60 protein-coding genes and 1 tRNA gene (1 of these 61 only partly in view) are annotated in these 55,593 nt (G+C 67.0%); 18 read left to right on the forward strand and 43 right to left on the reverse strand.

Going from position 1 to position 55,593, the window contains the following annotated elements:
* Positions 1-484 precede the first annotated feature (484 nt).
* The 23 genes from murA to argS all read right to left on the reverse strand — a co-directional run bounded on the left by murA (position 485) and on the right by argS (position 25,596).
* Entirely contained in the window at positions 485-1,744 is a 1,260-nt protein-coding gene (murA, locus tag ACIA5H_RS02650; RefSeq protein ID WP_397073448.1) for a UDP-N-acetylglucosamine 1-carboxyvinyltransferase, read from the reverse strand.
* Between the two features lie 214 nt (positions 1,745-1,958).
* Entirely contained in the window at positions 1,959-2,540 is a 582-nt protein-coding gene (locus ACIA5H_RS02655) for a cob(I)yrinic acid a,c-diamide adenosyltransferase (RefSeq protein WP_379252172.1), read from the reverse strand.
* A gap of 57 nt (positions 2,541-2,597) precedes the next feature.
* Positions 2,598-3,020 carry a DUF2550 domain-containing protein gene (locus tag ACIA5H_RS02660; RefSeq protein WP_039796346.1) on the reverse strand — a complete coding sequence of 141 codons (423 nt, stop codon included), beginning with the start codon at positions 3,018-3,020 and terminating at the stop codon, positions 2,598-2,600.
* A 251-nt stretch (positions 3,021-3,271) separates the two neighbouring features.
* Positions 3,272-3,649, reverse strand: a complete 378-nt coding sequence (locus tag ACIA5H_RS02665) for a F0F1 ATP synthase subunit epsilon (protein ID WP_355073713.1) — start codon at positions 3,647-3,649, stop codon at positions 3,272-3,274.
* A gap of 6 nt (positions 3,650-3,655) precedes the next feature.
* Positions 3,656-5,104: a F0F1 ATP synthase subunit beta gene (atpD, locus tag ACIA5H_RS02670; RefSeq protein ID WP_397073452.1), complete on the reverse strand. Its 1,449-nt coding sequence runs from the start codon at positions 5,102-5,104 to the stop codon at positions 3,656-3,658.
* Between the two features lie 79 nt (positions 5,105-5,183).
* Positions 5,184-6,155 carry a F0F1 ATP synthase subunit gamma gene (locus ACIA5H_RS02675; protein ID WP_355073710.1) on the reverse strand — a complete coding sequence of 324 codons (972 nt, stop codon included), beginning with the start codon at positions 6,153-6,155 and terminating at the stop codon, positions 5,184-5,186.
* Between the two features lie 126 nt (positions 6,156-6,281).
* Positions 6,282-7,919 carry a F0F1 ATP synthase subunit alpha gene (gene atpA, locus ACIA5H_RS02680; protein ID WP_379252171.1) on the reverse strand — a complete coding sequence of 546 codons (1,638 nt, stop codon included), beginning with the start codon at positions 7,917-7,919 and terminating at the stop codon, positions 6,282-6,284.
* Positions 7,920-7,973: 54 nt separating this feature from the next.
* On the reverse strand, positions 7,974-8,783 hold the full coding sequence (locus ACIA5H_RS02685) for a F0F1 ATP synthase subunit delta (RefSeq protein ID WP_355073707.1): 810 nt from the start codon (positions 8,781-8,783) through the stop codon (positions 7,974-7,976).
* 19 nt (positions 8,784-8,802) lie between these two features.
* Positions 8,803-9,363 carry a F0F1 ATP synthase subunit B gene (locus ACIA5H_RS02690; protein ID WP_355073706.1) on the reverse strand — a complete coding sequence of 187 codons (561 nt, stop codon included), beginning with the start codon at positions 9,361-9,363 and terminating at the stop codon, positions 8,803-8,805.
* A gap of 5 nt (positions 9,364-9,368) precedes the next feature.
* Positions 9,369-9,617: an ATP synthase F0 subunit C gene (locus ACIA5H_RS02695; protein WP_039796339.1), complete on the reverse strand. Its 249-nt coding sequence runs from the start codon at positions 9,615-9,617 to the stop codon at positions 9,369-9,371.
* Between the two features lie 78 nt (positions 9,618-9,695).
* Positions 9,696-10,544 (reverse strand): F0F1 ATP synthase subunit A, encoded by an 849-nt coding sequence (atpB, locus tag ACIA5H_RS02700; RefSeq protein ID WP_379252170.1) that lies wholly within the window; start codon positions 10,542-10,544, stop codon positions 9,696-9,698.
* 270 nt (positions 10,545-10,814) lie between these two features.
* Positions 10,815-11,270 (reverse strand): hypothetical protein, encoded by a 456-nt coding sequence (locus ACIA5H_RS02705; RefSeq protein WP_355073702.1) that lies wholly within the window; start codon positions 11,268-11,270, stop codon positions 10,815-10,817.
* An 11-nt stretch (positions 11,271-11,281) separates the two neighbouring features.
* On the reverse strand, positions 11,282-12,439 hold the full coding sequence (locus tag ACIA5H_RS02710; protein WP_355073701.1) for an MraY family glycosyltransferase: 1,158 nt from the start codon (positions 12,437-12,439) through the stop codon (positions 11,282-11,284).
* Positions 12,436-13,104 (reverse strand): L-threonylcarbamoyladenylate synthase, encoded by a 669-nt coding sequence (locus tag ACIA5H_RS02715; RefSeq protein ID WP_397073976.1) that lies wholly within the window; start codon positions 13,102-13,104, stop codon positions 12,436-12,438. Before ACIA5H_RS02715 ends, ACIA5H_RS02710 begins: the two co-directional genes overlap by 4 nt.
* A 546-nt stretch (positions 13,105-13,650) precedes the next feature.
* Positions 13,651-14,529 carry a peptide chain release factor N(5)-glutamine methyltransferase gene (gene prmC / locus ACIA5H_RS02720; RefSeq protein ID WP_379252169.1) on the reverse strand — a complete coding sequence of 293 codons (879 nt, stop codon included), beginning with the start codon at positions 14,527-14,529 and terminating at the stop codon, positions 13,651-13,653.
* A gap of 25 nt (positions 14,530-14,554) precedes the next feature.
* The gene (gene prfA / locus ACIA5H_RS02725) at positions 14,555-15,625 is read right to left on the reverse strand and encodes a peptide chain release factor 1 (RefSeq protein WP_379252168.1); all 1,071 of its coding nucleotides are present in this window, start codon (positions 15,623-15,625) and stop codon (positions 14,555-14,557) included.
* A gap of 81 nt (positions 15,626-15,706) precedes the next feature.
* Positions 15,707-15,937, reverse strand: coding sequence for a 50S ribosomal protein L31 (gene rpmE, locus ACIA5H_RS02730; RefSeq protein WP_039796334.1), 231 nt, complete (start codon positions 15,935-15,937; stop codon positions 15,707-15,709).
* 631 nt (positions 15,938-16,568) lie between these two features.
* On the reverse strand, positions 16,569-18,650 hold the full coding sequence (gene rho, locus ACIA5H_RS02735; RefSeq protein WP_397073459.1) for a transcription termination factor Rho: 2,082 nt from the start codon (positions 18,648-18,650) through the stop codon (positions 16,569-16,571).
* 328 nt (positions 18,651-18,978) lie between these two features.
* Positions 18,979-19,932 carry a homoserine kinase gene (gene thrB, locus ACIA5H_RS02740; protein WP_356969432.1) on the reverse strand — a complete coding sequence of 318 codons (954 nt, stop codon included), beginning with the start codon at positions 19,930-19,932 and terminating at the stop codon, positions 18,979-18,981.
* A gap of 25 nt (positions 19,933-19,957) precedes the next feature.
* Complete coding sequence (thrC, locus tag ACIA5H_RS02745; RefSeq protein ID WP_356969450.1) at positions 19,958-21,079, reverse strand: threonine synthase; 1,122 nt, start codon at positions 21,077-21,079, stop codon at positions 19,958-19,960.
* 23 nt (positions 21,080-21,102) lie between these two features.
* The gene (locus ACIA5H_RS02750; RefSeq protein ID WP_379252166.1) at positions 21,103-22,458 is read right to left on the reverse strand and encodes a homoserine dehydrogenase; all 1,356 of its coding nucleotides are present in this window, start codon (positions 22,456-22,458) and stop codon (positions 21,103-21,105) included.
* Positions 22,455-23,876 (reverse strand): diaminopimelate decarboxylase, encoded by a 1,422-nt coding sequence (gene lysA, locus ACIA5H_RS02755; protein WP_379252165.1) that lies wholly within the window; start codon positions 23,874-23,876, stop codon positions 22,455-22,457. The genes ACIA5H_RS02750 and lysA overlap by 4 nt, the downstream gene beginning before the upstream one ends.
* A 61-nt stretch (positions 23,877-23,937) precedes the next feature.
* Positions 23,938-25,596 (reverse strand): arginine--tRNA ligase, encoded by a 1,659-nt coding sequence (gene argS, locus ACIA5H_RS02760; RefSeq protein ID WP_379252164.1) that lies wholly within the window; start codon positions 25,594-25,596, stop codon positions 23,938-23,940.
* Between the two features lie 92 nt (positions 25,597-25,688).
* Here argS and ACIA5H_RS02765 point away from each other — a divergent pair, with 92 nt between their 5' ends.
* The 3 genes from ACIA5H_RS02765 to ACIA5H_RS02775 all read left to right on the forward strand — a co-directional run bounded on the left by ACIA5H_RS02765 (position 25,689) and on the right by ACIA5H_RS02775 (position 27,978).
* Entirely contained in the window at positions 25,689-26,624 is a 936-nt protein-coding gene (locus ACIA5H_RS02765) for a DUF3105 domain-containing protein (RefSeq protein WP_397073463.1), read from the forward strand.
* A gap of 539 nt (positions 26,625-27,163) precedes the next feature.
* Positions 27,164-27,799, forward strand: coding sequence for a DUF305 domain-containing protein (locus ACIA5H_RS02770; protein WP_062976440.1), 636 nt, complete (start codon positions 27,164-27,166; stop codon positions 27,797-27,799).
* 106 nt (positions 27,800-27,905) lie between these two features.
* A tRNA-Arg gene (locus ACIA5H_RS02775) sits at positions 27,906-27,978 on the forward strand.
* 61 nt (positions 27,979-28,039) lie between these two features.
* On the opposite strand, the gene ACIA5H_RS02780 is transcribed toward ACIA5H_RS02775, so the two are convergent.
* The 12 genes from ACIA5H_RS02780 to ACIA5H_RS02835 are packed head-to-tail and all read right to left on the reverse strand — an operon-like array spanning position 28,040 to position 35,404.
* Positions 28,040-29,239 (reverse strand): tyrosine-type recombinase/integrase, encoded by a 1,200-nt coding sequence (locus tag ACIA5H_RS02780; RefSeq protein WP_397073465.1) that lies wholly within the window; start codon positions 29,237-29,239, stop codon positions 28,040-28,042.
* The gene (locus tag ACIA5H_RS02785; protein WP_397073467.1) at positions 29,236-29,409 is read right to left on the reverse strand and encodes a helix-turn-helix domain-containing protein; all 174 of its coding nucleotides are present in this window, start codon (positions 29,407-29,409) and stop codon (positions 29,236-29,238) included. The genes ACIA5H_RS02780 and ACIA5H_RS02785 overlap by 4 nt, the downstream gene beginning before the upstream one ends.
* Before the next feature lie 15 nt (positions 29,410-29,424).
* Positions 29,425-31,131, reverse strand: a complete 1,707-nt coding sequence (locus tag ACIA5H_RS02790; RefSeq protein WP_397073469.1) for a replication initiator — start codon at positions 31,129-31,131, stop codon at positions 29,425-29,427.
* Positions 31,128-31,757 carry a hypothetical protein gene (locus tag ACIA5H_RS02795; protein ID WP_397073471.1) on the reverse strand — a complete coding sequence of 210 codons (630 nt, stop codon included), beginning with the start codon at positions 31,755-31,757 and terminating at the stop codon, positions 31,128-31,130. The genes ACIA5H_RS02790 and ACIA5H_RS02795 overlap by 4 nt, the downstream gene beginning before the upstream one ends.
* The gene (locus ACIA5H_RS02800) at positions 31,754-31,915 is read right to left on the reverse strand and encodes a hypothetical protein (protein WP_397073473.1); all 162 of its coding nucleotides are present in this window, start codon (positions 31,913-31,915) and stop codon (positions 31,754-31,756) included. The genes ACIA5H_RS02795 and ACIA5H_RS02800 overlap by 4 nt, the downstream gene beginning before the upstream one ends.
* On the reverse strand, positions 31,912-32,088 hold the full coding sequence (locus ACIA5H_RS02805) for a hypothetical protein (RefSeq protein WP_397073475.1): 177 nt from the start codon (positions 32,086-32,088) through the stop codon (positions 31,912-31,914). The genes ACIA5H_RS02800 and ACIA5H_RS02805 overlap by 4 nt, the downstream gene beginning before the upstream one ends.
* A complete protein-coding gene (locus tag ACIA5H_RS02810) occupies positions 32,085-32,414 on the reverse strand; it encodes a hypothetical protein (RefSeq protein ID WP_397073477.1) in 330 nt (109 codons plus the stop codon). Before ACIA5H_RS02810 ends, ACIA5H_RS02805 begins: the two co-directional genes overlap by 4 nt.
* Complete coding sequence (locus tag ACIA5H_RS02815; protein WP_397073479.1) at positions 32,411-33,742, reverse strand: FtsK/SpoIIIE domain-containing protein; 1,332 nt, start codon at positions 33,740-33,742, stop codon at positions 32,411-32,413. The genes ACIA5H_RS02810 and ACIA5H_RS02815 overlap by 4 nt, the downstream gene beginning before the upstream one ends.
* A gap of 1 nt (position 33,743) precedes the next feature.
* A complete protein-coding gene (locus ACIA5H_RS02820; protein WP_397073481.1) occupies positions 33,744-34,058 on the reverse strand; it encodes a hypothetical protein in 315 nt (104 codons plus the stop codon).
* A 1-nt stretch (position 34,059) separates the two neighbouring features.
* Complete coding sequence (locus tag ACIA5H_RS02825; protein WP_397073483.1) at positions 34,060-34,704, reverse strand: DUF2637 domain-containing protein; 645 nt, start codon at positions 34,702-34,704, stop codon at positions 34,060-34,062.
* A 2-nt stretch (positions 34,705-34,706) separates the two neighbouring features.
* Positions 34,707-34,937: a hypothetical protein gene (locus ACIA5H_RS02830; RefSeq protein WP_397073485.1), complete on the reverse strand. Its 231-nt coding sequence runs from the start codon at positions 34,935-34,937 to the stop codon at positions 34,707-34,709.
* A gap of 2 nt (positions 34,938-34,939) precedes the next feature.
* Positions 34,940-35,404 (reverse strand): hypothetical protein, encoded by a 465-nt coding sequence (locus ACIA5H_RS02835; protein WP_397073487.1) that lies wholly within the window; start codon positions 35,402-35,404, stop codon positions 34,940-34,942.
* 132 nt (positions 35,405-35,536) lie between these two features.
* Here ACIA5H_RS02835 and ACIA5H_RS02840 point away from each other — a divergent pair, with 132 nt between their 5' ends.
* Positions 35,537-36,328 (forward strand): GntR family transcriptional regulator, encoded by a 792-nt coding sequence (locus ACIA5H_RS02840; protein WP_397073489.1) that lies wholly within the window; start codon positions 35,537-35,539, stop codon positions 36,326-36,328.
* Positions 36,325-37,332, forward strand: a complete 1,008-nt coding sequence (locus ACIA5H_RS02845) for an asparagine synthase-related protein (RefSeq protein ID WP_397073491.1) — start codon at positions 36,325-36,327, stop codon at positions 37,330-37,332. Before ACIA5H_RS02840 ends, ACIA5H_RS02845 begins: the two co-directional genes overlap by 4 nt.
* Before the next feature lie 788 nt (positions 37,333-38,120).
* On the opposite strand, the gene ACIA5H_RS02850 is transcribed toward ACIA5H_RS02845, so the two are convergent.
* A complete protein-coding gene (locus ACIA5H_RS02850) occupies positions 38,121-38,405 on the reverse strand; it encodes a hypothetical protein (RefSeq protein ID WP_397073493.1) in 285 nt (94 codons plus the stop codon).
* A gap of 475 nt (positions 38,406-38,880) precedes the next feature.
* Positions 38,881-39,138, reverse strand: a complete 258-nt coding sequence (locus tag ACIA5H_RS02855; RefSeq protein ID WP_397073495.1) for a type II toxin-antitoxin system Phd/YefM family antitoxin — start codon at positions 39,136-39,138, stop codon at positions 38,881-38,883.
* Positions 39,139-39,305: 167 nt separating this feature from the next.
* On the opposite strand from ACIA5H_RS02855, the gene ACIA5H_RS02860 reads away from it, so the two are divergent.
* Complete coding sequence (locus ACIA5H_RS02860; RefSeq protein ID WP_397073497.1) at positions 39,306-40,244, forward strand: alpha/beta hydrolase family esterase; 939 nt, start codon at positions 39,306-39,308, stop codon at positions 40,242-40,244.
* 194 nt (positions 40,245-40,438) lie between these two features.
* Here the strand turns inward: ACIA5H_RS02860 and ACIA5H_RS02865 are convergent, their stop codons facing one another.
* Together ACIA5H_RS02865 and ACIA5H_RS02870 are read right to left on the reverse strand one after the other, a co-directional pair.
* A complete protein-coding gene (locus ACIA5H_RS02865; protein ID WP_397073499.1) occupies positions 40,439-40,747 on the reverse strand; it encodes a DUF397 domain-containing protein in 309 nt (102 codons plus the stop codon).
* Positions 40,635-41,537, reverse strand: coding sequence for a helix-turn-helix domain-containing protein (locus ACIA5H_RS02870; protein ID WP_397073501.1), 903 nt, complete (start codon positions 41,535-41,537; stop codon positions 40,635-40,637). Before ACIA5H_RS02870 ends, ACIA5H_RS02865 begins: the two co-directional genes overlap by 113 nt.
* A gap of 420 nt (positions 41,538-41,957) precedes the next feature.
* Between ACIA5H_RS02870 and ACIA5H_RS02875 the strand changes: the two genes are divergently transcribed.
* Positions 41,958-42,242: a hypothetical protein gene (locus tag ACIA5H_RS02875; protein WP_397073502.1), complete on the forward strand. Its 285-nt coding sequence runs from the start codon at positions 41,958-41,960 to the stop codon at positions 42,240-42,242.
* Positions 42,243-42,322: 80 nt separating this feature from the next.
* Positions 42,323-43,027, forward strand: a complete 705-nt coding sequence (locus ACIA5H_RS02880) for a L,D-transpeptidase (protein WP_397073504.1) — start codon at positions 42,323-42,325, stop codon at positions 43,025-43,027.
* Positions 43,028-43,270: 243 nt separating this feature from the next.
* On the opposite strand, the gene ACIA5H_RS02885 is transcribed toward ACIA5H_RS02880, so the two are convergent.
* Together ACIA5H_RS02885 and ACIA5H_RS02890 are read right to left on the reverse strand one after the other, a co-directional pair.
* Complete coding sequence (locus ACIA5H_RS02885) at positions 43,271-43,954, reverse strand: hypothetical protein (protein ID WP_356969416.1); 684 nt, start codon at positions 43,952-43,954, stop codon at positions 43,271-43,273.
* A 136-nt stretch (positions 43,955-44,090) separates the two neighbouring features.
* Positions 44,091-44,513, reverse strand: a complete 423-nt coding sequence (locus ACIA5H_RS02890) for a hypothetical protein (protein ID WP_356969414.1) — start codon at positions 44,511-44,513, stop codon at positions 44,091-44,093.
* A 141-nt stretch (positions 44,514-44,654) separates the two neighbouring features.
* On the opposite strand from ACIA5H_RS02890, the gene ACIA5H_RS02895 reads away from it, so the two are divergent.
* The 7 genes from ACIA5H_RS02895 to ACIA5H_RS02925 all read left to right on the forward strand — a co-directional run bounded on the left by ACIA5H_RS02895 (position 44,655) and on the right by ACIA5H_RS02925 (position 52,189).
* Positions 44,655-45,056 (forward strand): nuclear transport factor 2 family protein, encoded by a 402-nt coding sequence (locus ACIA5H_RS02895; RefSeq protein WP_379252157.1) that lies wholly within the window; start codon positions 44,655-44,657, stop codon positions 45,054-45,056.
* 805 nt (positions 45,057-45,861) lie between these two features.
* Positions 45,862-46,272 (forward strand): hypothetical protein, encoded by a 411-nt coding sequence (locus ACIA5H_RS02900; protein ID WP_397073507.1) that lies wholly within the window; start codon positions 45,862-45,864, stop codon positions 46,270-46,272.
* A 148-nt stretch (positions 46,273-46,420) separates the two neighbouring features.
* Positions 46,421-47,698, forward strand: a complete 1,278-nt coding sequence (locus ACIA5H_RS02905) for a metallophosphoesterase (protein WP_397073509.1) — start codon at positions 46,421-46,423, stop codon at positions 47,696-47,698.
* A gap of 108 nt (positions 47,699-47,806) precedes the next feature.
* A complete protein-coding gene (locus ACIA5H_RS02910) occupies positions 47,807-48,829 on the forward strand; it encodes an iron ABC transporter substrate-binding protein (RefSeq protein ID WP_355073667.1) in 1,023 nt (340 codons plus the stop codon).
* A 2-nt stretch (positions 48,830-48,831) separates the two neighbouring features.
* Positions 48,832-50,385 carry an ABC transporter permease gene (locus tag ACIA5H_RS02915; protein ID WP_397073512.1) on the forward strand — a complete coding sequence of 518 codons (1,554 nt, stop codon included), beginning with the start codon at positions 48,832-48,834 and terminating at the stop codon, positions 50,383-50,385.
* The gene (locus ACIA5H_RS02920) at positions 50,382-51,434 is read left to right on the forward strand and encodes an ABC transporter ATP-binding protein (RefSeq protein WP_356969405.1); all 1,053 of its coding nucleotides are present in this window, start codon (positions 50,382-50,384) and stop codon (positions 51,432-51,434) included. Before ACIA5H_RS02915 ends, ACIA5H_RS02920 begins: the two co-directional genes overlap by 4 nt.
* Before the next feature lie 356 nt (positions 51,435-51,790).
* Entirely contained in the window at positions 51,791-52,189 is a 399-nt protein-coding gene (locus ACIA5H_RS02925; RefSeq protein WP_397073514.1) for a hypothetical protein, read from the forward strand.
* 585 nt (positions 52,190-52,774) lie between these two features.
* Here ACIA5H_RS02925 and ACIA5H_RS02930 read toward each other — a convergent pair.
* Positions 52,775-53,566 (reverse strand): protein phosphatase 2C domain-containing protein, encoded by a 792-nt coding sequence (locus tag ACIA5H_RS02930; RefSeq protein WP_397073516.1) that lies wholly within the window; start codon positions 53,564-53,566, stop codon positions 52,775-52,777.
* 4 nt (positions 53,567-53,570) lie between these two features.
* Complete coding sequence (locus ACIA5H_RS02935; protein ID WP_397073518.1) at positions 53,571-54,404, reverse strand: helix-turn-helix domain-containing protein; 834 nt, start codon at positions 54,402-54,404, stop codon at positions 53,571-53,573.
* 136 nt (positions 54,405-54,540) lie between these two features.
* On the opposite strand from ACIA5H_RS02935, the gene ACIA5H_RS02940 reads away from it, so the two are divergent.
* The 3 genes in view from ACIA5H_RS02940 to ACIA5H_RS02950 are tightly spaced (at most 11 nt apart) and all read left to right on the forward strand, a layout consistent with a single transcriptional unit that may run on beyond the window.
* Positions 54,541-54,909 (forward strand): hypothetical protein, encoded by a 369-nt coding sequence (locus ACIA5H_RS02940; protein WP_397073520.1) that lies wholly within the window; start codon positions 54,541-54,543, stop codon positions 54,907-54,909.
* Between the two features lie 11 nt (positions 54,910-54,920).
* On the forward strand, positions 54,921-55,172 hold the full coding sequence (locus ACIA5H_RS02945; protein WP_397073522.1) for a hypothetical protein: 252 nt from the start codon (positions 54,921-54,923) through the stop codon (positions 55,170-55,172).
* Positions 55,169-55,593 carry the 5' portion of a hypothetical protein gene (locus ACIA5H_RS02950; RefSeq protein WP_397073524.1) on the forward strand. The gene runs 1 nt beyond the window's last position, so 425 of the gene's 426 nt are visible here — the first part of the coding sequence; the start codon lies at positions 55,169-55,171; only part of the stop codon is in view: it crosses the right edge, with 2 bases visible at positions 55,592-55,593. The genes ACIA5H_RS02945 and ACIA5H_RS02950 overlap by 4 nt, the downstream gene beginning before the upstream one ends.

The following is a 55,593-nucleotide window of genomic DNA, read 5'->3' on the forward strand; positions in this document are numbered from 1 at the left end:
GAATCAGAAATATCTAAACTAGAGTCCGAAAACCCAGCAAAACAATCGCCAGCCGGAAATTAGCTGACTAAAAATGCCCGACCCTCCACACGGGGAGTGAAGAGGCCGGAACCAAAAAATAATTGGCACTGACATTCATCGACACACTATTGAGTTCTCAAAGAACACACGCACACACCATCGCCCGGTTTGAGCCGATTGATCGGTGAAGCAACTTTTCCAGCTTAGCTCAGCCGTGAACCCAGTTGCAAACTGAGGTCTCGTTCGAGCTAGTGTGACCGTCAGGCGCTCCTCGTCCTACCTCGTTTCCCTGGCCTCCCGCTCAGCGTTTCCGCTCAGCTTCTCGGCTCCGGGTCGGTGTCCGTGTCGCTCTGACTTGGAATAAGTTACGTGTCTGCGTGCACCATGTCAAATCGCCTGGTCAGAACGCATTTTCCGGAACGCTTTCGGTAACTCGCCGCCACCGACCCGAACGCCGCGGCACTCAATCCACGACGCCGACGCGCCTTACCTCGCCACCGAGCGCCTGCAGCTGCTCGACGAAATTCGGATATCCGCGATCAATGTGGAAGACGTCGTGCACTTCGGTGGTCCCGTCGGCGACCAAGCCCGCCAGCACCAGACCCGCGCCGGCTCGAATATCCGACGACCACACCGGAGCGCTCGACAACCGCGGGATCCCACGGACCACCGCGTGGTGCCCATCGGTGCGCGCGTCGGCGCCGAGCCGGATCATCTCCTCCACGAACCGGAAGCGCGCCTCGAAGATGTTCTCGGTGATCATCGAGGTCCCGTCCGCGATCGACGCGAGCCCGATGGCCATCGGCTGCAAGTCGGTCGGAAAACCGGGGAACGGCAGGGTCGAGAAATTCACGGCGCGCGGACGCTCCGCCTGGACCACCCGGAAGCCGTCCTGCTCGAACGAAATGCGCGCACCCGCGGACCGCAGCTTGTCCAGCACCAGCGACAGGTGCTTGGGATTCACGCCGGTGACGCGGATGTCGCCCAGCGTCATCGACGCGGCGATGCCCCAAGTCGCGGCGACGATGCGGTCCCCGATGACGCGGTGCGTGGTGGGCTCGAGCCGTTCGACCCCCTGGATGGTGAGCACCGACGTGCCCGCGCCGCTGATCCGCGCGCCCATCCGGACGAGCATGTTGCACAGGTCGACGATGTCGGGCTCGCGCGCGGCGTTGTCGATCACCGTCTCGCCCTCGGCGAGCACCGCCGCCATGAGGATGTTCTCGGTCGCGCCGACCGAGGGGAAATCCAGGCGGATGCGCGCACCCTGCAATTCGTCGGCCTTGGCTACCACACAACCGTGCTCGATCTCGCTGGTCGCGCCGAGTAGGCGCAGACCGGCCTGGTGCATGTCCAGCGGTCGGGAGCCGATGGCGTCACCGCCGGGCAGCGCCACGACGGCGCGCTTGCACCGCGCCATCAGCGGACCGAGCACGCACACCGACGCGCGGAACTGGGTCACCGCGGGGAAGTCCGCGTGATACTTCGGTTCGGCGGGCGTGGTGATGGCGACCACTCCGCCGTCGATGGTCACGTCGCAGCCGAGACCGCGTAGGACATCACCCATCAGCGGCACGTCGAGGATGTCCGGGCAGTTCGTGATCGTGGTGGTGCCCTCGGCCAGCAGCGCAGCGGCCATCAGTTTGAGGACGCTGTTCTTGGCGCCCCCCACCGTGACCTCACCGACGAGTCGATTTCCGCCGGTAACCAAAAACCGTTCCATGCCGCCTCTCCGCGTATTCGGCGCACTGTTGGTGCAAGGATAGTTGGGGCGGCGCACTACGGTGCCGCCTCTCCACGACTCCCCTCGCCTCCGGACGTTTTCGCCGTTGGAGCGAGTGCCGCGGGATGGGCGTACTGCGATCGACGAGGTGGTCTCGTCACCTTGCCGGCAATACCCAGTGATCGCTCGGGTACTCGCCTCGGGTGCTACGCGATCAGACGCCCGGCCGTTTCCCGCCGGGCTTCCACAGGATATCGCCGCCGGGATTGGCGACCCGGCTCAGGATGAACAGCAGATCCGAGAGGCGATTGAGGTACTTGGCCGGCAGCGCGTTGGTCTCCTCCGGATGGGACTCGATCGCCGCCCAGGCCGAGCGCTCCGCACGGCGGGCGACCGTACGCGCGGTGTGCAGCAGGGCCGCCAGCGCGGTACCGCCGGGCAGGATGAACGAATCGAGCGCAGGCAGTCCGGCGTTGAACTCGTCGCACCACGCTTCGAGCCGATCGATGTACGGCTGGGTGACCCGCAGCGGCGGGTACTTCGGCTCCGCGACCACCGGGGTGGAGAGGTCGGCCCCGGCGTCGAATAGATCGTTCTGTATCTGTCGCAGCACCGCGAGCATCGTTTCGTCCGGGCCGCCGAGGGCGATCGCGACGCCGATGGCGGCGTTCGTCTCGTCGCAGTCGGCGTAGGCGACCAGGCGTGGGTCGGTCTTCGCGACTCGGGAGAAGTCGCTCAATCCCGTGGTCCCGTCATCGCCGGTCCGCGTGTAGATCCGGGTCAAATGCACGCTCACAGCACAACCCTAACGGGCGCGGCCTGCTCGGGCCGCCGATAGCCCTCGGACCGGGAACTACAGCCCCGGCATCCGCCGAGTGCGATCGGAGGGGCGGGATTCCACCCAGGAGAGGAAGGCGGTCAAAGAGTCGCGATCCAGGGCCAACTCGAAGTCGCCCGCGCGGTCGGACACCGCGATCACTGCGATGTCGTCGGTCATGATGTCGTATTCGTCGCCACGGGGGCCGCGGCGATCGCCGATCTCGATGCCCTGACGCCGGATGGTGGAATCCGGGCCGAGTTTCAGGCTGGTGAGTTTGAAGAAGACGAGACGATCCTCGTCATAGCGGATCAGGCCGTGCCGCCACCCCTGACCGCCGCGGGCGGGCAGTACGCGCAGGATCGCGGCAGTTCCGCCGCGCCGCAACATGATCAGGCGGTAAGTCGAGGCCAAGGCGAGGAACACGAGCGTTAGCACCAGAATGATCAGGAGAACCATCCCGGTTTGCAATGCCGTACGTCCCTTCGCTCCGCCGCCGTGTCGTCCACGGCATTCGATTGGCGGTGTACCAGCTTCTCGTGGTTTCGCGGGCTTTCGCCCCGAGCCCGATGCTGACACCGCGTGCGGTCATTCAATCACGGCCCCGAGTTTACAAATGCCCCGGCCGTGTCCGACTCGCCTGAAAGACGCTGTCGGCGGTGAAGGAAGCTTCACCGCCGACAGCGATCGTTCTCGATGACAGGTTGTTGCTAGGCGTTCGCGTTCTGCTCGACCGCGCGCACCCGAGCCTGAGCGGCTCGCTGCTGCTCCTCGCTGGCGTCGGAGTCGGCCAGCACCCGGCGGGCCTCCTCGACGTCCACCTCGTCGGCGAATTCCGCCGACTCGGCGAGCACCCGAACCGAGTTCGCGGTCACCGAGAAGAAGCCGCCGTGCACCGCGGCGACGACCCGCTGACCATCGGTGTCCACGATCGCCACGGTGCCGCCCTCGACCAGCTGGCCGAGCAACGGCTCGTGCCCGGCCATGATGCCGATCTGGCCCTCGGTGGTCTGCGCGCTGACGAACGTCGCCTGGCCGGACCAGAGCAGTCGTTCGACCGCGACGAGATCGACTGACATTTCCGCCATCGGTGACTACTTTCCGAGGATCTTCTTCGCGGCCGCCTCGACATCGTCGAGACCACCGCAGCTGTTGAAGGCCTGCTCCGGGTAGCTGTCGAACTCACCCTTGCAGACGCGGTCGAAGTCGTCGATGGTCTGCTCGAGCGGCACGACCGAACCCACCTGACCGGTGAACTTCTCGGCCACGATGAAGTTCTGGCCGAGGAACTTCTCCAGACGACGGGCGCGGCCGACGAGCACCTTGTCCTCTTCGGACAGCTCGTCCATACCGAGGATGGCGATGATGTCCTGCAGTTCCTTGTACTTCTGCAGGATCCGCTTCACCTCGTTGGCCACCCGGAAGTGCCGGTCGCCGACGATCGAGGCCTCCAGGATGCGGGAGGTCGAGGTCAGCGGGTCGACGGCCGGGTAGATGCCCTTCTGCGAAATCGGGCGGGAGAGCTCGGTCGTCGCGTCGAGGTGGGCGAAGGTGGTCGCCGGAGCCGGGTCGGTGTAGTCGTCGGCGGGCACGTAGATGGCCTGCAGCGAGGTGATCGACCGACCACGGGTCGAGGTGATGCGCTCCTGCAGCTCACCCATCTCGTCGGCCAGCGTGGGCTGGTAACCGACGGCGGAGGGCATGCGGCCGAGCAGGGTCGACACCTCGGAACCGGCCTGGGTGAACCGGAAGATGTTGTCGATGAACAGCAGCACGTCCTGGTGCTGCACGTCGCGGAAGTACTCGGCCATGGTCAGGGCCGAGAGCGCGACGCGCATACGGGTGCCCGGCGGCTCGTCCATCTGTCCGAAGACGAGGGCGGTGTCCTGGAGGACGCCCATCTCCTCCATCTCCAGGCGCAGGTCGGTGCCCTCACGGGTGCGCTCGCCGACGCCGGCGAACACGGAGGTGCCGGAGAATTCCCGCGCGATACGGGTGATCATCTCCTGGATCAGAACGGTCTTGCCGACACCGGCGCCACCGAACAGACCGATCTTGCCGCCCTTCACGTACGGGGTGAGCAGGTCGATGACCTTGATGCCCGTCTCCAGGATCTCGGTCTTGCCCTCGAGCTGGTCGAACGACGGCGGCTTGCGGTGGATGCCCCACTGCTCGCCCTCGCGGCCGAGGCCGGGGGTGTCCAGGCAGTCGCCGAGGGCGTTGAAGACGTGGCCCTTGACCACGTCACCGACCGGCACCGAGATCGGCTTGCCGGTGTCGGTGACGGTGGCACCGCGGACCAGGCCGTCGGTCGGCTGCATCGAGATGGTGCGCACGATGTTGTCGCCGAGGTGCTGGGCGACCTCGAGGGTCAGGGTCTTGGCCACCGAGGTCAGGGTGATCTCGGCGTGCAGAGCGTTGAACAGCTCGGGAATGGCTCCGCGCGGGAACTCGACGTCCACGACGGGGCCGATGACCCGGACGACGCGGCCTGCGGCGCCGCCGGTCCGGCTCGTGTTGTCTTGAGTGACAGCTGCGGTCATTGGTGTTGGTTCTCTCCGTGTCGATGTGCGGCCTTCGAGGGGCCTTCTACGTGCCCGTCGCTCAGGCCGCGGGTGGCGCTCAGTCGCGGTCCGAGCTCGACGCCAGCGCGTTCACGCCGCCGACGATTTCGCTGATTTCCTGCGTGATCTGGGCTTGGCGCACCGAGTTCGCCTCGCGCTGGAGCACGCTCGCGAGTTCGTTGGCGTTGTCGGTGGCGGCCTTCATTGCGGTGCGCCGAGCCGCTGACTCGGATGCCGCTGCCTCGAGCAACGACGCGTAGATGCGCGTGTTGACGTACTTGGGCAGCAGCGCCGCCAGCAGCACATCGGCGTCGGGCTCGAATTCGTACTGCGCGTGGACGTCCGCGGTCGGTGAATCCGACACGATGTCCTCACCCAGGTCGAAGTTCTCGTCGACGTAGCTCACCTGGATCGGCGCCAATCGGCGCACCTCAGGGGTCTGCGTCAGCATCGAGACGAAGCGGGTGTACACGACGTGCAGCTCGTCGACACCGGCGATGTCACCCGTCCCGTTCGGAGCGGGCACCGCCCCGTCGGAGCCCGCCATGAAGGCGTCGACCAGGTGGTGGCACGCGGACGAAGCATCGGAGTACTTCGGCTGCTGCGAGAACCCGGTCCACGCCGACACGTACGAGCGATTGCGGAAGGCGTAGTACGTCAGGCCCTTGTTGCCCATGACGTAGAGCACCGGCTCTTTGCCTTCGTCACGCAAGGTGGTCATCAGCTCTTCCGCGCGCTTGAGCACGTTCGAGTTGTAGCCACCGCACATGCCGCTGTCACTGGTGATCACCAGCACGGCCGCCCGGCGCGGGTTGGCGCGCTCGGTCAGCAGCGGATGCGAAAGGTTCTTCGACGCGCTCGCCAGCTCGCTGAGGACCTTGGTGATCTCCTCCGCGTACGGCTTCGCGGCCGCGACCCTGGCCTGAGCCTTGGAGATGCGCGAGGTCGCGATCAGCTCTTGGGCCTTGGTGATCTTCTTGATCGAATTCACACCACGAATGCGGGAGCGCAATTCACGCAAGCTTGCCATCAGCGGTTCACACTCCCTTCATTCGCTGCGTGGGATTGGCGGCATCCGCCGGGCACGAGGTGGTCGCTGCCACCCTCGTGCCCGTCGCGCATGCCGCGGATCGAATAGCGCATTTGCCGACCCGCGTTACTTCTCGACGTGCTTGCGGGTCACCGACAGCGACTCGACCTCTTCGTGGTCGAGCTGGCCGGCTTCGGCCTCGTTGACCACGGGCGTGCCGTCGGAGGTGAGGAAGGTTCCCAAGAACTTCTTGGTCGCCGCCTCGACCTGCTCGGCCGCCTCGCCGGCGAGCACCTTGCCGCCCTCGATCGCCTTGAACACGTCGGCGGCGCTGCGGTGCAGCTCCTCGAGCAGTTCGGCGTTGAAGCGGCGGATGTCCGCGACCGGGATCGAGTCGAAGTGGCCACGGTCGACCAGGTAGATCGAGATGATCTGATCCTCGACCGGCACCGGCGAGTACTGGTCCTGCTTGAGCAGCTCGACCCAGCGGGCGCCGCGCTCGAGCTGAGCCAGCGAGGCCGCGTCCAGGTCGGAGGCGAAGGCGGAGAACGCCTCCAGCTCGCGGTACTGCGCCAGCTCGAGGCGCAGCGAACCGGCCACCTTCTTCATGCCCTTGGTCTGGGCGGCGCCACCGACGCGGGAGACCGAGGTACCGACGTTGATCGCCGGGCGGACACCCTTGTTGAACAGGTCGGACTCGAGGAAGACCTGACCGTCGGTGATGGAGATGACGTTGGTCGGGATGAACGCCGAGATGTCGTTGGCCTTGGTCTCGATGATCGGCAGACCGGTCATCGAGCCCGCGCCCAGCTCGTCGGACAGCTTCGCGCAACGCTCCAGCAGCCGGGAGTGCAGGTAGAAGACGTCACCCGGGTAGGCCTCGCGGCCCGGCGGGCGACGCAGCAGCAGCGAGATGGCGCGGTACGCCTCGGCCTGCTTGGTCAGGTCGTCGAACACGATGAGCACGTGCTTGCCCTGGTACATCCAGTGCTGGCCGATGGCCGAACCGGTGTAGGGGGCCAGCCACTTGAAGCCGGCGGAGTCGGAGGCCGGGGCGGCGACGATGGTGGTGTACTCCAGCGCGCCGTGCTGCTCCAGCGCGGCCTTGACGCCCGCGATGGTGGAGCCCTTCTGGCCGATGGCTACGTAGATGCAGCGCACCTGCTTGGTCGGGTCGCCGGTCTCCCAGTTGGCCTTCTGGTTCAGGATCGCGTCGATGCAGACCGCGGTCTTGCCGGTCTTGCGGTCGCCGATGATCAGCTGACGCTGGCCACGGCCGATGGCGGTCAGCGCGTCGATCGCGGTGATGCCGGTGGCCAGCGGCTCCTCGACCGGCTGGCGCTCCAGCACGGTCGCGGCCTGCAGCTCGAGCACGCGCTGTTCCTCGGACTCGATCTCGCCGAGGCCGTCGATCGGCTGGCCCAGCGGGTTCACCACGCGGCCGAGGAACTTGTCGCCGACCGGAACCGAGAGCACGTCACCGGTCCTGCGGACCTCCTGGCCCTCCTCGATCTCGGCGAACTCGCCGAGGATGACCGCACCGATCTCACGGTCCTCGAGGTTCAGCGCGACGCCGAGCACGCCGCCCGGGAACTCGAGCAGCTCGTTGGCCATTGCCGAAGGCAGGCCGCTGACGTGCGCGATGCCGTCACTGGTGTCGGTGACCACACCGACTTCTTCGATGGAGGTCTCGGGGGTGTAGCTCTTGGTGTAGCTCTCGATCGCGCTACGGATCTCGTCGGAGGAGATCGTCAGCTCCGCCATGTTCTTCCTGCTCTCGCTGTCTGGGTCTGGAATGTCGGGGGTGGTGGAAGCGCGCTAGGTCAGGGCCCGGCGCAGCTTCTCCAGTCGGCCGAGTGCGCTGCCGTCGATCACGTCGTCACCGACGCGCACCACGACTCCGCTCAGCAGACTCGGGTCGACCTGGATGTGCACCGTGGTCGCCTTGCCGTAGATGCGCCGCAGCGACGCGGCCAGCCGGTCGCGCTGCTGCTCGCTGAGCCCGATCGCGGCGCGCACGTGCGCGACGATCTGATCGCGACGCGCCGCCGCGAGGTCGGCCAGCTCGTCGAAGGCGGCGCTGATGCCCGACCGCTGCCTGGTCACCACCTGCTCCGCCAGGGTCAGGGTGATGGGCTCCGTCTTACCGGCGAGCAGCCGGTTGACCAGCTCGCTCTTGGCCGAGGCCTGCTGCGACCGATCCGACAGTGCCTGCTCCAACTCGGGGTTGTCGCTGATGATCCGGCCGAGCCGGAACAGCTCGTCCTCCACCGCTTCGAGCCGGCCACGCTGGGCCGCCGACTCCAGCAACGCCTCCTGGCCGAGCAGCACCAGGGTGTCCACCAGGTCGGAGGTGCGCGACCAGTCCTGGGCCACCGCGGTGGTCAGCACTGCCAGCGTGGCAGCGCTGACCTTGCCGCCGAAGACCCGCTCGCACAGTTCCGCGCGCACGGAACCCGGCACCGACACGTCCGCGAGCGCCACACGCAGCGAACGCTGGTCGTCCAGCACGGCGACAACGGCGAACAGTTCCGAGCCCGTCGTGGCCGCAGCACTGTCGCTTCCGGTCAGAGCGGCCCGAAGCGCCTCCCGAGACCGGGCACTGGCCTCGCGGCTCGCTGCGTACATGCTTCTCACTTTCGCGTCGTTACCTTCCGACCCCGATGCCTGCGTCGGTCTGGTCGAGCTCGTCGAGGAACCGGTCGATCGAGGCGGCCTGCTTGGCCTCGTCCGAAACCGACTGCCCGATGATCTTCTCGGCCAGGTCGACGGCCGTGCGGCCGACCTCGTGGCGCAGCTCCGTCAGGATCTGCTGGCGCTGTGCTTCCAGCTGCGTGTGGCCCGCCGCGATGATGCGATCGGCTTCGGCCTGGGCCTCCGAGCGCATCTGCGCGAGAATCTCCTGGCCCTGGGTGCGCGCGTCCTCCCGGATGCGCGCGGCCTCGAGCCGGGCCTCGGCCAGCTGCTGCTGGTACTGCTGCAGGGTGAGCTGAGCTTCTTCCTGCGCGGCTTCCGCGCGAGCGATGCCGCCTTCGATCTTGTCCGAGCGCTCGTCGAGCGTCTTCATCAGGCGCGGGACCACGTACTTGTAGAACAGGGCCGCGATGATGACGACGCAGACGATCGACCAGACGATGTCGTACGTTTCGGGGATGAGAGGATTCACATCCTCTCCCTCCGCCGCCGCGAGCAAAACTGACTCGTACATCGGAATCAGAAAATGAAGCCGGCGACGAGACCGATAAGGGCGAGGGCCTCGGTGAACGCGATACCGAGGAACATGTTGGTGCGGATGGTGCCCTGCAGCTCAGGCTGACGCGCGATGCCCTCGATGGCCTTGCCGACGACGATGCCGACGCCGATGCCGGGGCCGATCGCGGCGAGACCGTAGCCGACGGCGCCCAGGCCCTTGAAGGTGCTCTCGTTCGTGGCGGCTTCCTGGGCCAGGTAAGCGAGGCTCATGAGTCTTCCATTCCCTTTCTGTTGCTCACCCGCCGGTCGGCGTGGTGTAGCAGGTTTCCGGTAGTTGTGTCGGTCAGGTCAGTGATCGGCCGCGTGCTGTGCGAGTCCGATGTATACGGCGGTCAGCAGCGCAAACACGTAGGCCTGCAGGAAGATGACCAACAGCTCGAAGAGCGTGAATCCGAGTCCCGCGAGCAGCGAGAACGGCGAGAACACCTTCATCCACGAGGTGGCGTCGAACAGGAAGAACCAGGTCGCGCTGAAGAACAGCACCAGCATGATGTGGCCGGCCAGCATGTTCGCCATGAGTCGGACGGTCAGCGTGAACGGACGCAGGATGAAGGTCGAGACGAACTCGATCGGAATCAGCAGCACATGCAGTGCGGGGGGAACGTTCGGAACGACGATGCTGCTGCGCATGTAGTTGAAGAAGCCGTACTTCCTGATACCGACGTAGTTGAACGCCAGGTACGCGATGACGGCCAGCACCAGCGGCATGCCGATTCGGGCGTTCGACGAGATGTTCAACCCCGGAACGACACCCGAGAAGTTCAGAAAGAGGACCGTGAAGAAGATCGTCGCGATCAGCGGGAAGAACTTCCGTCCCGTTTCCTTGCCGAGGACCTCGTCGCAGATCTGCTCTTTGACGAAGACCAGGCCGATTTCGGCGACATTCTGCAGGCCGCGCGGAACGATCCGGGGCGAGCGGAATGCCAGCACCATCACGACCGAGAGAACAGCCGTCATCAGAATGCGGATCAGCATCAATCGATCGAGTTCGAACGGCGTTCCCTCGAACAGCACAGCTGGAGGGAAGAAGTCGGTAAGCGACGGCGCGTGGAACTCGGCCGCCAGAGTGGTGACGCTCAGCGTTCTCTCCCGTGTTCGGGCCGCGGGTACGGTCATTCCCGCGGTTCGATCGGACATTGACGATCAATTTGGGTCGACTCAGGTCGGCTCGAAGTTCGTCAGCAGCTGTGCGGTGGTTCGAAATCCACCAGGCGTCTGTACGTGTGTCGGCGACATTCGTCGACATGCAGAACCGGAACACCCCTCGGAGCCCGGCACGGCAGTAAGCATAGCGGCCCATGCAGGGGATCTCGGCGGTGACCCCTCACTGATCCCCGACTTGGTCGCTTGCTTACCAACACTTTACCAAGTCATCTACGACAGCGTGTAGGGGGTGGGGGGTTTTCGTTACTGGCGGGTATCGGACGTGGGTTCCGAGTCGGTCGTCGTCACGTACGGAACCTTCTGCCGGACAACGCCGTACGTCTCCGCACCGAGCACGATCACCAGCGCGCCGACCACGGTGAGGAACAACACGACCCGGTCGTAGAAGTCGAATCGGTGCAGGATCCCGACGACGATCAGCGCCACCAGGACCTTCCCCACCCAGCTGACCAGCATGACCAGGCCCGCGGTGCTCGGCGGCAGTTTCGCGCCGAACAGCACCACGGCCGCGGTGGTGAGGATGAAGCCGCCGCCGATCGCGGCGCCGAGCACCGCGCCCCACACGCCGGCGACACCCGATACGGCCGCGCCCAGCGCGACCGACAGGACCACCAGCACGCCCAAGCCGATCAGTCCGTAGCGCAGCGCGGACCGCAGCGGCGCGTCGGGGCCGGGGACGGGTTCGGGTGTGAAGCTCACAGTCGCCGACTTTACCCGGACGCCGATCCGTCGCCCGCCGGGTCCCCACGCCGCAGCCCCGGAATAGCGGTGATCACCAAAGCGAAAACCAGCCCGCCCGCCATCAGCAATACGACCAGCCTGCGATCCATCAGCGAGGTGCCGACCGCGCCGAACGCGAGCACACCGACCCACAAATAGATCAACAACACCACGCGGCGATGGGAATGGCCGATCTGCAGCAAGCGATGATGCAAGTGCATTTTGTCCGGCGTCGAGAAACTGACGCCCGCGCGAACCCGTCGCACAATGGCGAGCAACAGGTCCAGCACCGGAATGAACATCACCGCGCCGACCAGCAACAGCGGAGAAAGCAGACCGACGATGTCGCGCGGACCGTATCCCTGCAGCGGGATTCGCCCCGAGGCGCCGGTCGAGACCGCGGCCAGCATCAACCCGATCAACATCGAACCGGAGTCGCCCATGAATATGCGCGCGGGCTGGAAATTGTGCGGCAGGAATCCGAGGCAGCCACCCGCGAGCGCGGCGGCAAGCAACGCGGGCGGGTAGGTGTCGACCGAGCCGCCCTGCTCGTTCATCAGCCCGAGGCAGAACACGAAAACCGCCAGCGCGGCGATCAGTCCCAAGCCCGCCGCGAGGCCGTCCAAGCCGTCGACGAAGTTCATGGCGTTGACCAGGGTGACGGTGACCGCGACGGTAACGAGCCCGCCCTGCAATCCGTCCAGCACCACCGTGGTGTTGCTGAACGGGTTGTAGATCACATACCAGCCCAATCCCATGACGGCCATCACGCCCGCCGCCGTCACCTGGCCCGCGAACTTCGTCAGCGCGTCGAGTCCCCAGCGGTCGTCGACGATGCCGACCAGCACGATGATCGTGGCAGCCACCAGCACGGCGATCGGGATGTTGGGTTTGTAGTCGAAGCCGCTGCGCAGCGCGGGCAGCTGGTGGGCGAACAGCACCGCGGCGACCACACCGATGTACATGCCGACGCCGCCCATCCGCGGAATCGGCTTGACGTGCACGTCCCGGTCACGCGGCACGGCCACCGCGCCGAAGCCGATCGCCAGCACCCGCACCCCACCGGTGGCCAGGAACGTCACCACCGCGGAGATGAGCAGCACGACGAGCAGCTCCCGGAGCGGGACGACGGCGCTCGAACCCATCATCCGAGCTGCGCGGCGCCGCTGAGCGCTTCCGGCGACATGCCGAGCACCTCGGCGATGTCGGCGACGGGCACCGCGCCCACGCGCAGGATGCGCGGCTGATCAGCGGTCAGGTCGACGATGGTGGAGGCGACCGCGTGTTCGGCCGGGCCGCCGTCCAGATAGACGCCGACCAGATCGCCGAGTTGATCGCGTGCCTCGGCGGCGGTCTTCGCCGGCGGCTGCCCCGACACGTTGGCGCTGGACACCGCCAGCGGGCCGACCTCGCGCAACAGTTCGAGCGCGACCGGGTGCAGCGGCATCCGCAACATCACCGTCCCGCGGGTGTCGCCGAGATCCCACGCGAGCGAAGGCGCTTGCTGCACAACCAGACTCAGACCGCCGGGCCAGAACGCCCGGATCAGCTCGCGCGCCTGCGGGCGCACCGAGAACACCAGGCCGTCGATGGTGTGCCAGGAACCGACGAGCACCGGCACCGGCATGTCCCTGCCGCGGCGCTTGGCCGCGAGCAACGAGCTCACCGCGGTCGAATCGAACGCGTCGGCGCCCAGCCCGTACAGGGTGTCGGTGGGCAGCACGACCAGACGTCCGGCTTTCAGGGCGCTGGTGGCTGCGGACAGTCCCGCGGCGCGCGAGTCGGGATCCGCGCAGTCGTAGACGGTACTCACGGCAACCATCCTGGCATGCTGGGCCGCCTCTCCGAGAACTCAGGCCGTACTAGTGGGGTGAAACGAGAGTTGCGTTCAGGTCTCGCGTCGGGTGCCGAGCGAGTTCTGGGCGTGCCCGGCGAGTTACCCATGTGCGTACGAAACCTGTCGTCACGTGGGATGCGGCGGCTGTCGCCGCGCGTCGGGAGCATCCTCGATGCGGCCTTTGCGGCTCGGAACCATGCCTGGATCCGTACTCCGCCGCACCGCACGCCATCGTCTCGAGCACCCCCGCCGTTGTTCGGTTGCGCAGTGCCGCGCGGAGGCCGCGCCGCTGTGTCGCGTCTGTTCCTCGGCCCAGCGACCGGTCGCGAGACGCCCCGCGCAACCAGTTCATGCGATGCCGCCACGCAGTCGTGCAGGCGTCGTCGTGTTGCTTCATCCGGCGGTGCGGTCGTCAGAGGACGCGACCATCAGCGGAATGGGCTTGGTCGGCAGCACAGGCGCAGGGAAAGGACCACACGGATTCGGTGCGCAACGGCGCCGGAGGCCGTGCAGAGGACCTGCTCATGTATGCGTTGCGGCGACGAAGCGGGGTTTGCCTGCCAGGTCGGGGTGTTCGACGACGTCGGTGAAGGCGCCGGTGGCGGTGAGGAGGGCGGCTACGCCGGAGCCGTTGGTGTCGTCGTGCTCGATGGCGGTGGCGCCGCCTGGGCGCAGCAGCCGGGTGATGTTCGGGATCATGCCGCGTATCACCGACAATCCGTCCGGGCCGCCGAACAAGGCGACGGACGGATCGTGCTCGGCCACTTCGGGGTCGAGACCTGCGCCCTCCGGGATGTAGGGCGGGTTGGACACGACGATGTCCACCCGGCCGTTCAGATCGGTGAGCAGGCCGGGATCGGTGGCGTCGTCGGCGTAGAGGGTGATCGGGGTATCGCCCGCGGCGATCCGGTCGTCGGCGTTGCGCCGGGCCCAGACCTGCGCGGCGGGATCGAGTTCCACGGCGTGCACTTCGGCGTCGGGGCGCGCGTGCGCGAGGGCCAGCGCGAGCGCGCCCGATCCGGTGCACAGGTCGACGACGATCGGCGTGTGATCGTGCGGCAGCGCCTCCAACTGCGCCAGCGCCCAGGCGTACAGCAACTCGGTCTCCGGGCGCGGCACGAAGACGCCGGGGCCCACCGCGAGATCGAGCGCACCCATCACGGCGGTTCCGGTCAAGTGCTGCAACGGGATTCGCCGTGCCCGGCGGGCGACCAGCTCGCGGTACTCGTCCAACTTGCCGGGCGGGACGAGCGGCGTCAGCACCAGCCTGGTCCGCTCCACGCCGAGGACGTGCGCGGCGAGATGTTCGGCGTCGGCCCGCGGGCTGTGCACCCCGGCGGTCCGTAACGTCTCGATGGCGTCGTTGATGACGGGGCGCAGCGCTACTCGGCTCGTGGACATGACACCGACTCTGCCCGAACGACGATCATTCCGCGGCCATACGCGCTTCGCGATCCGCCTTCCCCAGAGCGTCGAGCAGCGCGTCGAGTTCCCCGTCCAGCACGGCGTCGAGGTTGTGCGCCTTGAAGCCGATCCGATGGTCGGTGATCCGGTTCTCCGGGAAGTTGTAGGTGCGGATGCGCTCGGAGCGGTCCACCGTGCGGATCTGGCTGGCGCGGCCCGCCGCGGCCTCCTGATCGGCCTGTTCTTCCGCCAGTGCCTGCAAACGCGCCGCGAGGACCTGCATGGCGCGCGCCTTGTTCTGCAGCTGGGAACGCTCGTTCTGGCAGGTGACCACGATGCCGGAAGGCAGGTGGGTGATGCGCACCGCGGAGTCGGTGGTGTTGACGCCCTGACCACCCTTGCCGGAGGAGCGGTACACGTCGACGCGGAGATCGGACTCGTCGATCTGCACTTCTTCGATCTCGTCGGGTTCCGGGTAGATCAGCACGCCCGCCGCCGAGGTGTGGATACGGCCCTGCGATTCGGTCACCGGGACGCGCTGCACCCGGTGCACACCGCCCTCGAACTTGAATCGCGACCAGACACCGTCGCGCGCCGCGTCGCGGCTCTTGATCGACAGCGTCGCCTCTTTGTATCCGCCCAGGTCGGACAGGGCGGCGTCGAGGATCTCGACCTTCCAGCCGTGCCGCTCGGCATACCGCACGTACATGCGGGCCAGGTCGGCGGCGAACAACGCGGACTCCTCGCCGCCTTCGCCGGACTTGACCTCGAGCACGACGTCGTCGCCGTCGTGCGGGTCGCGCGGGGCCAGCAGGTCGGCGAGGGCCTGTTCCAGTTCCTCGACCTGTCGTTCCAGATCCGGGACCTCCGCGGCGAACGTGGAGTCGTCGGCGGCGAGTTCCCGCGCGGCGGACAAGTCGCCGCGGGCCGTCTCGAGCTTGCGATAGGTGGCCATGACCGGGGCCAGCTCGGCGAATCGCTTGCCGACCCGGCGCGCGGCGCCCGCATCGTTGTGCAGCGACGGATCGGCCAGCTGCGTCTCCAAGCCGGCGTACTCGGCCAGAATGTCGTCGATGGCGGACGGTTGCGTCACAGTGCTTCCTTCTCCTGGTAGCTGTCCATACAAAACACCGACGCCCGGCCTGCGGGGCAGGACCGGGCGTCGGCGAGGAAGCTACTTGGCGTCGGCCTTCTTGCCGGCACGCTTGCCGTAACGAGCCTCGAAGCGGGCCACGCGGCCACCGGTGTCCAGGATCTTCTGCTTGCCGGTGTAGAACGGGTGGCACTGCGAGCAGACCTCGACGGTGATGTGTCCCGACTCCTTGGTGCTGCGAGTCTGGAAGGTGTTGCCGCAACCACAGACGACCGTGGTGTCGACATACGTCGGGTGAATTCCTGCCTTCATGGATGTCCTCTCGATTGTGGTCGCCGGGTCGCCGCGCGAACGCGAAGCGTGAACCGGAACCGACTAGGCGGGAGCTCTGCTCACCTGAGCAGACGCAACGACCGTTCAGTATGCCAGAACTGCCGTTACGCTCCCAAAACGCCCCCGGCGAGTGGTTTGTTCCCACCCCAGGTACTCCCCCATCGTTCGCGCCCCCGGAAGTCCGGGCACGCGAATCCGCGCCACCTCCTGGACCCTGAAGTCGGGTAGTCCGCTACTCACGAATGTGAACGAATTCGTTCATAGAGTGGCAGACCTGGTGCACATCGGCGTGCCGAGACAGGAAGGAGACCCCGTGAACGTCCGGATCGCGGCCGCGATTTTCGTTCTGCTGTTTCTCTCGGTGGCCGTCGGCGTATCCGCGCTCCCCGCGAACCCGAACTATCCCGCGCCGAAGAACGCCGTGTACGTCCACACCTCGGAATCCGCCGCCCCCGATCCCGACGCCGGGCCCTGCGCGCTGATCATCGCTCTCCTCATCGGCGGCGCGGCCACGGTCGGCCTCGTATTCTTCGCTCCCCGGACGCCGAAAGGGTCCCGCATCAGCGGGACCCTTTCGGCCGTTGTCACGGCGCCGACCTGGCGCCGCTACTCACTCGTCGAGCGCGCCCGGCGCGGTCTTGCTCACCTGCATCAAGAACTCGAGATTGTTCTTGGACTTCTTCAGACGGTCGATCAGCAGATCGATCGCCTGGTGCGAGTCCAGGCCGGACAGTACGCGGCGCAGCTTGTGCAATACCCCCGCCTCGTCGGGGCTGAGCAGTAGCTCGTCCTTGCGGGTACCGGACGGGTTGACGTCCACCGCCGGGAACACCCGCCGCTCCGCGATCTTGCGGTCCAGCTTGAGCTCGGCGTTACCGGTGCCCTTGAACTCCTCGAAGATCACCGTGTCACCGGTCGAACCGGTCTCCACCATGGCGGTGGCGATGATCGTCAGCGAGCCGCCGTTCTCGATGTTGCGGGCCGCGCCGAGGAACCGCTTGGGCGGGTACAGCGCGGTGGAATCCACACCACCGGACAGGATTCGGCCCGAGGCGGGCGAGGAGTTGTTGTACGCGCGCCCGAGCCGGGTGATCGAGTCGAGCAGCACGACGACGTCCTTGCCCATCTCCACCAGGCGCTTGGCGCGCTCGATGGCGAGTTCGGCGACCGAGGTGTGATCCGACGGCGGACGGTCGAAGGTCGAGGCGATGACCTCGCCCTTCACCGAGCGCTGCATGTCGGTGACCTCTTCCGGACGCTCGTCGACCAGCACCACCATCAGGTAGCACTCGGGGTTGTTGGTCGCGATCGCGTTCGCGATGTCCTGCAGGATCGTGGTCTTACCGGCCTTCGGCGGCGACACGATCAGGGCGCGCTGGCCCTTGCCGATCGGCATGATCAGGTCGATCACGCGGGTGGTCAGCTTGTTCTGCTGGGTCTCCAGCCGCAGGCGCTGGTTCGGGTACAGCGGGGTGAGCTTGCCGAATTCGGGACGGCGCTTGGCCGCCTCGACGTCGCCGCCGTTGACCGTGTCCAGCCGCACCAGCGGATCGAACTTCTGGCGCTGGTTGGACTGTTCGCCGTCGCGGGGGGCGCGCACCGCGCCGGTGATCGCGTCACCGCGGCGCAGGCCGTTCTTGCGGACCAGGTTCATCGACACGTAGACGTCGTTCGGCCCGGCCAGGTAACCCGAGGTGCGGACGAAGGCGTAGTTGTCCAGCACGTCGAGGATGCCCGCGACCGGCTGGAGGACGTCGTCCTCGCGGATCTCGAGCTCGCGGGTCTCGCCGCCACCGCCGCCGCCGTCGCGGTCGCGCCCACGACGACGCTCCCGGAAGCGGCGTCCGCGCCGTCCGCGACCGCCCTCTTCGTCGTCGCCGCCGCGGCCACCCGCGCTGCCGTTCTGGCTCTGCTGGCCACGCTCGCCCTGGCCACGGTCGCTCTGCCGCTCACCCTGGCCACGGTCGCTTTGGCCACGGTCGCTCTGCCGCTCACCCTGGCCACGCTCGCCCTGGCCACGGTCGCTTTGGCCGCGGTCGCGGCGGCGCTCGCCACCTTGCTCGGCGTCCTGCTTCGGTTCCTCGGTACGCGTCTCGGCCTGCGCGGTATCGGTCGCGGATCGCGCCTGGTCACGGCCGCGCCGCTGCCGACCGCGGCCACGCTGGCCGCTGTCTCGGCCGGACTCCTCGGTGGTCTCGGTCGCCGTGGACGACGCCGCCTCGGCGGCGGGCGCGGAATCGGCGGGGGCCGTCTTCGCCGGGGCGGGAGCCTCGCTGGGCGCGGCCGAAGCCGCGGGCGTCACGTCGAGGGTCGCCTGCTCGGCCTTGGCCGGCGCCTGCTCAGCGGGAGCGGCGGTCTTCGCGGGCGCACCGGCCTTCGCGGGGGCGTCGGCCTTCGCGGTTGCCGCGGACTTGGCCTCGCTCTTGGCGGGCTTCTCCGCCTTCGCCGCCTTGCCCGCGGCCTGATTTTCCTTGATGGCGGCGATCAGATCGCCCTTGCGCATCCCGGAGGTGCCTCGGATACCGAGCTCCCCCGCGAGCGCACGCAACTGCGGCAACAACATTCCAGTCAGCCCCGATCGTGCGACGTCGGTGTGTTCGCTCATCTTCGAAATCTGTCCGGATTCACTATCGCGCTCGCCCGTCGGGTTCGATTCCACGCCGGGTGTCGCGAGCAGGTCCGTATCTGTCACGGAAATCCTTTCCTTCCCTCGATCGCCGTGTGCTGTTTCGAGGGTTCGTCCCGCAGCCCGGGCATTCTGCCGGACTGGGATGCGTCCGTCCGGGCGCTGTGTGCCGTATCACCTGCCCCGCCGGACCGGCGGCTTCTCCACCATTGGTGAAAGGTGGGGAGAGATCATTCCAGTTGCGCAGCTACGCAGCACCCCCATGGCCTGGAGGCTCGAGCCTGGAGCCTGCTGGAGCGATTGCCCTGATGAAGCACCGGCGTCTGATGCGCACGATGTACGGACCTGCCCAGAATAGCTGTCCATTGCGAATCTCGGCAAGACAGACTCGCCGTCAGTCGATCAGGACGCCTTCGGCGATTCCCGGCTCCACTACGCGCAGGCCGTCGGCTGCCGCCAGTTCGCGGAGTTCCGCGGGAAATTCGCTGGTCCCCAGGGCCAGGATGGTCGGTCCCGCCCCGGAGACGGTGGCCGCGATGCCCGCCGTGCGCAGGCGCGTGATCCAGGCGGTGGTCAGCGGTAGCGCGGGCGCACGCTGGGCCTGGTGCAGGCGGTCCGCGGTGGCGGGCAGCAGCAGGTCGGGACGCTGGGTGAGCGCCACCACGGCCAGCGCGGCGCGGCTGACGTTGAACGCCGCGTCGCCGTGCGGCACGACGTCGGGCAGCAGGCCGCGGGTGTGCGCCGTGGACGAGCGCTCCTCCGGGATCAGCACGACCGGGCGCAGTGCCGAATGCGCCTCCAGCCGCACCGCGCGGTAGACGCGACCGTGGTATTCCGTGCCCGGGGCCTCGTCGGCGGGGCGATCGCTCTCGGTCCACGAGACCACGATCCCGCCGAGCACGCTGGCCGCCGCGTTGTCCGGATGCCCCTCGAATTCCGCTGCCAGCTGCACCAATCGGTCGGCAGGCGTGGCCGGCGCCGAGTCCAGCTTCGCGGCGAGGGCGCACCCGGCGGCAAGTCCGCCGACCACCGCCGAGGCCGAGGACCCGAGGCCGCGCGAATGCGGAATCACGTTGCGGCACACCACATCGAGGCCGTCGGCCCACACCCCGGCCGACTCCAGGCCGCGCTCGATCGCGCGGACCACGAGATGCGAAGGGCCCCAAGGCACATCGTCGGCGCCCTCACCCTCGACCCGGATGGTGAGCCCGGAATCGGTAGTGCGCACCTGGATTTCGTCGTAGATCCCCAATGCCATACCCAGCGAGTCGAACCCGGGACCGAGGTTCGCGGTGGACGCGGGCACCCGGGCGGTCACGGTCAGACCGGCGGGCAGCGTCGCGCTCATGACCTGGCTGTCGCGCGAATTCAACTCAGGCCAGCTCTAATTCGGCGGCGACCGCGACCGGATCGACCGAGATCGGCTGCACCTTGGGCATGCCCGACAGCGCGGTGTCGGGGTCCTTGAGACCGTTGCCGGTCACGGTGCACACCACGGTGAGCCCGGCATCCAGCCAGCCCTCCTTGCGTGCGGCGAGCACACCGGCCACGCTGGCCGCCGACGCGGGCTCGACGAACACGCCCTCGGTCGCCGCGACCAGGCGGTACGCGTCGAGGATCTCCTCGTCGGTGGCGGCGCGGAAAGCGCCGCCGGACTGCTCCTTGGCCTCGACCGCGCCGTTCCAGGAGGCGGGCGCGCCGATCCGGATCGCGGTGGCGATGGTCTCGGGATCCTTCACCGGGGCGCCGTTGACCAGCGGGGCCGCGCCAGCGGCCTGCACGCCGAGCATGCGCGGCAGCCCGCCGGTGACGCCGTCGGCGTAGTACTCCCGGTAGCCACGCCAGTAGGCGGTGATGTTGCCCGCGTTGCCGACGGGAAGGGCGTGCACGTCGGGGGCCTTGCCGAGCACGTCGCAGATCTCGAAGGACGCTGTCTTCTGGCCCTCGATGCGGGCCGGGTTCACCGAGTTCACCAGTCCGATACTGGGGAAGTCAGCGGTGACCTTGCGGGCGAGTTCGAGGCAGTCGTCGAAGTTGCCCTGCACCTGGATGATCTTCGCGCCGAGCATCACGGCCTGGGCCAGCTTGCCCATCGCGATCTTGCCCTGCGGAATCAGCACGGCGCAGCTCATGCCCGCGCGGGTGGCGTACGCTGCGGCGGATGCCGAAGTGTTGCCGGTGGACGCGCACAGCACCGCCTTCTGGCCACGGTACTTGGCGTCGGTCATCGCCATCGTCATGCCGCGGTCTTTGAACGAGCCGGTCGGGTTCAGGCCCTCGACCTTCAGGTAGACCTCGCAACCGGTGATCTCGGACAGGTGCGGCGCGGGCACCAGCGGCGTTCCGCCCTCGTACAGCGTGACCGGCTCCCAGTCGGCCGCGCCGGCGAGCCGGTCGCGGTAGGCCGCGATCAGGCCCGGCCAGCGGGAGTGCACCCCTGCCTGTGGCGCGACGCCGGTCGTGTGCCCGCCCGTCTCCCGGCCGCCGCCCCTCATGGAGTCGCTGCGCGACGCTGTGGTCATTCTTCGGTGCCTTCCAATCTCAGAACGCTGGTCACGGATGTGACGGATGCCATTCCCGCCAGTGCGGCCACGGTGTCCGCGAGCGCCGATTCCACGGCGTGGTGGGTCACCACGACCAGGCGCGCACCCGAGCCGTGCCCTTCTTGACGGACGGTCGAAATGCTCACCCCGTGTTTGGCGAATTCGCCCGCCACCGCGGCCAGGACTCCAGGACGGTCCTCGACTTGCAGGTTCACGTGATAGCGGGTGGGCGTATCGCCGATCGGCGCGATCGGTAGCTCAGCATAAACCGATTCGCCGGGAGCGCGACCCCCATAGAACTTGTTCCGTGCCGCCATCACCAGATCGCCGAGTACGGCCGACGCGGTCGGAGCGCCGCCCGCGCCCTGCCCGTAGAACATCAGCCGCCCGGCGTTCTCCGCCTCGACGACCACCGCGTTGAACGCACCGGTCACCGCGGCCAGCGGGTGCTTGCGGGGGATGAGCGCCGGGTAGACGCGCACCGAGACGCGCTCTTTGCCGCCGTCCTCCGGTCCGGGCTCGCCGGGACCCGCGTCCACCCGCTCGCAGATGGCCAGCAGTTTGACCGTGCAGTCGAGCGCGGAGGCGGTTTCCAGATCCTCGGCGGTGATCCGCGAGATGCCCTCGCGGTAGACATCGGCGGCGGTGACCCGGGTGTGGAACGCCAGTGAGGCGAGGATCGCGGCCTTGGCCGCGGCGTCGTAGCCCTCCACGTCGGCGGTCGGGTCGGCCTCGGCGTAGCCCAGCCGGGTGGCCTCGGCCAGCGTCTGCGAGTAGTCGGCGCCGGTCTCGTCCATCGCGGAGAGGATGAAGTTGGTGGTGCCGTTGACGATGCCGACGACCCGGTTCACCCGGTCGCCCGCCAGCGACTGGATCAGCGGGCGCACCACGGGGATAGCGCCCGCGACGGCGGCCTCGAAGTACAGGTCGGCGCGACTGGCTTCGGCCGCGGCGGCGAGCTCGCCGGTGTAGTCGGCCAGCAGCGCCTTGTTCGCGGTCACCACGGATTTGCCCGCGTTCAGCGCGGCCAGGATCAACCGGCGCGGCGGATCGATGCCGCCGATCACCTCCACCACCAGGTCGACGTCGTCGCGGGCGACCAGGGCGTCCGCGTCGGTGGTCAGCAGGTCCGCGGGGATGCCGCGGTCGGTGGCGAGACTGCGCACGGCCACCCCGCGGAGCACCACCGGCGCGCCGACACGGGAACGCAGGTCCTCGGTGTGCTCGCGCAGGATGCGCACGACCTCGGTACCCACATTGCCCATGCCGAGGACCGCCACCCCGATCGGGCGATCGGTCCCCCACACGCCGTTCTTCGCGTTGACCGTCACGCTTCCACCTCCAAGCTGAGCAGGTCCGCCACCGTTTCCCGGCGCAGAATCAGACGCGGCTGTCCATCCCGCACCGCGACGACCGCGGGCCGGGTCAACTGGTTGTACCGGCTGGACATCGAGTAGCAGTACGCGCCGGTGGCGGCGACGGCGATCAGGTCGCCGGGGCCGACGTCGGCGGGCATCCAGGTGTCGCGGATGACGATATCGCCGCTCTCGCAATGCTTTCCGACGACGCGCGCGACCACCGGCCCGGCCTGCGACGACCGCGAGACCAGACGGCAGTCGTAGTCGGCCTGATACAGCGCGGGCCGGATGTTGTCGCTCATGCCGCCGTCGACACTCACGTACCGGCGGCGCAGACCGCCGTCCAGCGAGACGTCCTTGATGGTGCCGACCTCGTAGAGCGTCACCGTGCCGGGCCCAGCGATGGCGCGGCCGGGCTCGACAGCGATCGTCGGCGTGGGCAGACCCGCGCGTTCGGCTTCGGCGGCGACCAGTTCGCGCAGGCTCGCCGCGAACCGGTCCAGCGGCGGCGGGTCGTCCGACGGCAGATACGAAATACCAAGTCCGCCACCGAGATCCAGCGTCGCGATCTGCGCGGTGCGCTCGATGCCGAATTTGTCGATGGCCTCGCGGAGCAGGCCGAGCATGCGCCGCGCGGCGATCTCGAAGCCGTCGATCTCGAAGATCTGCGAGCCGATGTGGCTGTGCAGGCCGACCAGGCGCAAATTGTCGGCGTCGAAGACGCGCGCGACCGCCTCCATCGCGTCGCCGCCCGCGATCGAGAAGCCGAACTTCTGGTCCTCGTGCGCGGTCGAAATGTATTCGTGGGTATGTGCTTCCACCCCGACGGTAACCCGGACCAGCACGTCCTGCACCAGGCCCGCGCGGCTCGCGACGGCCTCCAGGCGCTCGATCTCGATGAGCGAGTCCACCACGACGTGGCCGACGCCCGCGGACACCGCGGCTTCCAGCTCGGCGACGGATTTGTTGTTGCCGTGCAGGGCGATTCGCTCCGCGGGGAAGCCCGCGTGCAACGCGACGGCGAGTTCGCCGCCGGAGCAGACGTCCAGCGAGAGGCCCTCATCCCGGATCCAGCGGGCGACCTCGCCGCACAGGAACGCCTTCGACGCGTAGTGGACTCGCGCGTTCGCCCCGAACGCGCGGACCATGTCGCGGCAGCGGGAACGGAAGTCGTCCTCGTCCACCACGAACAGCGGGGTGCCGAACCGCTCGGCCAGCTCGTACACCGGCACGCCCGCCAGGTGGACCACGCCCGCGTCGTCACGGGTCGCGTTGCGCGGCCAGACGTGCGCGGGCAGGTCGATCATCTGCCGCGGATCGCTCGGTCGCTCAGGCAGATTCGGCGCATGCGGAATCTCGGCATGCCGGGGACCGGCGGGATGCGCGCTCATAATTCCACCTCGCTGCGCTCGCTCAACTTCGCTTCCTTCCTCGCTCTGGTCGACCGGACGGTCACATGCGCTCCGGCGCACTGACGCCGAGCAGGCCCAAGCCGTTGGCCAAGACCTGGCGCGTGGCGTTGACCAGAGCGAGCCTGGCCGCGTTCGTCGGCGAGACGGGGTCGTCGCCGAGCGGCAGGACGCGCAGGTTCTTGTTGGTCTGGAAACGGTGGTACGCGCCGGCCAGTTCCTCCAGGTAGCGGGCTACCCGATGCGGTTCGCGCAAGCTCGCCGCACCGCTCACCACGCGCGGGTATTCGCCGAGGGTGCGGATCAGCTCGCCTTCCTCGTCGGCCGACAGCAGCGCGAGGTCGGCGGCGACGGAGTCGTAATCGAACTCGGCGGCGTTGCGCGCGATGGACGCGGTCCGCGCGTGCGCGTACTGCACGTAGTAGACCGGGTTCTCGTTGCTCTGACTGGCCCACAGGTTCAGATCGATGTCGATGCTCGAGTTCACCGACGAACGCACTAGCGAGTACCGCGCCGCGTCCACGCCGATCGCCTCGACCAGGTCGTCGAGGGTGACCACGGTCCCAGCGCGCTTGCTCATCTTCACCGCGACGCCGTCACGCAGCAGGTTCACCATCTGCCCGATCAGCACCTCGACCGTGGCCGGGTCGTCGCCGAACGCGGCCGCGGCGGCCTTCAGCCTGCCGATGTAACCGTGGTGGTCGGCGCCGAGCATGTAGATGCACAGGTCGAAGCCACGGGCCCGCTTGTCCTGGAAGTAGGCGATGTCGCCCGCGATGTAGGCGGCTTTGCCGTCGCTCTTGATGACCACCCGGTCCTGGTCGTCACCGTATTCCGAGCTGGCGATCCACCAGGCGCCGTCCTTCTCGTACAGGTCGCCGGAGTTCTTCAGCCGCTCCACGGCCTGCTCGACCGCGCCGGAGGCGAACAGCGAGCTCTCGTTGAAGTAGACGTCGAAATCGGTGCCGAATTCGTGCAACGACTCCCTGATGTGCGCGAACATCAGCTCGACGCCCTCGGCACGGAACAGCTCGAGGCGCTCGGCCTCCGGCTTGCCCAGCACATCGGGGTTGGTGGCCACGATCTTGTCGGCGATCTCGCCGATGTAGGCGCCCGCGTACCCGTTCTCCGGGGTCGGCGCGCCGGTGGCGGCCGCGGCCAGCGAGGCGGCGAACCGATCGATCTGCGCGCCGTGGTCGTTGAAGTAGTACTCGCGCACCACATCCGCGCCCTGCGCGGCCAGGATGCGGCCAAGCGCGTCGCCGACCGAGGCCCACCGGGTGCCGCCCAGATGCACGGGACCGGTCGGGTTGGCCGAGACGAACTCGAGGTTGATCCGGGTGCCCTTCAGCGTCTCGGCGGTGCCATACGCGGCGCCCGCGGCGAGCACCCGCTCGATGATCGCGCCCTGCGCGGAGGCCGCGAGGCGGATGTTCAGGAAGCCGGGCCCGGCGACCTCGGCGGCGGCGACGCCGTCGGCGGCGGCCAGCGCGTCGGCCAGCCAGGTGGCCAGATCACGCGGCTTGGTTCCGGCGCGCTTGGCCACCTGCATCGCGACATTCGTGGCATAGTCGCCGTGTTCGGGGTTGCGGGGACGCTCCACGGTGACCTCGTCGGGCAGGACCGCGGGGTCCAGTCCACGTTCGACAAGCACCTTCGCCGCGGTAGAGCGAAGGAGATCTGCAAGGTCAGCTGGAGTCACGAGTCTCTATCCTATGGTCTTGGCGGGTGTGCACCTCGGGTGGGCACTGCGCAGCCAGCGGATCCATCCACGTCGAAAGAGCACACTGAGCGATGCCTAGCAGTCCCAGCGCCAAATCGGCCAAGGCCGCCAAGGCCGCGGCGAAGTTGTCGGCTCCCCGCAAGCGGGGCGGGCAAGGACAGCTTCCGAAGAAGAATCGCCAGGTTCCCTGGTTGGCCATCGGCGCGGCCGTAGTAATCATCGCATTGATCGGCGCGCTGGCTTACAGCCTGGTCCCCAAGTACCGGGAGAAGGCCGACCTGGAGAAGTACACGCCGAGCGCGCAGAAGAAGGACCCGTCCGACGGGATCGCGGGCGTGGTGAAGAAGGAATACCCCGCCGGGCTGCACATCAACTCCAGCCAGCGCGTCGCCTACGACCAGGCTCCGCCGTTCGGCGGCCCGCACGACCAGTCGTGGGCGACCTGCACCGGCGTGGTCTACAGCAAGCCGATCCGGGTGGAGAACGCGGTGCACTCGCTCGAGCACGGCGCGGTGTGGATCACCTATAACCCGGACAAGGTGAACGCCGACGGCATCGCGACGCTGAAGGCGAAGGTCGAGGGCAAGCCGTACACGTTGATGTCGCCCTACCCCGGCCTCGACTCCGCCGTCTCCTTGCAGTCCTGGGGGCACCAGTTGAAGCTGGACAGCCCCGACGACAAGCGCGTCGGCCAGTTCATCACAGCTCTGCGGCTGAACAACTACACCTATCCCGAGGTCGGCGCGGACTGCTCGACGATCGTCTTCGACACCGACAACCCGCCGCCGTTCGATCCAACGCCGCCCGGACCCGACGCGGTGCCGATGGACGGCAAGGGCTTGCAGCAGGACCAGACCGAACTCGGCGGCATGCCCGGTGGTCTGCCCGGCGTGCCCGGCGTGCCGGGTCTTCCCGGACTTCCCGGTGTGCCCGGCGCTCCGGTGCCCGCGCAGCCCGCGCCCGCGCAGCCCGCGCCCGCGCAGCCCGCTCCTGGCGCGGGGCAGTAGTGGCCGGCGATCAGGGAGGCGTCGAGTCCGGGGGGCGCGAAGCATCCGCCGGTTCCGGCGCTCCTGAAGTCACCGCGTCCGGCACTCACGACGCCATCGGACCCGACGGTCGCAAGGCGCGCGGATCCGGCAATCGCAAAACCGCTGGGTCCGGGGATCGCGCCGCGTCCGCAGGGTCCTGCAGTCCCGAATCCGCCGATCGCAGCGCCACCGGGTCCAGCGAACCGACGACAGCCGCCGGCACCGGAGTCACCGAGTCCGGCGATCTCCAAGCCGCCGGCTCCGGCGATCGGGCAACAGCCGCAGGGTCCGGTATCGAGGAAGCCAGCAGGCCCGAGAGTGTCGGATCCTTGAGATCGGGCGATCGAAGGGCACACGTCGAATCCGACAGCGAAGCATCCGCCCGGTCCTCCTCGCCCGAAGCACCTGCCGGATCGGGCGATCGCCGAGCTACCACATCCGAACGCGAAGCATCTGACGGATCCGATGACCGCGAAGCATCCGGCGTCGGCGGACAGTTCCGCCGCCAGCGCACCGCGCTGCTGATCCTCGGCATCATCGGCGCGATCCTGATCGGCTTCGCGATCGGCGTGCTGGCCCGGATTCCGCTGAACGGTTCCACGGAGCCGGACCCGGGCCCGGTGGACGTCGGTTTCAGTCAGGACATGTCGGCGCACCACGCCCAAGCCGTCGAAATGGCGGGCGTGCTGCTGGTTCGCTCCACCGACACCGAGGTACGCCGCCTGGCCTACGACATCCTCACCACCCAGCAGAGCCAGATCGGACGCATGCAGGGCTGGTTGCAGCTGTGGGGCGAGCCCGCGCAGAGCGTCGACGGGTTCATGGGCTGGATGACCGAGCCGATGGGCGGCCACGATCATTCCGGTGCCGATATGCCACACCACTCCGGGCCGGTGTCCACCATGCCCGGCATGGCCACCCCCGCCGAACTCGCCGCGCTCCGCCAGGCCACCAGCCCCAAGCTGGACACGATGTTCCTCCAGCTCATGCTGCGTCATCACCAGGGAGGGTTGTCGATGATCGACTACGCCGCCCAGCACGCCGACACCACGGCGGTGCGCACCCTCGCCGAAACCATGGCCACCACCCAACGCGGCGAATCCGACCTGATGACCACCATGCTCACCGCCCGGGGCGCCGCCCCCCTCCCCTGACCCGAAACCCCGCCGCCGTCCGCCCTTTTTGGCGGACGGCCGCCGATACGATAGGCTGACCCAGCCCGATCGGACCGCCATCCCGGCCCCGACCGAGCCCTATCCCGCCCTCGTAGCTCAGGGGATAGAGCGTCTGCCTCCGGAGCAGAAGGCCGCAGGTTCGAATCCTGCCGAGGGCACGCACGACAAAGGCCCCGTAACCAGCGCGCTCGCTGGCCGGGGCCTTTCTCGTCCACACCGTCAGCCCGCCTCGATGACACGAGATGACACAACCTCGCCCAAAGTCCTCGCCGCCTCCCTCAGCGCTTCGTCCTGGGAATGGGTGTAGATCCTCGCCGTGACACTGGCGTCGGCGTGGCCCAACCAGGCAGCGATGACCGCGAGCGGCACCTTGCGCAGGTGCATCGTCGTGCCGCAGGTGTGACGAGCATCATGCAACCGGATGTGCCGGACACCCGCCTTCTTCACCGCCTTCGCCCACCGATGCGTCAGCGTGTCCGGATGGTACGGCGTGCCGTCCTCGTTGCACGCGACGTAGTCACCGTCCCGGTACGCCTCCCCGAGCTGCAACCGATCGGCCGCTTGCCGACGATGCGCCCGCCGAAGAACCTCCACCATCTCGTCATCCATCGGCAGCGTGCGAACCGACGCCTCCGTCTTCGGATCGTCCTCAACAGCCTCGCCACCGGCCGACGCACGCCCGATGTGCACCACGAGAGTCTTGCGCTCGAGATTCACTCCGCTCCAGCGCAATCCGCCGAGTTCACTCCGTCGCAGGCCGCACAGCGCCAGGAACCACAGGTGCCCGTCCCGATCCGCCTCGAGACTGGCCAGCAGCTTCGACACTTCCTCTGGCGTGTAGGTCAGCGGCTTGCGCTTCTTGCCTGCCTTCGGTTTGATCGCCCGAGCCACGTTATGCGACAGCAACTTTCGCTCGATCGCGTAGGCCAGCACCATCGACGTCGTCTCGATGGTCCGCTTCAGCGATCGATCCGCCCACGGCCGCCGGACCTTCCCCTTCTCGGTCTTCGTCCCACCCTGCTTGAGCGCCGACACGAGGTCGTCCAGGTGCTTACGCGTGAGCTTCTGTACCGGGAGCGCGCCGTACTGTTCCCGTAGGGGCGCGAGGTTGTACCGGTATCCCGCCAGCGTCGTGCGCCGAGCCCAATGTAGGCTGTCCAGCCAGTCTTGGCAGACCTCCTCAACCGTCACGTCCTTGCGCGGTACGAAACTGCCGGACGCGGCTTCCGCCATGAACTTCCCCAGCGCGGAACGAGCTTCCCTCTCCGTCCGGAACCGCCTCCGCACCTGGTGACGCTTGCCGGTTTCCGGATCGACCCCAGCGTCCACCCGCACCTGATACCGAACGACCTGCTTCCCGGTCTGCCGATCAGTCACCGTCACCTTGGTGATCTGCGGCGGTAGTTGCTGTCTACTCATGCCGCCGCATCCAACCTCGCGATGTAGTCCGCTACCGCCTGCTCGGTCACGAACCGACGCCGACCGATCTTCACCGAGCGCAACTCTCCCGAGCCGATCAACTCGTAGTACTTGCTGTGCCCGACCGGAATCCGCTTCCGGACCTCCTGCTCCGTGAGCAACTGAGACATCTCCCCTACCCCTCCCTACGCTGCTTGCTGAATTGCCGAATGTTCCTGTGCTGCTGGCCCCGCCGCGAGCAGGGCATTGGTGTATTCCGCGCGCCATTTCGTGCGCTGGGCGATCGCAGCCAGGATCAGGTGATCCCGCGGTGGCACGGACTGGTCACCGGGCTCGACCGGCCGGATGATCAGATGCGAGGTATCCGGCTTGTGGATGCCGACCGAGGCCAGCAGTTGCCGAACGAACTCCGCCCGATCGGCCTTGTGATCCGGCAGCGTCTTCCCCGACCAGCGACGCGAAACCAGCACGCGCCGACCGGGCAGGCCGAGAGTGTCTCGGCGGTGGGCCTTGCCCTTGCAGCGGCCGGGAATGGTCTTGTCGCTGGCGCCCTGGGGGACGATGCCGTAACGCAGCCACACCGCGCACCGAGGCGAACACGGGGTGTGCTGCAACTCCGCGTGCAACCGGTCGTAGTGGATCGCAGTGCGCGTCGAGTCGGTCTCGAGGACTTCGCTGATGGACTTGGTGAGGTACTTCGTCACGTACCCGATCGCCCGGTCGGCCTTCTGGCCGGGGATGTAGCCCTTCATGTGGCCGGGGTCCATGCGTTCGCCGAACCGCACCGTATAGGCCGGTTCCAGATCATCCACCGCATCCAGCACGTCCAAGGCGTCATCCCAACCGGTCAACGCCTGACCCGAATCGGGGTCCACGAACGTCATGGCCCGGTAGTCCCACACCGGCATGCGGTCGCCGGAGTACACCTCGTTGTCGGGGTCGAAGTGCGGCCACCACACCTGGTGGTAGGTCGCCGCGGTCACCATGCGCAGAATCTCGCGGGAGATCACCCCGCGCAGCAGCAAATGCAGGTGCGGGGCGCCGCGCTTCTGGGGTTCGACGGTGGCGAAGTACTGGACGTCGTAGCCGACGCAGCGGCGCAGGTTCTGTATCCAGCGGTCGACCAGCTTGGAGAAGAACACGATGTCACGCGCCGCACGAGCGTAGTCGTACTCGTCAGGCTTGCGGGGTGAACCGTCCGAGCACGGCTTGCCCTCGCTGTCCACTGCGCCGTCTTGGTTGATCGACCCGTAGGACGGCATGGTGAGCGTGACCATCATCGAGGACCGGTACCCGCCGATCACCCGCCCGAGGGTGGTGCGCTCCACCTTTTTACGCGGCAGGTTCGGCACGTCCTGACGCCGCTTGGTCGACCGGGAACGCCGCTTGCGCTCTGTGGGCTCCAACGGCGGGATGGGACCGCGGAACCCCGAGTCCCGAAGGTCGCGGTCCAGACTGCCGACCAGTTCACCGATGGCGTCGGCCATCTCGTCATCACCGTCGTCGCGGGCTTGGCGGTACTGCTGGGCCAGGTCGGCGCGGGCGGTGAGCAGCTCGGTTTGGGTGTCGGACGGGTCGCGGGTTTCCTCGACCGGTTCGACTTCGGCGTGCCAGCCTTCCCGGCATTGGGTCATCCGCAGCCAGCGGGCCTTGTCCGCGCACGGCTTGCACACCGACGCGACGGTGGATTTGCATGGGGAGGCGACGTATTCGACCTTGCCCGTTGTCGGGTCGAACGATCGCATCGTCACCGGCCGCACGCACACCCCGAACTTCTCGGCCGCAGCCAAGGCGACATCAGTGAAGTTCGGGAGCGCACGCCGCTCAGCAGCGGTCTGGCGAGCCGGAGCAGGCTCCTTGCTGACGTTGTCCAGGTCGATAGGCGTGGTCATGCCGCCTGCCCTCCCTTGGTCCAGTGATCCACCCGCGGCAAGATGACCGTCTCGGCGAGCGAATCCGAGCGGCGCAAGGCCAGCTCGACGATGCCGGGACCGGTGATGGTGGCCCGGCAGTCCAGGGCGCCGAAGGCGTGCGCCAGATGCGAGACCCGGTTTTCGAAGTCGGCCGGGCAGTGCCCGTCGAGCATCCGCACCCGCACCCGATCAGTCACCGGGCCGATGTCGGCCGACAGCAACCGCGGGATGAACGTGCGGTCGTTGCGGTCGATGCTCAGATGGCAGGCCGTCATCAGCCGAGCCCAGCGCCGCCGGTAGCGGAACCAGGTAAGGAACCGGACACGAGCGCGCCGGGTGACCCAGCGCTCGAACATCTCCGGACGCCGAAGCCGCCAAACGATGATCCCCGCGATGGACACCCCGACCACCACGACACCCGCAACCGTCCCGCAGAAAAGGCCGGCCGCGGTCGCAAGGAGCACTGGGATGGAGAACATGGGGAACAGGACTGCCCACCGCGCCGTCACGCCGACCGCGACGAATGTCCACCACACGAGGTTGAGCGTGGCCAGCCCGATCAGGTCGAACGGGTCACGCGGCCCGTTCGGGGTTGTCGTGGTCACGACTGGTCTCCTTGTTTGGGATCGAACAGCGACAGTTGCCCCGAGCATGGGGCGGACAGGTCCTTGCGGGGACGCCGCTTGCGGCTGGTCACCTGGTCGGAAGCGGCTTGCACGATCGGATTGACTTGCGGTGTTGCGGCCGGGCGGGTTGTGCTCATACGGCCCAATCCCCGCCGTCGTAGTCGTCGCCGTTGTCCCACAGCGGGACAACCCCGGTCTCCGCGAGCAGATGAACCGCGATGCTCACCGGATCGGCACCACGACGTTCGAGCTGGCAGCGGCGGCGGGCTTGCATGTCGATGACGTTGTCGTCGTAGCGGTGGTTGCTCATGGCTGGGCCTCGATTTCGGGGACGCCGCACACTTCGCAGGTGCGGGAACGGGTGGAATTGCCCAGCGGCCACACCGTGGCGCGCCAGGACTCGGGGAAGGTGTGGCCGTGCTCGGCGCAGCGGTTGGTGGCCTGGCAGCCGTCGCAGACAACGCGGTTGCCGTCGTAGACCCAGCCGACACCGCCCGCGGAGTGAACGGTGAGGTAGGCGATGGCTTGGGTGATGGAGTCGAAGCAGATCGCTTCGTTCTCGCCCTCGGTGTAGTGGTCGCCGCAGCTGTCGCAGTAGACGACCACGTGCTGTTCGATGACCAGTCCGCGTTTCATGCCGCCACCGGCCCGTCTTCCGACTCGCCGCCGTCACCGAGGTCATCGGGGTCGAAGCCGCTGTAATCCTCGGCCGGAGCAGTGATTTCGGGCGCTGGGGAGTAGGCGTCCACGATGGCGTCGATGTCGTCATCGGAGACGAAGTACGCCCGCACCCGCACGAACTCGCTGCTGCCGTCCTCACCGACGTAGCCGACCCCCGGTGTCTGGTCGGAGATCTCGTCGCAGCGGGCACCGCGGTCGCGGGCGCCTTGCCCGTGGACCATCGCGTTCTGGGTGGGTTCATCCAGCCGGAGGCCGATGCGGACGGGGAACAGTTGCCGGTTGGGCATCGTCTCCTTCGACGGGTCCTGCAACGCCGCGATCACCGACACCGCCGCCGCACGCCCCTTCGACAGCAACAACCCCGTCAGGCGCCGGAACTCCTGCTGCTCCTCCCTGGTCGCGTACGACGACAGCGACGCCGCCTCATCGATGATGATCAGGATCAGCGGCTCATCGGTGGTCGGGACGAGCTTGCGCAGACCGGCCGAACGCATCCGCGCCAGACGCTCATCCATCACCTCGACGGCCTCGCGCAGCATCGCGAGGATGGTGGTGTTGTCGGTGGCAAACCGGACGAACAACCGGTTCTCGCCCTTGCCGAACTCCGCACCGCCCTTGGGATCGGCCAGATATAGGTCCACCAGCCCGGCTTTGATCGCCGGGCCGAGTGCGGCGATGATCGACCACAGCACCGAGCCCTTACCCGAACCGGTGGCGCCCGCGAGCAGGATGTGTCCGTAGAGCACCCGCACTCGCCAGGTGTCGAAATCCTCGGTCACGCCGACCGGGACCGCTTCCAGGTCCACACCCGCCGCGGAAGCCGAGCCCGGCAGTGGCGCGGTGTCGGCCAAGGTGTCGTAGACCCGCAGGTCGAGGCGGACGAACCCGGGGTCGGTGGCCGTGACCGTCACGGTGGGGACGCCGAAGTAGGCAGCCAGGGCCGCGCGGGTGTTGTCGTTGTTCCAGTCCTTGACCGACTGACCGCCGAGCATCTGCACCTCTACCGACATGCCGAACTCGGTGTAGGTGGCCGACAGGACGTTCGGGTAGCCAGTCTCTGGCGAACCCAGCTTGAGCGCAGGCCACATCAAGGCCAGTTGCGCCGAGTCGGTCACCACGAACACCGCCGTCCGCAGCTCGACCGGAGCAGCCGCAGCGACCTCACCGGCAGCACCAGCCGGTTGCATCTCCCCGCCGCGCGCAGCGAGTGACCGCAGCCACCAGAACGCCGACGCCCCCGTGCACATACCGCTGGCGAGCATGACCGTTCCCGCGACACTCATCTCAGAACCCCCTACCCTGCGGTCCGCGCTCCAACTCGCAGAACAGACGGCACCCCTCCGGGGCCGGGGAAGGAGCCGGAGCCTTCTCGACACCAGACCGGCCGAGACTGGAGTCCTCGCAGAACATCACGCACCCCCGCGGAGCCGGAGCCGGAGCCGGGCTCGCGGTCGTGGTCGCCACCACCGAGGAGGACGCAGCGGCGGGGACCACCGGGGCCGGAGTGTCCGAAGGCCGGTCCACCAGCACCCCGACTCCGGCCAGCACGGTGACCAGCGCGGAAACACCCGTCGCCACAGCAGGAACAAAAGCAGTCATCTCAACCCCCAACAGGGACAGCGATCGGCAGCATGGTCTGCTGCGGTCGCGAAGAACGAACAGGACGAACCGACGCGACAGGCGCCGGGCGAAGCTCAGCCACCCGCACCGGCTCAGGCACCGGCAACGAGTCAGGCTCGGGCTCGGGGGTGGACACCTGTTCCGGCTCAGGCTCAGGTGTCGTCTGCTCTGCGGCAGGTTCAACCGCGGGAGCCGGTTCAGGTGCCGAATCTCGTTGTGCCGCACGGATCAGCAGCGCCAACCCGTGCGTATCGGCCAGCAGGGAAATCGGGGCGATCGCAGCCACCAGCGCCGACGCCCACCACGGCAGTTCTCGACCGGCCGCGACCGCGTGCAGCGAGTTCCCTGCCACCGAGACCACCGACCCGATGACCAGGACAGTGACGAAGAACCGGCGTTCCGGAGCGTTGGCCAGGACCAGTACCCCGAACGTCGCGAGAAGGATCGTGCCGTCCACGATCAGCGGGAACAGCCACGCATCCGACGCCGGAATGTGCGCCAGGATCGCGAGGTCCTTCAGCGTGGCGAACGACAGCCGGAACGCCGCCGCCCCGACCGCGATGATGATGACGACGGCGGACCAGCGCGCAAGACGCATCCCCGCCGACTGATCCGCCGCGCCCATCGTCAGGCCGCCTTATTCGCCGACGCCACCGCCGCCTCGTGCAGAGCCATCACCACCGGCATCTGATCGGCCAGCGAGCGGGCATCCTCGATGCTCAAACACAGGTAGGCATCCGACCCATCCAACGAGATGTGCACCCACGCCGGAAGCGGCGCATGCGTGCCCTCGTGCGCGGGCTTGTACTCGACCGAGATTCCCTCGTACCCAGCCACCGTGGAATTGAAGAACGACATGATCACGCCGCCTTACCGGTCGAGTTCGGACGGGCCGCGCCCGGATCAGCCGGAGACTGCTTCGCACCGGAGTTGTCGCCCTTGATCCCCGTCGCGCGGATCGACCAGCCGATCGACTTGAACTCCCCCGACCCCGCGATCTTCGGCTTGATCTGCAAGCCCTCCAACTCGATCGGAGTCATACCCGGCACAATCTCCGGCGCCGCCGGAACCGGCTGGACATCCGACACGAAGATCACGTCGTAGCTGGCCTGCCGAGCGTTCGCGGCAGCCGGATCGGTGATCGTGCCCTTCCACAGCCGTTTACCGGTGCCGTTGCCGTCGTTGTCCAGATCGACCTTCTGACGCTTCGGCGCGTTGCGATCGGTGCTGTACTCGGTCACCGCCTGGATATCACCCAGCAGGAACAGACCCTTCGGGAACGCCTCACGGAACTCCGGGGTGAACCACACATCCTTCAATGCCATTGTCAGCTCCCTCTGCTCTAATCACCATGTCCTCTATAGGACCTGCTTCTATATAGGACCATAGAGCCCGGCGGTGGTCGAGACCTACAGAGGACCTAAGATGAAGCAGTCCGCAGCAGAAAGAAGAGGCCGATGCCAGCGAAGTACGAGCTAATCTCGGGCGATCTGCGTCGTCAGATCGAGTCTGGAGAGCTACGCCCCGGCGATCAGCTCCCCGGTGAAGCTGCACTCATCAATCGCTATCGCGTCAGCGTTCCGACAATTCGCCAGGCACTGGCCGTCCTTCGCACCGAAGGGCTGATAGAAGCCAGACATGGCATCGGCACATTCGTCAGAGCTCCACGCCTGAAGGTGATCCGTCGCAACGAGCGGCATCAGACCGAAAAGGCGCTCGTACACGCTGCCGATGAGGAGCGGAGGCGAAACGGCAGCGCCGAGACGGACACCGGGCACCTAACCGAGGAGTTCTCGTTCTCGGCCGAGTACCGAACGGGCACCGCGTCCGAGGCTGTAGCCGAGATCTTCGGCGTTTCGCCCGATACTGAGTTCCTTCAGCGGAGCTATCGGTCTCGGTTCGTCGACGAAGACGTACCGATCAGCATTGTCACGTCCTACATCAAGTTGGATGCAGTAGAGAGCAATCCCGCCCTACTCGACTCCAGCAACGAGCCTTGGCCGGGCGGCACGATGCATCAGCTATCCACAGTCGGCATCGAAGTGGACCGCGTTGTGGAAGACATCACGACTCGCCTTCCTTCACCAAGCGAGACCGAAGCGCTCGGGCTCCTTCCGGGTACAGCGGTGTTCATCATCCGCAAGACCTTGATCGACATCAACGGCCGCGTTGTCGAACTCAGCGATGTAGTCCTGCCCGGCGACCGGCATCGCCTCATCTACACAACCCAACTGGAACGGTGGACATGACCGACGCAACCCTGGCCCCGCAGACTTCCGAACCGCTCCAGTTCGTCACCGACCTGCTTGGAGACATCGGACGCCCTCAACCCGACTTGCGAACACTTACTGATCCACGCGAGGCCGCTCACCTCATTGCCGAAGAAGCCCGGTCGCGGATCACTGCCGTTCTCGACAAGTTCGGAGGAACGCCGGTCGTGCTGCTGAGCGGCGGCGTCGATTCCATCTACGTCGCAGCCGTGGCGGTCGCACTCGGCGCGAAACCGACAGCGGTCACGATCTTGACCGAAGGCCAATCAGACGAACAGAACGCAGCAGCCGCGGCCGCAGCCCTCGACCTAAGGCATGACCTCATCCGCCTGACATCACAGGAGGTCAGCCAACTGGCTCGTGACACTATGAGGCGACTCGGCACGTCGGAACTCTGGGAGGTAACCGCAGGCATCCCGATACTCGCCGCTCGTAGAAGCTTCGACAAGATCGCACAGCTGGGCGCGATCTTGAACGGTAGCGGCGCGGATGCAATCTTCGGTGGCGGCAAGCGACTCACCCATCCGTTGGCATCGCTCGATGCCAGGGACGAGCTTGACCGAATCATTCGAACGGAGTCAGCTGCGAACTTCAGATACGACCGGCTAGTCCCACACTTCTATCCAGCGCTGCTGGATGAGTACGCCGATCGGCTAGTTCATGTATTCCAGACCGTGCGGTGGTGGCAGATTGCCGAACGATTCGCGCCCCCAGCACTTTTCGGGTCGCACGACGGCATGAATGTTGACAAACTCGCCCTCCGCTTGGCGTGTGAAGAGCAGCTTCCATCAGGAGTGAAGCACCTTGCCTGGGCAGTGAAGTCGCCAATCCAGCGTTCATCCGGCCTGATGTCCGTCCTTGGGACTGCCGCCCGGTCGTACGCCGCCAACCTTCCAGGAGCGCGGACCTACTCAGACCCCATGACCGAGGATGCCGAAGCCGTCGCCACGCGCTTGTATCTCTCGATCCTGGAGAACAGCTAGCGGCACCGCTCCAAAATCTGAGCTAGCAGCTCTTGCTAGCAAGCGAGCATGGGATCTTGATATCATGCAACCATCACGCGAGTGATGCCGAGAGGTGGGACGCCGTTGCAGCGACGCCCCACCGGGTGGGTTAGCTAGCCCGCACTCGGCGGACCAAGACCAGAGCCCCGGCGATTACGGCAGCAACCAACAAGACGATGCCGTAGTCGACCGGGGTTTCTTGCTTTCTCCGGCGATGTTTTGCCATCCCCACCACCTCCTTCCTGGGCGCGGTGTGTGGACCAAGTCCACCGCCCCTCGGCTGGAGGTGTCTTCACCTTACGTGATCGAGCAGACAAAACCGTTGAATCCCAACAGGTTCCGGCACCTCGATTGTCGGCCCAGGGCGTGATCCATTACGGGCCACGATCTCGCCCATGTTGGGACGATCGGCGGGTCCGTTTTGGAGCGCGCCTCGCGTTGTGCGAGTTGTTGCCGAATTCCGCCATACAGCAACAAGAGCGCCCCGGCGGCGCTGCGCGCCGCCGCCGCGCTTCGACGCGCGGCGCACTCCCTGAACCGCGGTCGCGCGGCGCGTCGGCGCGTCGGCGGCACACCGGCCACCGGGGCAACACCTTGGTCCCCTCAGCCTCATCGGCTATCCGCTTTCGCGACGGGGTAGCACGGAGACTCAGGCCGTGCTCACCTTTTCATTCACCGAGCAGTGCTGGGCACGACACCAGCCGTACCCGACCTACCTCCGCGGTCGACCAGAAATCGTCCAGCCTGGACGGGGTGACTGGCCGTGGTCACCCACCGGAAGCTCCTGCCAATACCACAATTGCGCCGAAGAGGCCCGCCATGGCTAACCAGAAGTTAGCGTAGACATATGAGGCGCCCAGCACACCGAGACATATGAACTGGCCGAGGAAGAAGAACGGCCACGTGTACCTACCCGCGCGCGATAGGGCACCGAGCCCAAGAAGTCCTAGGGTGGCAGCCAGGCCGACGCCTGCATAAGCCAGATACCTGAGCAAGTCGCTGAACCGCTCGCGCTGCTCATCATCAAGGACCGTCGCAGTCCAGATTGTCATTGCGACATTTTTGCTGATTGCCGACATTCTGTGGCCTGAACAATGGAGCGACCTTCGGCCGCTTGGCCCTGGACTGTGGTGGCCTGCATTGTGATCCCGCGCCCCTCACACCTCAAGAGCGCCGATGGCGTCCCTACGGGATCAGCTGCGCTGACTCTTGACCTGCGAGCCTCTGCGCGTGACGGGCAGGCCCTTGTGGGGCAGGCGGGTAGCCAGCCCCCGTGATGCGCAACCCACCACAGACCAGGGCCACCCGGTGGTCCCGGATGACACGAAGGTGACACAAGCGCCCCGAACACCGGCATACGGACCCATACCGAATCCCGGTGATTCGATACGGCGACGCCCAACCGAATACCCCAAGAACCGCCCCTGACCTGCCTCCGGAGCAGAAGGCCGCAGGTTCGAATCCTGCCGAGGGCACAACGCGAAGGCCCCTTGACCAGCTGGTCAGGGGGCCTTTCTCATCGGCGGCCTAGGCCTCGGGGGCGAGGACCCGAGGTGTGACACTGCCGCCGCGATGTTCCGCGATAGAACGCTCGAGGTGTCGCGCGTTGAAGGGGTTGCCGAGAAGGTACGCGGTCTCCTTCAGCGCTTGGTATTCGCTCAGGGCGACTACCACGGCCGGTTCGCGTCGGGCACGGGTGATCACCACTTCTTCCAGATCCTCGGTGGCGCTGTCGAGAACCGAGGCGAGGTCCGCTCGCGCCTCGGTGTAATTCATCGACTTCATGCTCGTAAGGTGCGAGACCCTGTGCAGTTGGCGCCCGAAACTTTCGGATCACCGATAGGGCGTTCGCCGTCCCGCGACTCGGTGCCATCGACCACGCAGCAGCACTGTGCGGACAGCGGCCGCATCAGTGGGTGGCCTCGCGATGCCGAGGCTCCTACCATCGAGCCGTGCTGAGATCGTCGGCCGCTGTCGTCGTCGGCGCGGTTCTGGTCCTGACCGCCGCCTGCGCGCATTCGGGTGCCAGTGGACCCGATGATCCGCACCGCGTCCTGGACTACGCGGGCGCGCAACGCCACTACCTCATCCACCGTCCGGCGGGTTCACCGCAAGGCAGGCTCGCGGCGGTTCTGGTCTTCCACGGTGGTGGCGGTAGCGCCGGGTACATGGCGAACAAGAGCGGTTTCGATCGGCTGGCCGACGCCAATGGATTCATCGCGGTCTACCCCGAGGGGATCGACAGGTCATGGAACGACGGCCGGGGTGCCGACACACGCGCGGGCGCAGCGGGTGTCGATGATGTCGGGTTCGTCTCGGCGCTGATCGACCACCTGGTCGCCGCCGACGAAGTCGATCCGGCTCGGGTGTACGCCACCGGGATGTCCAACGGGGGCATGTTCACCCAGCACCTGGGGTGTCACCTGAGCGCCAAGCTGGCCGCGATCGCGCCGGTGGCTGGTCCACTTCCCGCCGCGGACGAGACGAACTGCGCACTCGCGCATCCACTTCCGGTGCTGGAGATCCATGGCACCGCCGATCCGATCGTCCCGTACGAAGGCGGTGTCGTGCGCGTGACGTCGGGCAATCACGGCGGCACGGGCACCAGCCCGGTCCTGTCGGTGGCGGCCACGCAACAGCTGTGGCGCGGGAAGAACGGCTGTCCACCGCCGAACGCCAGTGAGTTGCCCCCACGCGGCGACGACGGGACCTCAGTAAAGATCGAGACGGCGCTGTGCCCGGACGATGTCGGCGTCGTCCTCTACACGGTCACCAACGGTGGCCACACCTGGCCGGGCGGCGAGCAATATCTCCCCCAGGCGTTGGTCGGCGCGGTGAGCCGCCAATTCGATGCTTCGGAGATCATTTGGCAGTTCTTCGCCGCCCACTGACAATGGGTCGCGGGACACACCTGATTCGAATCGACAGGACGCTGGTACGGGCGCGGATGCCGAGAACTCCCGGTGGTCGACACCCGATCGCCCGTCTTTCCAGCACCGGGATTGCAGGAACTTCGAATGCTAGCCGCTGCAATGATTACGAGCCCCGGGCTTTGCCCGAGGCTCGTGGTCGGCTGCGGTGACTCCTACGGTCGATCGAACTCGCCGTCGGCCACGCCCGTGGTGAAGGTGTCCCACTGCTCGGGCGGGAAGATCAACGCCGGACCAGTCGGGTTCTTCGAGTCGCGGACGCCGACGGTGCCTCCAACCAAGTGGGCAACCTCCACGCAGTCGGCTCCACCCCCACTGTGGCTCGACTTGAACCACCGAGCACCCGCTAGATCAACGGTCACGGTCGAACTCCCTTGCCATCTCTCGCAATAGGTCTCTGCTCGGGCGGCTGTCGAGGCTCGCCTGCTGGAGAACGGTGAAAGCCTGGCGAAACCGCAGCACATCCGCCCGTCCTTCAAGGTACGCGCTACCGGTGTAGCTCTCGCAATAGATGACCGGCGGCTCGATCAATTTGCCTCGGACGTCGTTGCCGAAGTCCAGGATCGTGAAGGGTGGGAGAGCCATCCCGACTGGAATTCCGGCGTGGAATGGCAGAATTCGGAGCTCGATGTTGTCCAGAGTGCCGACGTCCGCTAGATGCCGCAACTGCGAAGCCATCACACACCGATCGCCGACGATGGTTCGCAGCACGGCCTCGTGGAGTACGAACCAAACCTTCGTCGGGTGGCGCGACCGGGTAAGCATGTGCTGCCGCTGAATCCGAAGTTGCACACGCCGCTCCAGTTCTTCGTCGGTGTCCTCGGCAAAATAGCGACGGTCGATGGCGCGAGCGTAAGCGCGGGTTTGCAGCAGGCCAGGTATAAGCAACGGCTGGAAGATCGCCAATTCCTTTGCGCCCGCTTCCAGCCCGACATATAGGTTGAACCAGGCCGGGATCAGGTCTCCGTAGGTGTGCCACCACGACTTCGCCGGAGTCTGCTCCGCGAGCCCCTCGGCAACGGCAGTCTTCCCCTCGCTCAGCCCGTAGACTTCGCAGAGCCCGGAAACGTCGCGGACCCTGACTTTCTCAGTCAATCCGCGCTCCAAGCGGCTCAGCGTCGATTTGTGCCATTCCATCAGCGACGCCGCTTGTTCCAGTGTCAGTCCGGCACCCTCTCGCGCCTCTTTCAGATATCGGCCGAGTTGCCTACGCGGCAGTGTGCTGCCCGTTTCCTCCGCCTGGCCGTCTGTCATGCACGCTCCCCTGTCGTTGCATTCCGAGGTTGCTGTCAGTTGCAATACGCGCCGATCGTAGGCGGCGTTGCACAACGCGATCTGGCGATTTGCGCGAGTTTGCCGACCTGATTTCGTTGCCGCGCCTGGATATCGGCTTCCCGCACATCCTCTGCCCCATGGCATCGCACCCCCGACTCAGCAAGGCTCAGTCCGCCGTGCTGGCGGCACTCGCGCCGGGCGGAATCCTGTCCGTGGACTCGCTGGTGAGAACGGCGAATGCGTCCGGAAGGCGAACTCGCCGCGCACTACTACGCCTCGAGGCGGCCGGCCTGGTCGTGCACACCGGAATGGCCGGCCGCAGTGGATACCAGATCACTGTCAGCGGTCGTCGGGTGCTCTCGAGCGATACCGCTGACTCCTCGCGTGGGAGGATGACCATTGCACAGCACGACATTTGGTGACCACACCGTCCTCTGGCGGATCGCGCGCGGGTCGCAGATCGCGATCGAGTCGCTCATCGACCATGCCGCTGGGGCCCCGGCCTACCGGATGAGGATGGACGGCTCGATAATCGACATCCCCAACGGCGACCCCGGCATGATCTACTTCGGCGAAGGAGAGGATCGCCCCGATCTGGCCCAGGTACGCGAGTGGTTCCCGAAACTCTTCGACATCTGGAACACGGTGAGAACTCAGTACTGGCAGGCCATAACCCCGAGATGATGATGACGAGTGGCACACCATCGAGAGGTCTACTCGACATTTGCCGCAGCCGTGTGCCACTCGTCTACGCAGGAGGGTGAATGGGATTGGATGGGAGTGGGGCGCGGCGAGGCCGGGTTGTGGTGGGCGGGCTCGTGGCCGTTGCCGTGGTGGTCGGGGGTGTGTTGTGGGCTGTGGTCGGTAGAGAGCGGCCGCCGTTCGATGTGGATGCGGTTCCGGGGAGTCAAGTCGTCTGGGTGAGTGCGGCGGCGGGGGCCGACCGGGGGACGTTGGAGCTGTGGCAGCGGGGGCGGTTCCGGCGGTGGGAGCGGACATTTGCTGTGCCCGCTTGGGTTGGTGCGGAGGGGATTTCGCGCGAGGCCAGAGAAGGGGCGGCATACACGCCGGAGGGCACCTTTCCGTTGACCGAAGGATTCGGCCGGGTGCCTGCCGTGGGCGCGAAACTCCCCTATCTTTCGGTGGATCCGTCCAATACCTGGTGGTGGGTGTCCGACACCGAAAGCCCGCTGTACAACCAGAAGTATCGGTGCGCCGAGGGTGAATGCCCGTTCGACACCGCCCTCAGCGAGAATCTCGGGCGAACCGAACCGCAGTACGACTATGCGCTGGTCATCGACTACAACCGCTTTCCGGTCGTGCCGGGGCGGGGCTCCGCGTTCTTCGTCCACGTCGATGTCGGCAGGCCGACAGCAGGGTGTGTCGCGGTCGGCGACGACGTCATGCGGACGCTGCTGGCCACCCTCGAACCGTCGCGGAAACCGGTTATCGACATACACGCGAGGTGAACGCCCGACCAGCAGGCCGTTGTCCGCTCGCCCGCGACGTTCCGGCACTCGGCCGAACAGAATGACATCCGCTCGCGTTCGCGCTGCGCGGCCAGCTGGGTGACTACCGCCTGCAGCGCAGCCCACCGACAGTCGTGGCATGACACGTGAACGCGTACCGCCAATGCCGCCGTCATATAAAGAAAAGGCCCCCGTAGTCGGGAGCCCTTCTCGGATGGTTGGGTGCCGTGTGCGGCGCGACGTTTACGGCAGGGGTTCGGTGGGTTTGTCGGTGGATGTGAGGACGCCCGCGTTGGTGAGGTAGGTGAAGGCGGGGGCCGTGAAGCCGGGCTGGAGGAAGTAGAAGTGCGCCTTGGTGACGGCGCCGTTCTCGGCGGCGTCGCAGAGAGCGTGCAGGGCGGTGGGGTCGACGGTGAGGGCGGTGAGTTTGCCCGCCTCGTAATCCATCTCCACCCACTTCGCGTGAATGGCGGCGCTCATGACGCTGCCGGTGAAGTCCTCCCGGTCGGAGGCGGCGCTGAGGCCGAGTTCGAGGCCGTCGTCCAGGTCGGTCGGCGTGTGCTGCCAGCGGCCGAACTCCCACCAGCGCACGAAGCTGACCGGGCCCTGGACGCCGCCGGGCAGCTTCGTGGTCGGTTCCACGGACCGCACCCAGGCGGGCGCCGCGGCCAGCGGATCGTAGGAGGTTCCGGTGACCTCGTTGTCCTCGTCCCTCCCGAATAGCAGCGCGCGGTCACCGGCATATCTGACCAGCGAGAACCAATTGCCCTCACCGTCGTCGTTGATCAGCCGGCCGCCTTCCACTCTGGCCGTCTGCCCGATCTCCTGTCCGCTCGCGGCCCGATCGGTGTGCGTTGCGCAGGTGATCACGTCCAAGACGGTCACGCGCGCCCACAGCACCTCGGGATGCGGCAACTGAAATCCCATGCCGGGCAACGTATCACCGGCCCCTTACGGCGACAACCGGGCCGGCAATCGACGGGACAACCCATTCGGGCCGCGGTGCGCTGGACAGCAAACCTGGTTGGCAGCGATCACGCAGATGTGGACAGGGCAGGCAAATTCACGGCAATGAGTCCGGCTCGGGTCGCGCGACATTCCCGCGTGACGATCGAGCCGATTCCGGTCCGGATTGTCCGGTATCCCGCGGACGCAGCGCATAGGCGGGAACCAACTGGTCGCGCACCTGCAGATCCGGACGTCCGTCGGCGAACTGGATGCTGTAGTTCACCCGGCCCATCCAATCGCCGTCGACGGTGGGCAACCAGTGCGTCAGGGTTCCGGGTCGCTCGCCGCGCATGATGACCCCGGCGCCGTTCACATGGCGCGGCGTCCCTGGATCGCGGACCAGGATCGCGTCCAGCCGCACCCAGACCGGGCGCGGCGGGTAGGTCAGCGTCCGGTAGTAGTGGCCGGTCCGGTTCGGGTAGACCAGCTCGGGTTCCGTCCCTTCGGTTCGCGGCGTTTCATCGCTTATCGAACCCATGTTCGAATGTTAGCCGGACATATGCGGCAAGCACCAGGCAACCCCGGCCCGAATCGGGCGGCATGACGACGGCCACAGTGCCATCAGCGCTCGGCTTCTAGTATGTTCGTTCTAGAACGATCATATTAGAAGGAGAGCGACATGTCGGCGAAGTTCGAGGTGGTCAAGGGTTTCTACGCCGCGACGCAGACCGGTGACGGACCGGCGATCCTGGCGCTGCTGCATCCGGAGTTCGAAGCGCGAACCGCACCGGGCATGCCGTGCGGCGCGGGCGGCGCCTTCCACGGGCCGATCGCGGCGATGACGGGTATCTGGGGTCCGGTCGCGCGAGATTTCGACACCGCGCCGTACGACGAGACGTGGCAGGAGACAACCGACGGCACCGTCGTGGTGACCGGGCATTATCGCGGCGCGGCGCGCGCCACCGGCCGCGAGTACGAAGCGGAGTTCGTGCACCTGTGGCAGGTCGACGACGACGGGCGCATCACGCGCCTGCATCAGTACACCGACACCGCACGCTGGCGCGCCGCATTGGACGCCTGACGCCGCGAGTGCCGACCTCGCGCAAGAACCCGGATCACGGGCCGATTGCTATTCCGCCGACATCCGCGCCGACAGCCCGGACGCAACGCCTGCGCCGGATCGCATCAAGAGCCGATCACCTTCCCGCCGACACCACACTCCCCGAACGCGACACCAGCGCCAGACCACACCAGAAGCCGACCACCCTCCCGCCGACACCCACACAGCGCGCAGACGACACCAGCGCCGGACCGGATCGTGAGCCGAGCGCCGCCTGGCCGCTCCACACCTGACCGAACGATCCGGTCTGGTTTGGTTTCCGGTCACCCGGGCACGCCCTTGCCGTAGCGATGCAGGCACCGGGGGCAGACCGGAGGACGACATGGCTAATCCACCGGGCGGGCAACCGCCGGATGACCGACCGCCGCAGCCGCAACAGCCGCCCCCTGGCTCCCCGCCGCCCGAACCTGAGCAACCCCTTCCGCCGCCGGAGCCGGTGCAACCCTCCCCGCCACCCGGTCCGGGGCAACCGCCTTCACCGCCGGGTCCGGGGCAACCGCCTTCACCGCCCGGTCCCGGGCAACCCCCTTCACCACCCGGTCCGGGGCAACCACCTTCACCGCCCGAACCCGGGCGTCCCTTTCCACCACCCGGACCGGCACAACCCTTCCCACCACCCGGTCCCGGACAACCCTTCCCACCGCCCGGACCGGGTTATCCACCGCCCGGGCCCGGTTATCCACCACCCGGCTACGCGCCCGGCGGATACCCACCACAGCCCAGAAAGAGCCACACCGGCCTGATCGCCGGCTTGGTGGTGATAGTCGTGCTGGTGATCGCCGGCGCGCTGATCGCCGGGATCTTCTTGACCACGCAGGGCAAAGGTCCGCTCGCCTCGGACGAGAAGAAGATCGAGCTCGCGATCCGCGACTTCTACGAGACTCTCGACAGGCGCGGCTTCCGCGCGGCGGCCGAACAGGCGTGCGCCCGCGAACGCGCCGCGTTCGAGGCGATGACCGAGAGCGAGAAGAAGGAATTCGACAGCACCTCGGTTTCGGTCACCATCGATAGGATCGATGACATCGTCGTCACCGCGGACACCGCGACCGCGAAGGTCACCGGCAAACTCACCGTCGCGGTGCCGGGCGAGCAGCCCGATACCGAAACCAGCACGACCGAGCATCTGAAGAAAGAGGACGGCAAGTGGAAGGTCTGCTCCCCGGAGGGCACGCGCTGATCGCATGCACCCACGCGTGAGTTGCTGCGGCCCCAGCCGCAGGACCGTCCTCGGCGCGCTCGGCCTCGCCGCTCTGCTCCCTCTTGCCGGTCGACCGAAATCGGTTCACGCTCAACCGAATACGACCATCGCGACGGATTTGGAAGTGGTGACGATCACCGACACATCGGTGATCCTCACCTGGACCACGCTCGCGCCCGACCCGGGCGGCCGGCTGCTGCCCGTCGACACCGACAGCCAGGTGCGGATCGGTCCCGCCGACTCGCCGCGCGCCCCGGCCCAGGTCTTCGCCGACGACCACCCGACCCCTTTCCACTACGCCGAGATAGCGGGACTCGAGCCGGGCCGCGCCTACCGCTTCGAAGCCTGGTCCGCGGGCCTGCGCGCCACACCGGCGCTTTCGCTCACCACCGCCGACCCGGCCGCGCCGGAAGCGCGCGGCGAGTTCACCACCCTGGTCCCGCCGCCCGGCCGCAGGTTGCGCACGCTGGCACTGTCCAACGACGTGCACTACGGCGAGCAAGTCAGCGGGCTGATCGCGGGCGACCTGCCACCGGGCTTCCGGCAGGGCCCCGGCCTCGCGCCCTACCCCGAAGTGATGCTGACCGCGATGCTGGACGACTTGCGCCGTCCCGACCGCGCAGCCGAATTCCTGCTGCTCGCGGGCGACCTGACCGCCGAAGCCTCCGAGCAGGACACCCGCACGATCCGGACCCGCCTCGATTCCTGGGGCACGCTCGGCCACGACTACCTGGCCGTGCGCGGCAACCACGACCGGCCGCACGTCGGCGGCGAATACGCCGGTTGCGCCCCCGCGCCCGCCGACCACCGCGACTGCTGGGCCGATGTCTTCTCCGCACGACAGGAAATGGTCGAACACGAGGTCGGCGGTCTGCGGGTGCTGGGATTGGACACCAGCCGACTCGACGGCGCGGGCGGCTCCATCGAGCGCCCGCAGTTCGATCACCTCGCCGAACGCCTGCGCGCCGATCCGGACCGGCCGACGCTGGTATTCGGCCATCACCCGGTCACGACGGAGTCCGGACTGACCAACCTCGCCGGGCCCGGCTTCGTGCTCGACGGACGCGACAGCGCCGAGTTGCAGGCGCTCTACACCCGCAGCCCCGGCGTCTTCCTGCAACACAGCGGCCACACCCATCGCAATCGCCGCACCAGGCCGGACGCGCCGTGCGCGGTGGAGTTCCTGGAGGTCGCCGCGGTCAAGGAGTACCCGGGCGGCTACAGCCTGCTGCGCCTCTACGAGGGCGGGTACATGGTCAATTTCTACAAGACCCGCACCGAGGACGCCCGGCGCTGGAGCGCGCTCACCCGCGGCGAGTACTTCGGACTACAGCCGGACTACACGCTCGGCACCTGCGCGGACCGCAATCACATTGCACTGCGCGACTTTTCGGGGCTGACGTAGCGTCAGCGAGAAATCCCCAGATCTGCCAGGGTTCCCGCATGTCGGACGCGGTATCTTCCTTAGGTAAGGCTCAACATATGCACGGGTAACGCGGTCGGAAGGACGAGGATGAAGCCGGTCAGATGGAAGACGATTGCCGCTGGATTGGTCCTCACCATGACGGCCATCGGCGGCACGGCTTGCTCGAATTCCTCCGACAACGCGAACGAGATCACCGTCTACAACGCGCAGCACGAATCGCTCACCAAAGAGTGGGCCGACGAGTTCACCAAGGAAACCGGCATCAAGGTGACATTGCGCCAGGGCGGCGACACGGCGCTGGGCAACCAGCTGGTCGCCGAGGGCGCTGCCTCGCCCGCCGACGTCTTCCTCACCGAGAACTCCCCCGCCATGGCGCTGGTGGAGAACGCGGGCCTGTTCGCCGACGTGGACGCCAAGACCCTGGAGCAGGTGCCCGCGCAGTTCCGCCCGTCCACCGGCAAGTGGACCGGCGTCGCCGCGCGGTCGACGGTGTTCGTCTACAACAAGAACAAGGTCCAGCCCGGTCAGCTGCCCGCCTCGCTGTTGGATCTGGCGCAACCGCAGTGGAAGGGCCGCTGGGGCGCGGGCGTCTCCGGCGCCGACTTCCAGGCCATAGTGGCGGCCCTGCTCGCGCTGAAGGGTGAGGACGTCACCCGCGCCTGGTTGAAGGGCATGAAGGAGAACGCGACACCGTTCCCGAACAATGTCGCCACCATGAAGGCGGTCAACTCCGGCAGCCCGGACGGCGGCGTCATCTACCACTACTACTGGTACCGCGACCAGGCGAACACGAAGGAGAGCAGCGCCGACACCGCCTTGCACTACTTCAAGAACCAGGACCCGGGAGCCTTCGTCAGCGTCTCCGGCGGCGGCGTGCTGAAGGCGAGCAAGAAGCAGGAGGCGGCACAGAAGTTCCTGGCGTTCATCGTCGGCAAGACCGGACAAGAGGTGCTGCGCGACGGCACGTCGCTGGAGTACCCGGTCGCCGCCGGCGTGGCCGCGAACCCGGCGCTGCCGCCGCTGGCCGATCTGCAGGCCCCCGCGGTCGATCCGTCCAAGCTGGACTCGAAGAAGGTCACGCAGCTGATGACCGAAGCGGGTCTGCTGTAGCCGTGGCAGTCCGGACCGTTGTCGCCGCGCCCCGGATCGGCAGGCCGGGGCCGCTGGTCACGAGCGTCGCGCTGCTGCTGGTGGCGGCGACGTTCGTGCCGCTCGGATACATCGTTTCGACGGTCTTCTCCACCGGCCTCGAGCAGGCGAAGGAGCTGGTGTTCCGGCCCAGAGTCGGTGAGCTGCTGGAGAACACGGCCGCGCTGGTGGTGTGCACCGTGCCCATCTGCGTGGCGCTCGGTATCGGGCTGGCCTGGGTGGTCGAACGCACCGACGTGCCGGGGAAATCTTGGTGGGGGCCGGTTTTCGCGGCGCCGCTCGCGGTTCCGGCGTTCGTCAACAGCTATGCCTGGGTGAGCGTCTTTCCGACCATGCACGGTCTGTGGGCAGGCGTGGTGATCTCCACGATGTCCTACTTCCCGCTGGTCTATCTGCCCGCGGCGGCCACACTGCGCCGCCTGGATCCCGCGGTGGAGGAGTCGGCGCGGGCGCTGGGCTCGGGTCCGGTCGCGGTGTTCGCGCGGATCGTGCTGCCGCAGCTGCGCTTGGCGATCCTCGGTGGCGGGCTGCTCATCGGGCTGCATCTGCTCGCCGAGTACGGCGCCTTCGTGATGGTCCGGTTCGACACGTTCACCACGGCCATCTTCGAGCAGTACCAGTCCAGCTTCGCCGGTCCGGCAGGCAGCATGCTCGCCGGTGTGCTGGTGCTGTGCTGCCTGGCGCTGCTCGGGGCCGAGGCGGGGCTGCGCGGGCGGGCGCGCTACGCGCGGATCGGCAGCGGGGCGCCGCGCGCCGCGACCAGAACCCGGTTGGGCGTCGGCACGTTGCCGGTGCTGGCCGCGCTCGTCGCGGTGACGGCGGGCGCGCTGGGCGTGCCGCTGTGGACCATCGGACGCTGGTTGCGCATCGGCGGCGCGGCGGTGTGGGATCTCACCGATATCGGCAACGCGCTCGGGCAGACGATCGGACTCGCGTCGGTCGCCGCACTGCTCACCACCCTGTGCGCGTTCCCGGTCGCGTGGATCGCGGTGCGTTCCACCTCCGCGTTCGCGCGACTGGTCGAGGGCGCCAACTACATCACCAGTTCGCTGCCCGGCATCGTGATCGCGCTGGCCATGGTGACCGTGACCATCCGGTGGGCGCCCGCGCTCTACCAGACGGCGGGCATGGTGATCGCCGCCTATCTCCTGCTGTTCCTGCCCCGCGCCCTGGTCAGCGTGCGGGCCGGGCTCGCTCAGGTGCCGGTCGGCCTGGAGGAGGCGTCCCGGTCGCTGGGCAAATCGGGGGCCGCGACGTTCTTCCTGGTCACGCTGCGTCTCGCGGCGCCGGCCGCGGCTGCCGCCGCCGCACTGGTGTTCGTCGCCGTGGCGACCGAGCTGACCGCGACGCTGCTGCTGGCGCCCAACGGAACCCGCACGCTGGCGATGCGGTTCTGGAGCCTGTCGGGCGAATTGGACTACGCCGGCGCCGCGCCGTACGCCCTGATCATGATCGTCGCCGCGGTGCCGGTGACGTACCTGCTGTTCACCAACTCGCGGAAGGCGGCCGGGATATGAGTCGCGTTGTCGTCGCCGATGTCTCGAAGACCTTCGGCCACACCCGGGTGCTCGGCGGGATCACTCTCGACGTGCCGGATCACACCGCGACCGCGGTGGTCGGGTCGTCCGGGTGCGGCAAGACCACCCTGCTGCGCGTGATCGCCGGATTCGAGTCGCCGGATGCGGGTTCGGTGTCGATCGGAACGGAAACCGTTGTCGGTGAACGGGTAACGGTGCCGCCGCAGCGCCGCAACATCGGTTACGTCGCCCAGGACGGTGCGCTGTTCCCGCATCTGACCGTCGGCCAGAACATCGCCTACGGGCTGCCGGGCATGCGCCGCAACAGCCGCGGGCGGGTGCACGAACTGCTGGAGATGGTGTCGCTGGACGCGTCCTATGCCGACCGGCGACCGCATCAGCTCTCGGGCGGGCAGCAGCAGCGCGTCGCCCTGGCCCGCGCGCTGGCGCGCAAGCCGTCGGTGATGCTGTTGGACGAGCCGTTCAGCGCGCTGGACGCGGGCCTGCGCGCGACGACCAGGCAGGCGGTGGCCGACACGCTGCGCGAGGCGGGCATGACCAGCATTCTGGTGACGCACGATCAGGAGGAAGCACTCAGTTTCGCCGAGCAGGTCGCGGTGATGCGGGAGGGTCGCTTCACCCAGGTCGGAACGCCGGAAGAGGTCTACGCGACGCCGAAGGACCTGTTCACCGCGCGGTTCCTCGGCGATTGCGTGCTGTTGGACGCGGTGGTCGAGGCCGACGTGGCCAAGTGCGCGCTGGGCCGGATCCCGGTGCAGCGCGACGCCGCGTGCGGGCCGTCGACGATCATGCTGCGACCGGAACAGCTTGTCGCCCATGTCGCTTCGGAGAACGAGGCGGAGGCAGGCCGAGTGCGCGCCGTCGACTTCCGCGGCGCCGACGTCATCCTGACGATCGAACTGGACGGTTCCGGCACTCCCATTCTCGTACGCCGGGCCAGCGTCGCGGCCCCCGTCACCGGGCAGCGGGTTCGCCTGGAAGTGATCGGATCGGCGGTAGCGTATTCGGAGCCGAACCAAGCCGCCTGAAGCGGGATCGCGTCACGACCACGCGCCGCTTCCTGATGCGCCTCGGCGCTCGGCAGTGGCGTGACCGAGCACCGAGGACGTTTGGAGCGAGCGGCGGGAATTGAACCCGCGTAAACGGCTTTGCAGTTCTATGACCAGGAAAGTTGCAGGTCACGGCATCGTTTGCTGACGTTGGCATTGCGAGGCGACATGCGAAAACAGCGGTTTGGAACGTTGGTTTGGTTGGCTGAGGTTGGGCCTACTGCGGACTGAATGCGGACGACTCTCGGCGGTGGACGATGTTCCCCCGCCGATTTCGCATGTGCGGGTACCGCCCTTCCCTGCCCCCGACTTCGCTTATGGCTACCCTCGGCTGCGTGCGTGACGTGATGTATCCGGGCGGAGATTCGAAGCTGCGTGTAGCGCGAATGGCGGGCATTGCTTACGAGGATTGGATGCAGGATTGGCCGATCGAAGTGTCCGACCCGGACCGACTCGATGAGTTCGTCGATCTGTTGACCACGAACCAAGCGGACTGGGAACTGAGCTACTGGTTGCTGGAATTGGTTCTCGAGTCGGCCAGAGATGATCTCTCAGCGCAAACGGAGCCACTGGTCGACGTCCTGGTGACGGTGTGGGAGGCGACCAGAGCACCTGAGATAGCGCAGCAGTTCGAGTACTGGGCTTGCCTGGAAGCGTCCGACCCGGATGAGATGTTCGAGGTGAGCCCATTGGTTAGAGAGGCTCGACGACGAACAGGTCTGGACGCAAACTGACTGCTCGTCGCCCGACCGTTCATCCCACGTCGAGCTGGGGCATCTCCGGGTGACTTCCCTTCCCCTGCTTCCTCATACTTGCCGCCCTCAGCGGAAGTCGGTCGTGTCAAGGGCGCTCTTTCCCTTGACTCGGCCGAGTGGAGCGAGACAATCGGCGTATGAGGAGGCAGGGGTTTCGCAACCCAGCCAGGCTCCACGTACGCGGCGTCCGCCGTCGGATTCGTTCAGCAATTCATCGTGCAGGTCAGAGGTCCGCTGTTTCTGGAGCTCCAAGGACGGGACCACAACCGGTGGACCGGGTAGAGTGCCGGCCGATTCGTGCTCGGCTGCGGGAGGTCAATCGGGTACGGCTCCCGGCGTGCCCTGCACTGCTCGGTTGTTGGAGAAGTGAGCAAGAGTGTCCTGGAGCGACATTCCGGAGCGCAAGCGTGCTGCCGACGCGCTCGACGCACCGGTGTTCGAGGAGCCTGCGACGAGGACGCCGCCGTGCGGCGTAGCGCGGCGGCGGCGCGCATGCGCCGCCGCAGGCGCTCTTGATCCTATATAGCCAAATTCAGCAACAACTTCGGGACGTGCGGGCACGAACTATAGGCGAACGACTGCAACCGTCTTGTCGTCGTGACGCTTGGATCGGGGCAGGATGCGGCCGTATGGATCGGTGTGGGCTTCCCACTCGTGGCATCGAGCGAGGATCCTGTGAAGCGACGCGGGCGATTGCGCTGCGATCTCGGACCATTCGATACCGAGCGTCTCAATGGTGTCGCGTGCTCCGTCTGTTGTGACGACTGCCCAGGTGATCGCATCACGCGGGTAGCTGAGTGTCACTGCGTGTTCAGCGGCAGACGGATCGGCTTCTGCGATCCAATAGCCGGTGTGCTGGTTGCGCTTCGCTCTCTGCTGGCGTTGCAGTTCCTGGAGCAGTCTGCGGTGAGTCTCGTCGTAACCGGAACCTTTGGCCAGTCGGCGCTGGTATTCAGATGCTTCGGATATCGAGAGATTATTCAGCCGATCATCGGTGATTGTGTCGTGTTGCCCGTTCGTGCAACCAACGACGATGGTGCTGTCTCCAAGTACTAGTAGTTCGACCACGTCGTTGTTGACACGGACGACCGCGACGGTGCTGGATGGCGACGAGTACGGCTGTAGGTCGAGTTCGTCTGCTGCGGACTGGATCGCATCGGCTAAAGCCGTTGGCAGGCTCGTTTCCCGGCTGCACCTGTCAGCGAGTTCGCGCCCCAGCGCGTCAACGTATCGAGTGGCGGGCGGGATGCTCGGATCATGCGAGGTAGCACCATCGAGTACGACAACGCCGGTTTCAAAGATCACGGCGCGGTCCTCGCCGGTTTGCGCAGGCAGCTCGGCTATTGCAATCTCCACGGCCTCACTCCCGTGTGGTGAAAGGTCCGGCGAGGGCACGGCTGTCGGTTATGGACAGCTCGGTGTCGAAGTCGCATTCGATAACTGCGCTGGTGAAGCGGGCACTCGGCTCATAGAGCGAGGGCAGGTTGTTGTTGAGCCAGTGAGCTACACCGAGAGAGCCGATGCTGGTCACGCCCGCGATGTGGACGATGACGCGGCCGGCCTCGACTCGACGGGCGAGATAGCCGATATCAGTCCTGCTGGTGAGGTCCGCGCGGAACGGGGAGCCGTGGCGCCGTCCGGAGGCTTTCTCGATGAGGTACCAAGTCCCCTCGATATTCTCGAAGCTGAGAGCCTCGTCGGCGGCGAGCAGATGTCGAGCAACGGGGGCGGACTTAGGGCCACAGATCACCACCGCGTCCCCTACGGGTGGCTGCTCGGTGTCGGGGTCGATCGCGAAGCGCGACGATGCTAGGGCTAGGCGAGTCAACGTGGCCTCCACCTGCTCCTGAGTTGCCTGATCGCTCGCGTCGAAGAAGGGGCGTTCGCGGCCCTCCTCAACACCGAAGCGTCGCGGGATACCTATTGCGACAGGACCGACGCCGAAGAATGCTCGCTCGGGCGGCGGCGCACTCGTTCTGATCTGGCTAATCCGACTCTTGGTGATGCCCAGGAGCTCCGCGATTTCGGTGTAACTGAGGCCAGTCTGTCGAGCTTCTTCGATTGCCTCCTTGCGGAGTCTCGCTAGCTCGGTGGCTCGCTGTTGGTACAGCGTGATCAGGTCGGTTGCCCGCTGTCCGCGGCGAACCGGGTCCGGATCTGAACGGACCTTGTCGAAGTCGTCTATGCCAGCCACAGATCGAGTTTAGAACCCCTTGACGACAAACGTCATCCGGGCGTAGCCTCGCTGTTAATACCCCCTCAACCCTCCCGGTATTTGCCCGGATTTCGAGTTGAGAGGGTATCAACTCACTAAATCAAGGGGGTCGATCATGACTACGCCAAAGTTGACCATCGCGGCCGCGCTCCGCCCGCCGCGTTTGAACTACGCGGGTTTCTGCATCTACTGCTTGGCGGCGGGGTGTTCGCGGGCAGGGTGCATCGCGCAGCATGCGGCGTCGGAGTGGGTGTTATGCCCGGATTGCGGGGGCACGGGCTATGTGCGGGGTCATATCGACCCGGTGTGCGCGCATGCGCGGTGCGACTGCTGGGGCGGGCTGCTGGATGTGAATCTGGTGGCGCCGGAGCCGGTCGCGGTGGTGTCGTCGTCGGGGGCGGAGATCGGTGCGGCGTGGGATCGGTTCGATTCCTTGTTCGGTCACGAGGGCGCGGGTTCGGCCGGTGACGGGGTGGTGGCGTGATGGTCGACAGGATGGTTCCGCCCAGGGGTTCGCTGTTGATGGAGATTCGCGAATCGATGGGGTTGGGGCGCAAAGCGTTCGCCGCCCGGTTGGACGCGGTGGTTCCCCGTACCGGGTTCTCGGCTCCGATCACGTGGCATTCGATCCACGCGTGGGAGCTGGTCATCGGTGCACCTGATCACGTGTTGGAGGCGGCCGTGCGGATGGCGTTGGGCGTCACACACACGGTGGTTGATTTGGACGCGGTGGGGGTGTCGGCATGAGCGAGCAGACGCGCGGAAATGTGATCACGCTGCGGGGCCGGGCCGCTGAGCCGTTGCGTCCGCCTCGGTTGACGTTCGCCCGGCGCTGCATCTGGTGCGGCGAGGCGGATTACCAGCACCCGGATTGCATTGCGTTGCATGAGGTTTCGGTGTGGGCGGTGTGCCGTCTGTGCGACGGTACCGGGTTGGCGTTCTCTGGGCCGCAGGGCTGCACGTGCGCGTTCGGCCTGATCCACGTCGCTCCGGCGGTGCATCGGGTGCTGGGTGTCACCGGCAAGGGGCAGGTGGTGACCGAGGCGGGGCATTGGTCGAGCTACAACGACCGCACCTATTACGAGTACATGCATCCGCCGGTGGCCTCCAAGCGGGTCACGCCGGTCGTTGCCCTCGACGCGGGAACGGGTGAGGCGGTGGCCCTGTG

It is taken from the genome of Nocardia sp. NPDC051900 (assembly GCF_044452545.1).
In the GTDB taxonomy this organism is placed as follows: Bacteria; Actinomycetota; Actinomycetes; order Mycobacteriales; family Mycobacteriaceae; genus Nocardia; species Nocardia sichangensis.

Bases quoted from the DNA above. Each gene is read 5' to 3' on its own strand.
- murA (WP_397073448.1), bottom strand. From the start codon at position 1,744: ATGGAACGGTTTTTGGTTACCGGCGGAAATCGACTCGTCGGTGAGGTC.
- ACIA5H_RS02660 (WP_039796346.1), bottom strand. From the start codon at position 3,020: ATGGTTCTCCTGATCATTCTGGTGCTAACGCTCGTGTTCCTCGCCTTG.
- ACIA5H_RS02665 (WP_355073713.1), bottom strand. From the start codon at position 3,649: ATGGCGGAAATGTCAGTCGATCTCGTCGCGGTCGAACGACTGCTCTGG.
- atpD (WP_397073452.1), bottom strand. From the start codon at position 5,104: ATGACCGCAGCTGTCACTCAAGACAACACGAGCCGGACCGGCGGCGCC.
- ACIA5H_RS02675 (WP_355073710.1), bottom strand. From the start codon at position 6,155: ATGGCAAGCTTGCGTGAATTGCGCTCCCGCATTCGTGGTGTGAATTCG.
- atpA (WP_379252171.1), bottom strand. From the start codon at position 7,919: ATGGCGGAGCTGACGATCTCCTCCGACGAGATCCGTAGCGCGATCGAG.
- ACIA5H_RS02685 (WP_355073707.1), bottom strand. From the start codon at position 8,783: ATGTACGCAGCGAGCCGCGAGGCCAGTGCCCGGTCTCGGGAGGCGCTT.
- ACIA5H_RS02690 (WP_355073706.1), bottom strand. From the start codon at position 9,363: ATGTACGAGTCAGTTTTGCTCGCGGCGGCGGAGGGAGAGGATGTGAAT.
- ACIA5H_RS02695 (WP_039796339.1), bottom strand. From the start codon at position 9,617: ATGAGCCTCGCTTACCTGGCCCAGGAAGCCGCCACGAACGAGAGCACC.
- atpB (WP_379252170.1), bottom strand. From the start codon at position 10,544: ATGTCCGATCGAACCGCGGGAATGACCGTACCCGCGGCCCGAACACGG.
- ACIA5H_RS02710 (WP_355073701.1), bottom strand. From the start codon at position 12,439: ATGATGGGTTCGAGCGCCGTCGTCCCGCTCCGGGAGCTGCTCGTCGTG.
- prmC (WP_379252169.1), bottom strand. From the start codon at position 14,529: ATGTCCACGAGCCGAGTAGCGCTGCGCCCCGTCATCAACGACGCCATC.
- rpmE (WP_039796334.1), bottom strand. From the start codon at position 15,937: ATGAAGGCAGGAATTCACCCGACGTATGTCGACACCACGGTCGTCTGT.
- thrB (WP_356969432.1), bottom strand. From the start codon at position 19,932: ATGAGCGCGACGCTGCCCGCCGGTCTGACCGTGACCGCCCGGGTGCCC.
- thrC (WP_356969450.1), bottom strand. From the start codon at position 21,079: ATGAGGGGCGGCGGCCGGGAGACGGGCGGGCACACGACCGGCGTCGCG.
- lysA (WP_379252165.1), bottom strand. From the start codon at position 23,876: ATGAGCGCGCATCCCGCCGGTCCCCGGCATGCCGAGATTCCGCATGCG.
- ACIA5H_RS02765 (WP_397073463.1), top strand. From the start codon at position 25,689: ATGCCTAGCAGTCCCAGCGCCAAATCGGCCAAGGCCGCCAAGGCCGCG.
- ACIA5H_RS02780 (WP_397073465.1), bottom strand. From the start codon at position 29,239: ATGAGTAGACAGCAACTACCGCCGCAGATCACCAAGGTGACGGTGACT.
- ACIA5H_RS02785 (WP_397073467.1), bottom strand. From the start codon at position 29,409: ATGTCTCAGTTGCTCACGGAGCAGGAGGTCCGGAAGCGGATTCCGGTC.
- ACIA5H_RS02790 (WP_397073469.1), bottom strand. From the start codon at position 31,131: ATGACCACGCCTATCGACCTGGACAACGTCAGCAAGGAGCCTGCTCCG.
- ACIA5H_RS02800 (WP_397073473.1), bottom strand. From the start codon at position 31,915: ATGAGCACAACCCGCCCGGCCGCAACACCGCAAGTCAATCCGATCGTG.
- ACIA5H_RS02805 (WP_397073475.1), bottom strand. From the start codon at position 32,088: ATGAGCAACCACCGCTACGACGACAACGTCATCGACATGCAAGCCCGC.
- ACIA5H_RS02810 (WP_397073477.1), bottom strand. From the start codon at position 32,414: ATGAAACGCGGACTGGTCATCGAACAGCACGTGGTCGTCTACTGCGAC.
- ACIA5H_RS02815 (WP_397073479.1), bottom strand. From the start codon at position 33,742: ATGAGTGTCGCGGGAACGGTCATGCTCGCCAGCGGTATGTGCACGGGG.
- ACIA5H_RS02820 (WP_397073481.1), bottom strand. From the start codon at position 34,058: ATGACTGCTTTTGTTCCTGCTGTGGCGACGGGTGTTTCCGCGCTGGTC.
- ACIA5H_RS02825 (WP_397073483.1), bottom strand. From the start codon at position 34,704: ATGGGCGCGGCGGATCAGTCGGCGGGGATGCGTCTTGCGCGCTGGTCC.
- ACIA5H_RS02830 (WP_397073485.1), bottom strand. From the start codon at position 34,937: ATGTCGTTCTTCAATTCCACGGTGGCTGGGTACGAGGGAATCTCGGTC.
- ACIA5H_RS02835 (WP_397073487.1), bottom strand. From the start codon at position 35,404: ATGGCATTGAAGGATGTGTGGTTCACCCCGGAGTTCCGTGAGGCGTTC.
- ACIA5H_RS02840 (WP_397073489.1), top strand. From the start codon at position 35,537: ATGCCAGCGAAGTACGAGCTAATCTCGGGCGATCTGCGTCGTCAGATC.
- ACIA5H_RS02845 (WP_397073491.1), top strand. From the start codon at position 36,325: ATGACCGACGCAACCCTGGCCCCGCAGACTTCCGAACCGCTCCAGTTC.
- ACIA5H_RS02850 (WP_397073493.1), bottom strand. From the start codon at position 38,405: ATGACAATCTGGACTGCGACGGTCCTTGATGATGAGCAGCGCGAGCGG.
- ACIA5H_RS02855 (WP_397073495.1), bottom strand. From the start codon at position 39,138: ATGAAGTCGATGAATTACACCGAGGCGCGAGCGGACCTCGCCTCGGTT.
- ACIA5H_RS02865 (WP_397073499.1), bottom strand. From the start codon at position 40,747: ATGTGCTGCGGTTTCGCCAGGCTTTCACCGTTCTCCAGCAGGCGAGCC.
- ACIA5H_RS02870 (WP_397073501.1), bottom strand. From the start codon at position 41,537: ATGACAGACGGCCAGGCGGAGGAAACGGGCAGCACACTGCCGCGTAGG.
- ACIA5H_RS02880 (WP_397073504.1), top strand. From the start codon at position 42,323: ATGGGATTGGATGGGAGTGGGGCGCGGCGAGGCCGGGTTGTGGTGGGC.
- ACIA5H_RS02885 (WP_356969416.1), bottom strand. From the start codon at position 43,954: ATGGGATTTCAGTTGCCGCATCCCGAGGTGCTGTGGGCGCGCGTGACC.
- ACIA5H_RS02890 (WP_356969414.1), bottom strand. From the start codon at position 44,513: ATGGGTTCGATAAGCGATGAAACGCCGCGAACCGAAGGGACGGAACCC.
- ACIA5H_RS02895 (WP_379252157.1), top strand. From the start codon at position 44,655: ATGTCGGCGAAGTTCGAGGTGGTCAAGGGTTTCTACGCCGCGACGCAG.
- ACIA5H_RS02910 (WP_355073667.1), top strand. From the start codon at position 47,807: ATGAAGCCGGTCAGATGGAAGACGATTGCCGCTGGATTGGTCCTCACC.
- ACIA5H_RS02920 (WP_356969405.1), top strand. From the start codon at position 50,382: ATGAGTCGCGTTGTCGTCGCCGATGTCTCGAAGACCTTCGGCCACACC.
- ACIA5H_RS02940 (WP_397073520.1), top strand. From the start codon at position 54,541: ATGACTACGCCAAAGTTGACCATCGCGGCCGCGCTCCGCCCGCCGCGT.
- ACIA5H_RS02945 (WP_397073522.1), top strand. From the start codon at position 54,921: ATGGTTCCGCCCAGGGGTTCGCTGTTGATGGAGATTCGCGAATCGATG.